This is a genomic window from Agrococcus sp. TF02-05 (genome assembly GCF_017565345.1).
GTDB lineage: Bacteria > Actinomycetota > Actinomycetes > Actinomycetales > Microbacteriaceae > Agrococcus > Agrococcus pavilionensis.
Map to the genome: position 1 here is coordinate 54,179 of NZ_JAGEKO010000002.1, position 44,680 is coordinate 98,858.

41 protein-coding genes and 1 riboswitch (1 of these 42 only partly in view) are annotated in these 44,680 nt (G+C 72.8%); of the genes, 13 read left to right on the forward strand and 28 right to left on the reverse strand.

Translation table 11 applies throughout. The annotated features are described in order from the left end of the window. Positions 1–313: the beginning of an MFS transporter gene (locus JQT67_RS03180; protein ID WP_208063481.1), read on the reverse strand. Its footprint begins 1,022 nt before the window's first position; only the first 313 of its 1,335 coding nucleotides appear in the window; the start codon lies at positions 311–313; its stop codon lies beyond the left edge, outside the window. 53 nt (positions 314–366) lie between these two features. On the opposite strand from JQT67_RS03180, the gene JQT67_RS03185 reads away from it, so the two are divergent. Both JQT67_RS03185 and JQT67_RS03190 read left to right on the forward strand, forming a co-directional pair. Further along, entirely contained in the window at positions 367–882 is a 516-nt protein-coding gene (locus JQT67_RS03185) for a transcriptional regulator (RefSeq protein ID WP_208063482.1), read from the forward strand. Positions 883–949: 67 nt separating this feature from the next. Next, positions 950–2,404, forward strand: a complete 1,455-nt coding sequence (locus tag JQT67_RS03190; RefSeq protein ID WP_208063483.1) for an aminopeptidase P family protein — start codon at positions 950–952, stop codon at positions 2,402–2,404. 6 nt (positions 2,405–2,410) lie between these two features. Here the strand turns inward: JQT67_RS03190 and JQT67_RS03195 are convergent, their stop codons facing one another. Beyond that, complete coding sequence (locus JQT67_RS03195; protein ID WP_208063484.1) at positions 2,411–3,067, reverse strand: LysE/ArgO family amino acid transporter; 657 nt, start codon at positions 3,065–3,067, stop codon at positions 2,411–2,413. Positions 3,068–3,153: 86 nt separating this feature from the next. Here JQT67_RS03195 and JQT67_RS03200 point away from each other — a divergent pair, with 86 nt between their 5' ends. Further along, positions 3,154–4,035, forward strand: a complete 882-nt coding sequence (locus JQT67_RS03200) for a LysR family transcriptional regulator ArgP (RefSeq protein ID WP_208063485.1) — start codon at positions 3,154–3,156, stop codon at positions 4,033–4,035. A 14-nt stretch (positions 4,036–4,049) separates the two neighbouring features. Here JQT67_RS03200 and JQT67_RS03205 read toward each other — a convergent pair whose 3' ends face one another. Beyond that, positions 4,050–4,604, reverse strand: coding sequence for a general stress protein (locus JQT67_RS03205; protein WP_208063486.1), 555 nt, complete (start codon positions 4,602–4,604; stop codon positions 4,050–4,052). 95 nt (positions 4,605–4,699) lie between these two features. Here JQT67_RS03205 and JQT67_RS03210 point away from each other — a divergent pair, with 95 nt between their 5' ends. The 3 genes from JQT67_RS03210 to JQT67_RS03220 are packed head-to-tail and all read left to right on the forward strand — an operon-like array spanning position 4,700 to position 7,504. After that, positions 4,700–5,929: a magnesium transporter MgtE N-terminal domain-containing protein gene (locus tag JQT67_RS03210; RefSeq protein WP_208063487.1), complete on the forward strand. Its 1,230-nt coding sequence runs from the start codon at positions 4,700–4,702 to the stop codon at positions 5,927–5,929. 49 nt (positions 5,930–5,978) lie between these two features. Next, a complete protein-coding gene (locus JQT67_RS03215) occupies positions 5,979–6,425 on the forward strand; it encodes a DUF1003 domain-containing protein (protein WP_208063514.1) in 447 nt (148 codons plus the stop codon). After that, the gene (locus tag JQT67_RS03220) at positions 6,422–7,504 is read left to right on the forward strand and encodes an Mrp/NBP35 family ATP-binding protein (protein WP_208063488.1); all 1,083 of its coding nucleotides are present in this window, start codon (positions 6,422–6,424) and stop codon (positions 7,502–7,504) included. Before JQT67_RS03215 ends, JQT67_RS03220 begins: the two co-directional genes overlap by 4 nt. A gap of 148 nt (positions 7,505–7,652) precedes the next feature. Here the strand turns inward: JQT67_RS03220 and JQT67_RS03225 are convergent, their stop codons facing one another. Beyond that, on the reverse strand, positions 7,653–8,024 hold the full coding sequence (locus JQT67_RS03225; RefSeq protein ID WP_208063489.1) for a Sec-independent protein translocase TatB: 372 nt from the start codon (positions 8,022–8,024) through the stop codon (positions 7,653–7,655). 82 nt (positions 8,025–8,106) lie between these two features. On the opposite strand from JQT67_RS03225, the gene JQT67_RS03230 reads away from it, so the two are divergent. Beyond that, positions 8,107–8,751: an O-methyltransferase gene (locus JQT67_RS03230; RefSeq protein WP_021010158.1), complete on the forward strand. Its 645-nt coding sequence runs from the start codon at positions 8,107–8,109 to the stop codon at positions 8,749–8,751. A 71-nt stretch (positions 8,752–8,822) separates the two neighbouring features. On the opposite strand, the gene JQT67_RS03235 is transcribed toward JQT67_RS03230, so the two are convergent. The 3 genes from JQT67_RS03235 to dapE all read right to left on the reverse strand — a co-directional run bounded on the left by JQT67_RS03235 (position 8,823) and on the right by dapE (position 11,336). Beyond that, positions 8,823–8,996 carry a DUF3117 domain-containing protein gene (locus JQT67_RS03235; protein WP_021010157.1) on the reverse strand — a complete coding sequence of 58 codons (174 nt, stop codon included), beginning with the start codon at positions 8,994–8,996 and terminating at the stop codon, positions 8,823–8,825. Positions 8,997–9,090: 94 nt separating this feature from the next. Beyond that, positions 9,091–10,272 (reverse strand): hypothetical protein, encoded by a 1,182-nt coding sequence (locus tag JQT67_RS03240; RefSeq protein ID WP_208063490.1) that lies wholly within the window; start codon positions 10,270–10,272, stop codon positions 9,091–9,093. After that, complete coding sequence (gene dapE, locus JQT67_RS03245) at positions 10,254–11,336, reverse strand: succinyl-diaminopimelate desuccinylase (protein WP_208063491.1); 1,083 nt, start codon at positions 11,334–11,336, stop codon at positions 10,254–10,256. The genes JQT67_RS03240 and dapE overlap by 19 nt, the downstream gene beginning before the upstream one ends. Before the next feature lie 22 nt (positions 11,337–11,358). On the opposite strand from dapE, the gene JQT67_RS03250 reads away from it, so the two are divergent. The 3 genes from JQT67_RS03250 (at position 11,359) to JQT67_RS03260 (ending at position 14,737) form a co-directional block, all read left to right on the forward strand. After that, the gene (locus tag JQT67_RS03250; protein ID WP_208063492.1) at positions 11,359–12,270 is read left to right on the forward strand and encodes a tetrahydrodipicolinate N-succinyltransferase N-terminal domain-containing protein; all 912 of its coding nucleotides are present in this window, start codon (positions 11,359–11,361) and stop codon (positions 12,268–12,270) included. A 98-nt stretch (positions 12,271–12,368) separates the two neighbouring features. Then, entirely contained in the window at positions 12,369–13,154 is a 786-nt protein-coding gene (locus JQT67_RS03255) for an ABC transporter ATP-binding protein (protein WP_021010153.1), read from the forward strand. Next, complete coding sequence (locus JQT67_RS03260; RefSeq protein WP_208063493.1) at positions 13,136–14,737, forward strand: hypothetical protein; 1,602 nt, start codon at positions 13,136–13,138, stop codon at positions 14,735–14,737. The genes JQT67_RS03255 and JQT67_RS03260 overlap by 19 nt, the downstream gene beginning before the upstream one ends. Before the next feature lie 23 nt (positions 14,738–14,760). Here JQT67_RS03260 and JQT67_RS03265 read toward each other — a convergent pair whose 3' ends face one another. The 8 genes from JQT67_RS03265 to JQT67_RS03300 all read right to left on the reverse strand — a co-directional run bounded on the left by JQT67_RS03265 (position 14,761) and on the right by JQT67_RS03300 (position 24,563). Further along, a complete protein-coding gene (locus tag JQT67_RS03265; RefSeq protein WP_208063494.1) occupies positions 14,761–16,212 on the reverse strand; it encodes an NCS2 family permease in 1,452 nt (483 codons plus the stop codon). A gap of 42 nt (positions 16,213–16,254) precedes the next feature. Next, on the reverse strand, positions 16,255–17,511 hold the full coding sequence (locus JQT67_RS03270; RefSeq protein WP_374222114.1) for a citrate synthase: 1,257 nt from the start codon (positions 17,509–17,511) through the stop codon (positions 16,255–16,257). A 108-nt stretch (positions 17,512–17,619) separates the two neighbouring features. Further along, positions 17,620–18,693: a succinyldiaminopimelate transaminase gene (gene dapC / locus JQT67_RS03275; protein ID WP_208063496.1), complete on the reverse strand. Its 1,074-nt coding sequence runs from the start codon at positions 18,691–18,693 to the stop codon at positions 17,620–17,622. 6 nt (positions 18,694–18,699) lie between these two features. Further along, on the reverse strand, positions 18,700–19,020 hold the full coding sequence (fdxA, locus tag JQT67_RS03280) for a ferredoxin (protein WP_021010148.1): 321 nt from the start codon (positions 19,018–19,020) through the stop codon (positions 18,700–18,702). Next, positions 19,017–20,123 (reverse strand): PIG-L family deacetylase, encoded by a 1,107-nt coding sequence (locus tag JQT67_RS03285; protein WP_208063497.1) that lies wholly within the window; start codon positions 20,121–20,123, stop codon positions 19,017–19,019. The genes fdxA and JQT67_RS03285 overlap by 4 nt, the downstream gene beginning before the upstream one ends. A gap of 65 nt (positions 20,124–20,188) precedes the next feature. Continuing rightward, positions 20,189–20,761, reverse strand: a complete 573-nt coding sequence (msuE, locus tag JQT67_RS03290) for an FMN reductase (RefSeq protein WP_208063498.1) — start codon at positions 20,759–20,761, stop codon at positions 20,189–20,191. 106 nt (positions 20,762–20,867) lie between these two features. Next, a complete protein-coding gene (gene typA, locus JQT67_RS03295) occupies positions 20,868–22,772 on the reverse strand; it encodes a translational GTPase TypA (RefSeq protein WP_208063499.1) in 1,905 nt (634 codons plus the stop codon). 90 nt (positions 22,773–22,862) lie between these two features. After that, positions 22,863–24,563, reverse strand: a complete 1,701-nt coding sequence (locus JQT67_RS03300; RefSeq protein WP_307864187.1) for an ABC transporter ATP-binding protein — start codon at positions 24,561–24,563, stop codon at positions 22,863–22,865. 74 nt (positions 24,564–24,637) lie between these two features. Between JQT67_RS03300 and JQT67_RS03305 the strand changes: the two genes are divergently transcribed. Next, the gene (locus JQT67_RS03305; protein ID WP_208063500.1) at positions 24,638–25,222 is read left to right on the forward strand and encodes a PH domain-containing protein; all 585 of its coding nucleotides are present in this window, start codon (positions 24,638–24,640) and stop codon (positions 25,220–25,222) included. 7 nt (positions 25,223–25,229) lie between these two features. On the opposite strand, the gene JQT67_RS03310 is transcribed toward JQT67_RS03305, so the two are convergent. The 3 genes from JQT67_RS03310 to JQT67_RS03320 form a co-directional block, all read right to left on the reverse strand. Further along, positions 25,230–26,375 carry an ABC transporter permease gene (locus JQT67_RS03310; RefSeq protein WP_021010142.1) on the reverse strand — a complete coding sequence of 382 codons (1,146 nt, stop codon included), beginning with the start codon at positions 26,373–26,375 and terminating at the stop codon, positions 25,230–25,232. After that, positions 26,375–27,946, reverse strand: a complete 1,572-nt coding sequence (locus JQT67_RS03315) for an ABC transporter permease (RefSeq protein WP_208063501.1) — start codon at positions 27,944–27,946, stop codon at positions 26,375–26,377. The genes JQT67_RS03310 and JQT67_RS03315 overlap by 1 nt, the downstream gene beginning before the upstream one ends. Before the next feature lie 162 nt (positions 27,947–28,108). Then, positions 28,109–29,941, reverse strand: coding sequence for an ABC transporter family substrate-binding protein (locus JQT67_RS03320; RefSeq protein ID WP_243755601.1), 1,833 nt, complete (start codon positions 29,939–29,941; stop codon positions 28,109–28,111). 217 nt (positions 29,942–30,158) lie between these two features. On the opposite strand from JQT67_RS03320, the gene JQT67_RS03325 reads away from it, so the two are divergent. After that, positions 30,159–30,938 (forward strand): CPBP family intramembrane glutamic endopeptidase, encoded by a 780-nt coding sequence (locus JQT67_RS03325; protein WP_307864188.1) that lies wholly within the window; start codon positions 30,159–30,161, stop codon positions 30,936–30,938. A 4-nt stretch (positions 30,939–30,942) separates the two neighbouring features. On the opposite strand, the gene JQT67_RS03330 is transcribed toward JQT67_RS03325, so the two are convergent. From JQT67_RS03330 to JQT67_RS03375, 10 genes are all read right to left on the reverse strand, one after another. Next, positions 30,943–32,748: an ABC transporter substrate-binding protein gene (locus tag JQT67_RS03330; RefSeq protein WP_208063502.1), complete on the reverse strand. Its 1,806-nt coding sequence runs from the start codon at positions 32,746–32,748 to the stop codon at positions 30,943–30,945. Beyond that, positions 32,748–35,591 (reverse strand): aminomethyl-transferring glycine dehydrogenase, encoded by a 2,844-nt coding sequence (gcvP, locus tag JQT67_RS03335; RefSeq protein ID WP_208063503.1) that lies wholly within the window; start codon positions 35,589–35,591, stop codon positions 32,748–32,750. The genes JQT67_RS03330 and gcvP overlap by 1 nt, the downstream gene beginning before the upstream one ends. Continuing rightward, entirely contained in the window at positions 35,591–35,950 is a 360-nt protein-coding gene (gene gcvH / locus JQT67_RS03340; protein WP_021010136.1) for a glycine cleavage system protein GcvH, read from the reverse strand. The genes gcvP and gcvH overlap by 1 nt, the downstream gene beginning before the upstream one ends. A 3-nt stretch (positions 35,951–35,953) precedes the next feature. After that, complete coding sequence (gene gcvT, locus JQT67_RS03345; RefSeq protein WP_208063504.1) at positions 35,954–37,075, reverse strand: glycine cleavage system aminomethyltransferase GcvT; 1,122 nt, start codon at positions 37,073–37,075, stop codon at positions 35,954–35,956. A gap of 60 nt (positions 37,076–37,135) precedes the next feature. Beyond that, a riboswitch (glycine riboswitch) is annotated at positions 37,136–37,222 on the reverse strand. A gap of 31 nt (positions 37,223–37,253) precedes the next feature. After that, positions 37,254–37,661 (reverse strand): monovalent cation/H(+) antiporter subunit G, encoded by a 408-nt coding sequence (gene mnhG / locus JQT67_RS03350; protein WP_208063505.1) that lies wholly within the window; start codon positions 37,659–37,661, stop codon positions 37,254–37,256. Continuing rightward, on the reverse strand, positions 37,658–37,996 hold the full coding sequence (locus JQT67_RS03355) for a monovalent cation/H+ antiporter complex subunit F (RefSeq protein ID WP_021010133.1): 339 nt from the start codon (positions 37,994–37,996) through the stop codon (positions 37,658–37,660). Before JQT67_RS03355 ends, mnhG begins: the two co-directional genes overlap by 4 nt. After that, the gene (locus JQT67_RS03360; RefSeq protein ID WP_208063506.1) at positions 37,996–38,526 is read right to left on the reverse strand and encodes a Na+/H+ antiporter subunit E; all 531 of its coding nucleotides are present in this window, start codon (positions 38,524–38,526) and stop codon (positions 37,996–37,998) included. The genes JQT67_RS03355 and JQT67_RS03360 overlap by 1 nt, the downstream gene beginning before the upstream one ends. Next, on the reverse strand, positions 38,523–40,031 hold the full coding sequence (locus JQT67_RS03365) for a Na+/H+ antiporter subunit D (protein WP_208063507.1): 1,509 nt from the start codon (positions 40,029–40,031) through the stop codon (positions 38,523–38,525). Before JQT67_RS03365 ends, JQT67_RS03360 begins: the two co-directional genes overlap by 4 nt. Further along, positions 40,031–40,477, reverse strand: coding sequence for a Na(+)/H(+) antiporter subunit C (locus JQT67_RS03370; RefSeq protein WP_208063508.1), 447 nt, complete (start codon positions 40,475–40,477; stop codon positions 40,031–40,033). Before JQT67_RS03370 ends, JQT67_RS03365 begins: the two co-directional genes overlap by 1 nt. Continuing rightward, entirely contained in the window at positions 40,474–43,320 is a 2,847-nt protein-coding gene (locus tag JQT67_RS03375; protein ID WP_208063509.1) for a Na+/H+ antiporter subunit A, read from the reverse strand. Before JQT67_RS03375 ends, JQT67_RS03370 begins: the two co-directional genes overlap by 4 nt. Positions 43,321–43,418: 98 nt before the next feature. On the opposite strand from JQT67_RS03375, the gene JQT67_RS03380 reads away from it, so the two are divergent. Next, positions 43,419–44,680 (forward strand): exonuclease SbcCD subunit D (locus JQT67_RS03380; RefSeq protein ID WP_208063510.1); only part of this gene is annotated, 1,262 nt, incomplete at its 3' end.

Here is a 44,680-nt window from a genome sequence, read left to right on the forward strand (position 1 = left end):
TCATCACGTGGCGCTTGCGCATGCGATCGATCCACGCGCCGGCCGGGAGGCCGACGACGAGGAACGCCGCGACGCCTGCGGCGTTCAGGAGGCCGAGCTCGAGCTCGCTCGCCTGCAGCAGCAGCACCGCGAGCACCGGGATCGCGAGCTCCGTCACCTGCGAGCCGAGCTGCGCGAGCGCCTGCCCGCTCCACATCGTGAGGAAGTTGCCGTCGCGCCACAGCGAGCGGCTCACGCCGTCGCGCTGCGCGCCGTCGGAGCCCGTGCCGTCGACGACGCCCGGGGCGGCGTCGCCGCCTTCTGATCGAGACATGTCGATCAGTGTCCGCCATCGATTGAGGTCTGTCAATCAGGTAGGTTCGACGCATGGACGCGACCGACGCCGACGCCGAGCTGCTCGCGCGCGGCCGGGCGCTGAGCTCTCCGCTGCGGCTGCGCGTGCTGCGGCTGTGCGCGTTCGAGGCGCGCACGAACAAGGAGCTCGCGGAGCTGCTCGAGGTCAACCCCGGCACGATGCTCCACCACGTGCGCACGCTCGTGCAGACGGGCTTCCTCGCGGCCGAGCCCGAGCGCGCGGGCGCGACGGGGGCGCGGGAGATCCCCTACCGCGCGACGGGCCTCTCGTGGCGCACGGAGTTCCCCGGCGGCTCTCGCGTGCTCGTCGACGTCTTCCTCGAGCAGATCGACGGGCTCGACCCCGACGAGCTCCAGACGACCTGGCTCGGCCTCAAGCTGAGCGACGAGCACAGGGAGGAGCTCGAGCGCCGGCTCTTCGAGCTCGTGACCGAGTTCAAGGAGCGCGCGCCCGATCCCGACGGCCGGCCCTACTCGCTCTTCACCGCCCTGCACCCCGACCGGAACCCGCCCGCCGACGGGCGCTGACGCATCCGCCCGACGCCGCCGACGACCGGGCACCCGCGCCCGCGCCGCGAGTGGGATGATGGGCGCCATGACCGAGTCGACGACGCAGGCCACGACCAACCGCTCCACCACCCCGACGGGATCGGCGTTCACGGAGCAGATCCAGCAGGGCTGGGCGGAGCGGCCGGAGTCGACGCCCGAGCCGCGCGAAGCCGCGGCGTTCGCCGCCGAGCGGCGCGCGCGCATCTCGGCGATGCACCCGGGCGTGCGGCTCGTCGTGCCGGCCGGCTCGCTCAAGGTGCGCTCGAACGACACCGACTACCCGTTCCGCGCGCACCCCGACTTCACGTACCTCACGGGCTGGGGCTCCGACGCCGAGCCCGACTCGGTGCTCGTGCTCGAGCCGATGCGCGAGGGAGAGGGCGACGGCCACCGCGCGACGCTCTACTTCCGCGGCCCCGCGGGCCGCGGCACGACCGAGTTCTACGCCAACCCGGCGATCGGCGAGTTCTGGGTGGGCCCGCGCCCCTCGCTCTCGCACGTCGCGGCCGACCTCGGCCTCGCGACCGCCGACCTCGGCGAGCTCGAGGCGGCGCTCTCGACCGAGGCGGATGCACTGGTCGTCACGGGCGCGGACGCCGCGGTCGAGGCGATGGTCGCGGGCGCGAACCCCGACGGCGACATGCTCGCGCGCGACCTCTCGGAGCTGCGGCTCGTGAAGGACGCGTTCGAGATCGCCGAGGTGCAGGCCGCGGTCGACGCGACCGCGCGCGGCTTCGACGACGTCATCGCCGACCTCGCCGAGGCGACCCGGCACGCGCGCGGCGAGCGCGTCGTCGAGGGCGCCTTCCACCGCCGAGCGCGGCTCGACGGCAACGCGGTCGGCTACGACACGATCGCGGCCTCGGGCCACCACGCGTGCTACCTGCACTGGACCCGCAACGACGGCGAGGTGCGCGAGGGCGACCTCATCCTGCTCGACGCGGGCGTCGAGGTCGACAGCCTCTACACCGCCGACATCACCCGCACGCTGCCGATCTCGGGCGAGTTCACCGAGCTGCAGCGGCGCGTCTACGAAGCGGTGCGCGAAGCGGCCGACGCGGCCTTCGCGATCGTGCGGCCCGGCATCGTCTTCAAGGAGGTGCACGCGGCCGCGATGGAGGTCATCGCCGCGAAGACCGCCGAGTGGGGCCTGCTGCCGATCTCGGCCGAGCAGTCGCTCGAGCCCGACCAGCAGCTGCACCGCCGCTGGATGGTGCACGGCACGAGCCACCACCTGGGACTCGACGTGCACGACTGCGCCGCGGCCCGCCGCGACTTCTACCACGACGGCATCGTGCGCGAGGGGATGGTCTTCACGATCGAGCCAGGCCTCTACTTCCAGGCCGACGACCTCACGGTGCCCGAGGAGCTGCGCGGCATCGGCGTGCGCATCGAGGACGACATCCTCGTGACCGCCGACGGCGCCGTGAACCTCTCGGGCGCGATCCCCCGCACGGCCGACGAGGTCGAGGCATGGATGCGCGAGATCCGCTCGCGCTGAGGCGCGTCAGCCGGCGACGAGGCTCACGGCGATCACGAGCATGACGATCGCGATGCCCCCGTCGAGGATCCGCCACGCGCGCTCGGTGCGCATGAGCGGCGCGAGGTAGCGGGCGCCGTAGCCGAAGCCCACGAACCAGATGCTCGCCGCGGCGATGCCGCCCGCGAGGAACCACCAGCGCGCCTCGCCGAAGGGCGCCGCGATCGAGCCGAGCACGACGGTCGTCTCGACGAGCGCCTGGGGGTTGAGCCACGTCACCGCGAGGATCGTCGCCAAGGTCGAGAGCCGGCTCGAGCGCGTGCGGGTCGCGACCCCGCCGCCGCTCGTCGACCCGGCCGCCTCGCGCTCGGGCGCGGCCTCGAGCGAGCCGCCGCCCCGCCACGCGCGCCGGGCGCTCACGGCGGCGAAGCCGACGAGGAAGATCGCGCCGGCCCAGCGACCGGCGGTCTCGAGCCACGGGTGCGCGGCGACGACGGTCGCGACGCCCGCGACGCCGATCGTCTGCAGCACGACGTCGCTCGCGATGCACACCGAGACGACGAGGCCGACGTGCTCGCGCCGGAGGCCCTGGCGCAGCACGATCGCGTTCTGCGCGCCGATCGAGACGATGAGGCCGAGGCACACGCCGAGGCCCGAGAGGAGGGCCACGAGCTCGGGATTCATGCGGACGACGCTACGGGGAGCCCGGAGATGCAGTCCAGCGAAGGTTCCTGCGCCTCATGAAGCAGCGCTTCATCTACGCTGACGCCATGGAGCTGCCGTTCGAGAGCCTGCGCACCCTCGCGGCTGTCGTCGACGCGGGCACCCTCGAGCGGGCCGCCGCCCGGCTCGGGGTCACGCCGAGCGCCGTGAGCCAGCGCATCCGCGCGATCGAGCAGCGCGTCGGCCGCGTCGTGCTGCAGCGCAGGAAGCCCGCGCGCGCGACCGAGGCGGGCGAGGCGCTCGTGCGGCTCGCGCGCCAGCTCGACCTGCTCGAGCGCGACGCGCTCGAGGCGCTCGGCGACGCCTCCCCCGCGCCGCGCGTGCCGCTCGCCGTCAACGCCGACTCGCTCATCACGTGGTTCATGCCCGTGCTGCTCGCGGTGGCGCGCGAGCGCCCCGTGTCGTTCGAGCTGCACCGCGAGGACCAGGAGCGCACGGCGCAGCTGCTCGCCGACGGCACCGTGATGGGCGCCGTGACGGCGCAGCGGGAGCCCGTGCCGGGCTGCGTCGCCTCCCCGCTCGGGCGCATGCGCTACGTCGCGATCGCCGAGCGCGGCTTCGCCGAGCGGTGGTTCGCGCGCGGCATCGCCCCGCGCGCGCTCGAGCGGGCGCCGATCGTCGACTTCGACCCGCACGACTCGCTCCAGTCGCGGTTCGCGCGCCGCCACGGTGCCGAGCAGGACGCGCCCCGGCACGTCATCAGCGCATCCGCCGAGTACGCCGAGGCGGTGCGGATGGGGCTCGGCTGGGGGATGCTGCTGCCCGGCCAGTTCGAGGACGGCCTCGCCGACGGCTCGCTCGTGCAGCTCGCGCCCGATGCGATCGAGGTGCCGCTGTGGTGGCAGCGCTGGAACCTCGCCTCGGCGCTGCTCGACACGGTGACGGATGCGGTGACGGATGCCGCGCGCTCCTCGCCCGCGCTCGTCTGACGACGCTCGAGCGACTACGCGACCGGCGGCGACGGCGGCCGCTCGGCGACCGGCTGCTGCTGCGCAGCGGGCTGCTCGTCGGCGACCGGTGCGGCCGCGCCGCGCTGGCCGATGATGTGCATCGCCTTGCCCGCCGACTGCTGCGGCGCGACGACGTCGTAGCGCGCGGCGAGCACCTGCTGCACCGACGCGTAGTCGCGCTTCCGCCGCGTCATCGAGTGCGTCACGACGCCGAGCAGGATGCCGAACGCGAGGCCCAGCAGCGGGAACAGCAGCACGGAGCCGATCGCCTCCGGCACGAGCAGCATGTAGACGAGGCCGATGAACGCGCCGAAGCCGAGGCCGCGCATCGCGCCCGCGAGCGCGACCTTGCCCCACGTGAGCCTGCCGGTGATGCGCTCGACGAGCTTGAGGTCGTTGCCGACGATCGCGAGCCCCGAGAGCTCGCCCTCCGCCCCCGAGACCTTCGCGATCGCGGCCTGGGCCTGGTCGTACGTCTCGAACGAGGCGACCACCACGCCGGAAGGCAGGTGCTGGTCGCCGCGCGCCGCGCCCTGGAACATGCTCATGGCCCCAGTCTCCCACGCGTGACCGGGCCGGCCGGGGTCGGTTCGCTGAGGGCGGCACACCCGCCGCGAAGAGGCTGCGCGGTACGTTGGGAGCCATGAGCGCAGCCACCGTCTTCGTCGCCCGCCTGGCCGGCGCGGGCGTGTTCGACGCTGCCGGCGAGCGCATGGGCAAGGTGCGGGACGTCGTCACCGTGCCGCGTCGCGACGCCCCTCCGCGCGTCGTCGGGCTCGTGGTCGAGGACCGCGGCAGGCAGCGCGTGTTCCTCTCGATCGGCCGGGTGCTCTCGATCGGCGGCGGGCAGCTCATCGCGAGCGCGATCAGCGATCGCCGCTTCAGCCAGCGCGGCAGCGAGCGGCTGCTGCTCGCCGACGTGCTCGGCCGCCAGGTGACGCTCCGCGACGGCACGACCGCGGTGCTCGAGGACCTCTCGATCTCGGAGCGCGGCCCCGGCGAGTGGGAGGTCGACGAGCTCTTCCTCCGCAAGCCCAAGACCTCGCCGTTCGGCAAGGGCCCGTCGCTGCTCGCCCGCTGGGGCGACGTGCAGGCCGCCGTCGACGCGGAGCACGACACGGAGCACCTCGTCGCGTCGCTCGACGACCTGCCCGCCGCCGACGCGGCGTCGGCGATGCTCGACCTGCCGCAGCAGCGCATGATCGAGGTCGCCGAGGACCTCTCCGACGACCGGCTCGCCGACATCCTCGAGGAGATGCACGAGGACCGGCAGGTCGAGATCCTCGCCGCGCTCGAGGACGACCGCGTCGCCGACGTGCTCGACCAGATGGAGCCCGACGACGCCGCCGACCTCATCGCGCACATGACCCCCGAGCGCGGCGAGACGCTGCTCGAGCTCATGGACCCCGACGAGGCCGACGACGTGCGCATGCTGCTCGCGTTCGGCGCCGACACCGCCGGCGGCCTCATGACGACCGAGCCGATCATCGTCGCGAGCGACGCGACGGTCGCCGAAGCGCTCGCGCTCATCCGCCGCCACGAGGTCGCGCCCGCGCTCGCCGCCGCGATCTGCGTCACGCTCCCCCCGTACGAGGCCCCCACCGGCCGCTTCCTCGGCATGGTGCACTTCCAGCGGCTGCTGCGCTACCCGCCGAACGAGCGCGTCGGCACGCTGCTCGACGACCAGATCGAGCCCGTGCTCGCGTCCGCCTCCGCCGCCGAGGTGACGCGCGAGCTCGCCGCCTACAACCTCGTCTCCGTGCCGGTCGTCGACGCCGCGGGCCGACTCGTCGGCGTCGTCACGATCGACGACGTGCTCGACCACCTGCTGCCCGAGGACTGGCGCGCGCAGGAGGAGGCGTCGCGTGGCTGAGCGGGACGACGAGTTCGCGCGCCCGAAGTCGCGCCGCCGCTGGCTGCGGATGCCGGAGTCGAAGGACCGCTTCGGCCGCTTCACCGAGTCGTTCGCGCGCGCGATGGGCACGCCCGCGTTCCTCATCGGGATGACGATCTTCGTCACGTTCTGGCTCGGCTACAACTCGATCATGCCGCCCGAGGCGCAGTTCGACCCGCAGGATCAGGGCTTCCCGCTCCTGACCCTCGTGCTGAGCCTCCAGGCCTCCTACGCAGCTCCCCTCCTGCTGCTCGCCCAGAACCGGCAGGACGACCGCGACCGCGTGCAGATCGAGCAGGACCGCATCCGCGCCGAGCGCAACCTCAACGACACCGAGTACCTCGCGCGCGAGGTCGTGGCGCTGCGCATGGCGATGCGCGACATGGCCACGCGCGAGTTCATCCGCGCGGAGCTCAAGTCGTTCGTCGACGAGCTCGACGAGCGCCAGGGCGGCGTCGAGCGCCGGGCGCAGTGATCGACCCCCGGCTCGAGCGCGCGCTCGGCACGGTCGTCGATCCCGAGATCCGGCGACCGCTCGTCGAGCTCGACATGATCCCCGCCGCGTCCCTCGACGACGGCACCGCGCGCATCCGCCTCGAGCTCACGGTGGCCGCGTGCCCCGCTGCCGACCGCATCCAGGCGGATGTGCGCCAGGCGGCCGCGTCGGTCGCGGGCGTCGAGCGCGTGGAGGTCGAGGTCGGCGTCATGGCGCCCGCGACGCGGCAGGCGCTCGTCGAGCGGCTGCGAGGATCGCGCCCGCAGCAGTTCGGGCCCGACACGCTCACGCGCATCATCGCGGTCGCGAGCGGCAAGGGCGGGGTCGGCAAGTCGACCGTCACCGCGAACCTCGCGGTCGCGCTCGCCGCTCGCGGGCTCGCGGTCGGCGTCATCGACGCCGACGTGCACGGCTACTCCATCCCGGCGCTGCTCGGCTCGGCGGATCGCCCGACGCGCGTGGGCGACATGATGATGCCGCCGGAGGCGCACGGCGTGCGGCTCGTCTCGATCGGCATGTTCGTGGAGGGCAACCGCTCGGTCTCGTGGCGCGGGCCGATGCTGCACCGCACGCTCGCGCAGTTCCTGAGCGACGTCTGGTGGGGCGACCTCGACGTGCTGCTCATCGACATGCCGCCCGGCACGGGCGACGTCGCGATCTCGCTCGGGCAGCTGCTGCCGCACGCGGAGGTGCTCGTCGTGACGACGCCGCAGCGGGCGGCGGCGGAGGTCGCCGAGCGCGCGGGCGAGGTCGCGCGGCAGACGGGGCAGCGCGTGCTCGGCGTGGTCGAGAACATGGCGGGGCTCGCGCAGCCCGACGGCTCGATCCTCGAGCTCTTCGGCGCCGGGGGCGGCGACGAGGCCGCGCGCCGGCTCGGCGTGCCGGTGCTCGCGCGCGTGCCGCTCTCGGTCGCGCTCCGCGAGGGCGGCGACGCCGGCGCGCCGGTCGTCGCGGCGGAGCCGACCGACCCGGCGGCGACCGCGATCATCGCGCTCGCCGAGGCGCTGCGCGGCACGCGCTCGATCGCCGGCCGCGGCCTGCCCGTCTCCCCCGCCTGACGCACCGCCTGCGCCGCCCTGCGCTGCACCGCGCCGAGCTCCGCCACGCGACGATCCCATAGCGAGCGAGCAGCAGAGTTCCGGCACTCTGCGATCCAGGAGCGCGAGGATCGCAGAGTTCCGGCACGCTGCGAGCAGGCGGCTCGGGTCAGGTGGCCTCGTCGTCGAAGCGCATCGGGCCGCGCTGGCGCTGCGGGAGGCCCGAGACGGTCGCGACCGAGGCCTTCGCCGCCGCGCTCGCGAAGTCCTCCGGCGGCGCCGACGGCTCCTTGAGCGCGTCCATCACGATGCGCCGCGGGTCGTACTGCCGCGGGTCGAGCTTCTGCCAGTCGACCTCGTCGAACTCCGGCCCGATCTCCTCGCGCATCCGCTCCTTCGCGCCGCCCGCGAGGTCGCGCAGGCCCCGCACGAGCGCGCCGAGCTTCTCGGCGAGCACGGGCAGCCGCTCGGGGCCGATGAGGAAGGCCGCGAGCAGGGCGATGATCACCAGCTTGTCGAGCGTGATGCCTGCGAGGGACACCCCTCCAGGGTAGTCGAGCCGCATCGGCGAGCCTGCGGCGAGCGGATGCGTCACGGTCGGTAGGCTCGCGGGCGGAGGAACCGTGCAGACTTCATCGCTCATCGCCAAGTACCTCGACGACCTCGCGAGCGAGGACGAGGTGCTCACCGCGGCGCGCGACGCCTCGGTCGAGCTCGGCGTCGCGCCCATCGCGCCCGCCGTCGGCGCGCAGCTCGCCGCGATCGCCGCGTCGACGCAGGCGAGCGCGATCCTCGAGGTCGGCACCGGCGCCGGCGTGAGCGGCCTGTGGCTGCTGCGAGGCGCACCCGGCGCGACGCTCACCTCGATCGACACCGAGCTCGACCACCAGCAGCACGCGCGCTCGGCGTTCACGCAGGCCGGCATCCCCGTCACCCGCGCGCGCCTCATCACCGGCCGCGCGCGCGACGTGCTCCCCCGCATGAACGAGGCGAGCTACGACATCGTGCTCATCGACGCCGACCCCGCGGGGCTCATGGAGTACGTCGAGCACGCGCTCTCGCTCGTGCGCGTCGGCGGCTCGGTGCTCGTCGCCCACGCGCTGCTCGGCGGCAAGGTCGCCGATCCCGCGCAGCGCGACGAGGCGGTCGCCGACCTGCGCGCCCTGCTCAAGGCGCTCTCGTCGAGCGATGCGGTGCGCGCCGCGGTGTCGCCCGTGGGCGACGGACTGCTGCAGATCGTGCGGCTGCCGGAGCCGGCCGCCGCCTGACGAGATGCGAAGAGGGTCGACCCGCCTATGAATCGACCCTCTCGCTGAGTGCTTTCAGCAGCGCGCAGCCGTCACGCCGTGACGACGACCTCGCCCAGCGCCTTGTGCAGCGCGGCGGCCTCTTCGTCGTTCACGGACACGACGAGACGCCCCCCGCCCTCGAGCGGCACGCGGACGACGATGAGCCTGCCCTCCTTGACGGCCTCGAGCGGTCCATCTCCGGTGCGTGGTTTCATGGCGGCCATACGGCTCCCCCTTCGGTTCTCGTACCCCCATCTTCTCACGGCCAGGTGACAGGTTTCACTCTCGCCGCGCTCAAGCATCGCTTCGCGAGATGTGCTATGGCACGGTCCAGTCCGGTGCGTTGTGGTGCCAGCAGAACCAGATCCAGACGGGCTGCAGCGCGATCGAGACGGCGAGCAGGATGCCGCGCGCCCACGCGGGCCGGACGGCGGCGAGGATGAGCGCGGCCGGGAACGCCGGCATGAGCAGCCGCCACGTCGACGACTGCGGGAACCAGACCGCCGCGAGGTAGGCGAAGTACGCGATCGTCCAGAGGCGCCCCTCGAGCGCCACGCCCCTCGCCCACGGCCCCGCGAGCAGCGCGACCGCGGCGCCGACGATGCCGACGAGCCACACGGGCCACCACCCGCCGAACCACCACTCGAGCCCGATGGGCCACGGCGTGAACGGCACGAGCTCCTGCCTGCCGATGTACGCCGAGCGCCACGAGAGCTCGGTCTCGAGGTAGGAGCCCCGGCTCCCCGTCACGATCGTGCACGCGATGAGCCAGCCGAAGCCCCACAGCGCGCTCCACGCCCCGAGCCCCACGAGCATCCACCGCTCCCCGCCCGGGAAGCCGTCGCGCTCCCGCCACCAGCGCACGAGGAACCACAGGCCGAGAGCGAGCGCGAGGGCGAGCCCGCCCGGGCGCGTGAGCGACATGATCGGGATGAGCACCCACAGCCACTCCCACGCGCGGCGCCGCCACGCGAGCAGGGTGCCTGCGAGCAGCAGCAGGAAGAGCGACTCGGCGTAGCCGAGCTGCAGCACGGGCGCGACGGGCGAGAGCAGCACGAGCGCGAGCGCGAACCGCTCCCGGCCCGGCGCGAGGTCCTGGAAGAGGCGGTAGGCGACGAGGGAGAAGGCGGCGGATGCGCCGACCGAGAGCAGCACCGCGGCGCCCTCCCACGGCAGCCCCGAGAGCATGAGCAAGCGGGCGAGCATGGGGTAGACGGGCATGAAGGCCCACGCGTTCTCGCCGACGTGGCCGTCGTCGCCCCGCGGGAGCTCGACCGGGTAGCCGGAGACCGCGACGATGTAGTACCAGTGGGCGTCCCACATCGTCGAGTAGTCGAGCAGGTCGGGCTGCGCCGGGGTCCAATGGCTGCGCTCCTGGACGCCGGCGAAGGCGCCGAGGAACGCCGTCGACACGAGGCGCGACACGGCCCAGAGCGCGAGCGGCCACAGCCACCAGCGCTCGGCGACGCGCGCCCGATCGGTCAGCGGCGCGAGAGCCACGCCCGCAGGCTCTGCTCGACGTGCTCGATCTGCGCGACCGGCACCGACTCGTCGTCGGCGTGCGCCTTCGTCGGATCGCCGGGGCCGAAGTTGACGGCGGGGATGCCGAGGCTCGAGAAGCGCGCGACGTCGGTCCAGCCGTACTTCGGGGCCGGCTCGACGCCGACGGCGGCGATGAACTCCTGCGCGAGCGGCGCGTCGAGGCCGGGGCGCGCGCCCGCGGCCGCGTCGACGACCTCGACCTCGAAGCCGGCGAAGAGCTCGGTCATCCGCGCCGTCGCCTCCTCGAGCGAGCGCGACGGGGCGAAGCGGTAGTTCACGGCCACGACGCACTCGTCGGGGATGACGTTGCCGGCGACGCCGCCCGCGATCATGACGGCGTTGAGCCCCTCGCGGTAGGCGAGCCCGTCGACCTCGACCTCGCCGGGCTGGTTGTCGCGCAGCCGCTGCAGCACCTCGGCCGCGTCGTGGATGGCGTTGTGGCCCGCCCACGCGCGCGCCGAGTGCGCGCGCACGCCGCGCGTGCGCACCTCGACGCGCAGCGTGCCGTTGCAGCCGCCCTCGATCGTGCCGTTCGAGGGCTCTCCGAGTATCGCGAAGTCGCCCTGCATGAGCTCGGGCCGCGCGGCCGCGAGCAGGCGGAGGCCGTTGAGCTCGGCGCTGACCTCCTCGTGGTCGTACCAGATCCAGGTGAGGTCGACGGCGGGGTCGGAGAGCTCGGCGGCGAGCTTGAGCTGCACCGCGACGCCCGCCTTCATGTCGACCGTGCCGCGGCCCCACAGGTGCGGCTCGCCGTCGACGACCGCGTCGCGCGTCGGGAGGTTGTCGTTGATCGGCACGGTGTCGATGTGGCCGGCGATCACGACGCGGCGCTCGCGCCCGAGGTCGGTGCGCGCGACGACCGTGTCGCCGAGCCGCGTGACCTCGAGGTGCGGGTGGGCGCGCACGGCGGCCTCGATCGCGTCGGCGAGCGGGGTCTCGTTGCCCGAGACGGAGTCGATGTCGCACAGCGCGCGCGTGAGGTCGAGGCTCGTCGCGGTCAGGTCGAGGGAGGGGGCGGCCATGGCGCAAGCCTAGACTTGGAGCATGGCCCGCCTCGCACACGGACACGCGCTCGTCACGCTCTTCGAGGGGAGGCCGCTCGATGCGTGGTTCCCCGCACCCGCCCTCGGCGCGGCGGACGGGAGCGCCGCGCCCGACGGGCTCGCGCGGCACGCGGGCCCCGTCCCCGAGCGCGGCGTCGAGCTCGAGCCGCGGCTCGTCGAGATCGACCTGGATGCGTCGCCGTCGTCCGTCGAGGACGCCTACCTGCGCCTGCACCTGCTGAGCCACCGGCTCGTGCAGCCCAACTCGATCGACCTCGACGGCCTCTTCGGCACGCTGCCGATCGTCGCGTGGACGAGCGCCGGCCCCGTCGACCCGGCGTGGGCCGCGAGCCACCGCGTCGAGCTGCAGCGCGCCGGCATCCAGGTGCAGCTCGTCGACCGCTTCCCGCGCATGACCGACTACGTCATCCCCTCGGGCGTCCGCATCGGCGACGCCGCCCGCATCCGCCTCGGGGCGCACCTCGCGCCCGGCACCGTCGTGATGCACGAGGGCTTCGTGAACTTCAACGCCGGCACCCTCGGCGCCTCGATGGTCGAGGGTCGCATCTCGCAGGGCGTGATCGTCGGCGACGGCACCGACCTCGGCGGCGGTGCATCGATCATGGGCACGCTCTCGGGCGGCGGCACCGAGCGGATCGTCATCGGTGAGCGCGTGCTGCTCGGCGCGAACTCGGGCGTCGGCATCTCGGTCGGCGACGACTCGGTCGTCGAGGCCGGGCTCTACGTCACCGCCGGCACGAAGGTGACGCTCGTGCCGGGCGGGGAGACGGTCAAGGCCGCCGAGCTCTCGGGGCGGCCGAACCTGCTGTTCCGCCGCAACTCGCTCACGGGCGCGGTCGAGGCGGTCGCGCGCGACGGCCGCGGCATCGAGCTCAACGCCGCCCTGCACTGAGCCGGCCAGTCGAGCGCCGCTCCCCCGGCTGAGGGAACCCGCAGGATCCGCCGCTCGAGGGACGCGCGCGACGGGCTGCACCTGAGAGGCTTGCGACCATGACGCAACCGACGCCCGTCGACGCCCCGCCGCCCGCCCTGCACCTCGAGCGGCTCGCGAAGCGCTTCGGGCCTAAGGTCGCCGTCGACGGGCTCACGCTCACGGTGCCGCAGGGCTCGATGCTCGGCCTCGTCGGGCCCAACGGCGCGGGCAAGACCACGACGCTCTCGATGGCGACCGGACTGCTGCGCCCCGACCACGGCGCGGCGGCCGTGCTCGGGCACGACGTGTGGCGCGATCCCGCCGCGGCGAAGGCGCGCATGGGCGTGCTGCCCGACGGCGTGCACCTCTTCGATCGGCTCACGGGCGCAGAGCTGCTCCGCTACAACGGCCTGCTCCGCTCGCTGCCCGAGGAGGAGGTCGCGCGCCGCTCGGCGTCGCTGCTCGAGGCGCTCGGCCTCGCCGGCACGGGCGGCACGCTCGTCGCCGACTACTCCGCCGGCATGCGCAAGAAGATCGCGCTCGCGAGCGCGCTCATCCACGCTCCTCGGCTGCTCGTGCTCGACGAGCCGTTCGAGGCCGTCGACCCCGTCTCGGGCGAGGCGATCCGCGCGATCCTGCGCGACTTCGTCGCCTCGGGCGGCACCGTCGTGCTCTCGAGCCACGTGATGGAGCTCGTCGAGTCGCTCTGCGACCGGGTCGCCGTCGTCGCCGACGGCCGGCTCATCGCCGCCGGGACGCTCGACGAGGTGCGCGCGGGTGCGAGCCTGCAGGAGCGCTTCGTGCAGATGGTCGGCCAGCAGGCGCAGGGAGGCGAGTCGCTCGCATGGCTGCGCACTTCGTAGCGCTGCGGTTCCGGCTGCTGCTCGGCACCCTCAAGCAGAGCCCGTGGGCGATCGTCGCGCTCGTCATGAGCGTGCTCGGCGGGCTGTCGCTGCTCGGCGGCACCGCGCTCGCCGCGATCGCCGTGCGCGCGCTCGCGCCGGAGCTCGGCGCCTCGCTCGCCGTGCTCGGCGGCGCGGCGCTCGTCGTCGTGCTCACGGCGATCGCCGTGCTCGTCGGCACGAGCGACCCGCTCGCGCCCGAGCGCTTCAGCCTCCTGCCGCTGCGCGCTAGGCAGCTGCGCGCGGGCCTGCTCGCCGCGCAGGTGCTCGAGCCGTGGAGCGTCGTCGCCGCGCTCGCGCACGCGCTGTGGCTCATCGTCTGGTCGACCTCCCCCGTCGCGCTCGTCGCTGCCGTGCTCGCGCTCCCGATCGGCGTCGCGACGGTGCTGCTGCTCGCGCGCGCCGGGTCCGACCTGCTCGCGCGCCAGCTCGCGAGCAAGCGCGCCCGCGACGCGATGGCGATCCTGCTGCTGCTCGTCATCCTCTTCGCCGCGTTCGGCATCCAGCTGCTCGCGAACGGGCTCAGCGGGCTCGCCGACCTCGGCGGCGCCATCGGCACGGCCGTCTCGGTGCTCGCGTGGACGCCGCTCGGCGCCGCGTTCGACCTCCCGCGCGTCGCGGCGGACGGCGCGTGGCTCGAGGCGGCCGCGAAGCTCGCGATCGCGGTCGCGACGATCGCGATCGCGTGGTGGGGCTGGGGTCGGCTGCTCGGCGAGCGGCTCACGAACCCGATCGTGCTGCGCGGCGGCGGGCGGGTGCGCGAGGGGCGCGCGCTCGACCGGCTGCTGCCCGCGACCCCGACGGGCGCGATCGCGGCGCGCAGCATCCGCTACCGCCGCCGCGACGTGCGCCACCTCATGAACGTCATCGCGACGCTCATGATCCCCGTCATCATCGGCGGCGTGCACCTCGCCGGCCTCGTGCGGGTCGAGGTCGATGGCGATCGCATCCCGGCCGAGGGGCTCGCCTTCCTGCCGCTGCTCATAGCGATCGTCGCGGCCGCGATCGTGCAGATCGACGTCGCCTACGACAACAGCGCCTTCGCGTGGCACGTGCTCACCGGTGTGCGCGGCACCGCCGATCGCGCGGGGCGGCTGCTCGGCATCTCGATCGTCTACCTGCCCGCGCTCGTCGTCACCGCCGTGCTCGCGACGTGGGCGAGCGGGCGCTGGGCGCTGCTGCCCGGGAGCGTCGGCGCGAGCGTCGGCACCTTCCTGCTCGTCGCCGGCGTGCTCCTGTGGCTCGGCGCGCTGCTGCCGGGCGATGCGCCGGCGCCCGGTGCGAACCCGCTCGGGCGGGGCTCCTCCGGCGGCGTGCAGTCGCTCGCGGGCCTCGCGCTCACGCTGCCGGTGCTCGGCACGATCGGCGCGCCGGCGATCGGCCTCGCGATCGCGTCCGTCTGGATCCCGTGGCTCGGCTGGCTCAGCCTCGCCGCGGGGCTCGTCGTCGGCGCGCTCGGCGCGTGGTTCGGCATCCGGGTCGGCGGCGCGACCCTCGACCGACGCGGCCCCGAGGTGCTCGCGCACGTCTCGAAGGAGCGCTGAGCTCCCTCCCCCGCTCGGGGCGATCAGCCGATGAGCGCCTGCAGCGGGCCGCGCACGAAGAAGACGACGAACAGCGCCGCGACGATCCACAGCAGCGGCGAGATCTGCTTCACGCGGCCCGAGACGGCGTTGATGACGACCCAGGCGATGAAGCCGACGCCGATGCCGTTCGCGATGTTGTAGGTGAGCGGCATCACGACGATCGTGAGGAACGCCGGGAGCGCGACCCGGAAGTCGGTGAAGTCGATGTCGGTGATCTGGCTCATCATCATCGCGCCGACGACGACGAGCGTCGCGGCGGCGACCTCGAGCGGCACGATCTGCGTGAGCGGCGTGAGGAACATCGCGGCGAGGAAGAGCAGCCCCGTGACGACCGACGCGAGGCCCGTGCGGGCGCCCTCGCCGATGCCGGCGGCCGAGTCGACGAAGACGGTGTTCGACGAGGCGCTCGCGCCACCGCCCGCGACGGCGCCGAAGCCCTCGACGATGAGCGCGCGCTTGAGGCCCGGGAACTGGCCGTCGGGCGTCGCGATCCCCGCTTGGCGCGCGAGCCCGGTCATCGTGCCCATCGCGTCGAAGAAGTTCATGAACACGAGCGTGAAGACGAACATCGTCGTCGCGAGCACGCCGATGCGCTCGAACGAGCCGAACGAAACCTGGCCGATGAGCGAGAGGTCGGGCAGCGCGACGATGCTCGTCGGCAGCGCGGGCGCGTTGAGGTTCCAGGCATCCGGGTTCGCGCCGAGCGAGGGGCCGACGCGGAAGATCGACTCGAGCAGGATCGCGATCGCGGTCGTCGCGACGATGCCGATGAGCAGCGCGCCCTTGACGCGGCGCGCGAGCAGGATGCCCATGAGCACGACGCCGATCACGAACGTCGCGGTCGGCAGCGACGTGATCGAGCCGCCGTCGCCGAGCTGGACGGGCGGCGAGGCCGCGCCGGTCGAGCGCACGAAGCCCGAGTCGACGAAGCCGATGAAGGCGATGAACAGGCCGATGCCGACCGCGATCGCGCTCTTGAGCGGCGCGGGCACGGCGTCGAAGATCATCCGCCGCAGGCCCGTCGCGGCGAGCACGACGATGATGAGGCCGTTGATGAGCACGAGCCCCATCGCCTCGGGCCACGTGAGCTCGCCCACGAGGCCGAAGGCGAGGAACGAGTTGATGCCGAGGCCCGCGGCGAGCCCGAACGGCACGTTGGCGATGAGCCCCATCGCGAGCGTCATGATGCCGCCCACGAACGCGGTGACGGCCGCGACCTGGCCGTTGGGGAGCCATCCGCCCTCGACGTCGGTCGCCGCCTGCTCGGGCGCGAAGCCGCCGATGATGAGCGGGTTGAGCACGATGATGTAGGCCATCGCGAAGAACGTCACGAGGCCGCCGCGCAGCTCTTGCGCGACGCTCGAGCCGCGCGCGGAGATCTTGAAGAAGCGGTCGAGCGCGCCCTTGGGCGACGCCTGCGTGGTGCTGGTCATGGGAGCTCCGTGCTCGTGCCGCGCAGGCGGCGGGATGAGGGTCTAGATGTGGCGCTCGACGGGGCCGACGTAGAGCTGCTGCGGACGGCCGATCTTCGTCTGCGGGTCGAGCATCATCTCGCGCCAGTGGGCGATCCAGCCGGGCAGCCGGCCGATCGCGAACAGCACGGTGAACATGCGCTCGGGGAAGCCCATCGCCTTGTAGATGACGCCGGTGTAGAAGTCGACGTTCGGGTAGAGCTTGCGCTCCTTGAAGTAGTCGTCGGCGAGCGCGACCTGCTCGAGCTCCTGCGCGATGTCGAGCAGCGGGTCGCGCACGCCGAGCTGCGCGAGCACCTCCTCGGCCGACTGCTTCACGAGCTTCGCGCGCGGGTCGTAGTTCTTGTACACGCGGTGCCCGAAGCCCATGAGCTTGACGCCCTGCTCCTTGCGCTTGACGCGCTCGACGAAGCGCTCGACGCTCTCGCCCGAGTCGCGGATGCCGCGCAGCATCTGCAGCACGGCCTCGTTCGCGCCGCCGTGGAGCGGCCCGGAGAGGGCGTGGATGCCCGCCGAGACGGACGCGAACAGGTTCGCCTCGGTCGATCCCACGAGCCGCACGGTCGAGGTCGACGCGTTCTGCTCGTGGTCGGCGTGCAGGATGAGGAGCCGCTCGAGCGCGCGCACCATCACGGGGTTCTGCACGTACGGCTCGGCCTGGATGCCGAAGTTCAGCTTGAGGTAGTTCTCGACGAAGCTCATCGAGTTGTCGGGGTAGAGGAACGCCTGCCCGATCGACTTCTTGTGCGCGTAGGCGGCGATGACGGGCATCTTCGCGAGCAGCCGGATGGTCTGCTTGTCGACCTTGTCGGGGTCGCGCGGGTCGTGGTCGGCCTCGTAGTAGGTCGAGAGGGCGGAGACGGCGCTCGAGAGCGCGCTCATCGGGTGCGCGTCGCGCGGCAGCGCGTCGAAGAAGCGGCGGAGGTCCTCGTGCAGGAGCGTGTGGCGGCGCACGCGGTGGTCGAAGCTCGCGAGCTCGTCCTCCGTCGGCAGCTCGCCGTAGATGAGCAGGTGCGCGACGTCGAGGAACGTCTTCTGCTCGGCGAGCTCCTCGATCGGGTAGCCGCGGTAGCGCAGGATGCCCGCGTCGCCGTCGATGTAGGTGATCGACGAGCGGGTCGCGGCGGTGTTGACGAAGCCGTAGTCGAGCGCGGTGAGGCCCGTCTCCCTCGTGAGCTTCGCGACGTCGATGGCCGAGCGGCCGTCGGAGGCCTCGAGCACCTCGAGCGGGGTCGTGCCGCCGTCGTGCTGCAGCGTCACGGTGCGCGGTGCGGATGCGTCCGCGGAGCGGGCAGGATCGAGCGCGGCGTTCTCAGTCACCATGACAGCCTACCCGGCGCGGAGCCGTGCCCCTCCTCGGCCCGCGCCTCAGCCGCGCAGCCGTGCCGCGGCCTCGGCGATGCGCTCGTCGGGCGCGGTGAGCGCGACCCGCACGTGGCTCGGATCGCCGTAGAAGGTGCCGGGCGCGACCAGGATCCCGAGCCGCGCGAGCGCGTCGACCTGCGCGAGCGCATCCGTGCCATCGCTCGCCCAGAGGTAGAGGCCCGCCTCGGAGGCGACGTCGAAGCCGCGCGCCTCGAGCGCGGGCAGCAGCTGCGCACGGCGGGCGCGGTAGCGCTCGCGCTGCTCGTCGACGTGGGCCTCGTCGCCGAGCGCGACGGCGAGCGCGTGCTGCACCGGCGTCGGCGCCATGAGCCCGAGGTGCTTCCGCACCGCGAGCACGCGCTGCACGAGCGGCGCGTCGCCCGCGACGAACGCGGCGCGGTAGCCCGCGAGGTTCGACTGCTTGCTGAGCGAATACACGGCGAGCAGGCCCGTCAGGTCGCCGTCCGTGACGCGCGGGTCGAGGATCGAGGGCGCCTCGTCGACCTCCCACGGCAGCCGCGCGTAGCACTCGTCGCTCGCGACCACGATCCCGCGCTCGCGCGCGGCGGTCACGATGCGCCGGAGCGCGTCCCTGCCGAGCACGGCGCCCGTCGGGTTCGACGGCGAGTTGACCCACACGAGCCGCGTCGCTGCGGGCCAGTCGTCGGGGTCGTCGGCGGGCACGGGCGTCGCGCCCGCCATGCGCGCGCCGATGTCGTACGTCGGGTAGGCGACGCGCGGGTGCACGACCGCGTCGCCCGCGCCGAGGCCGAGCTGCTGCGGCAGGCCCGCGACGAGCTCCTTCGAGCCGACGGTGACGAGCACGCCCTCCTCGGCCAGCCCCGGCACGCCGCGGACGCGCTCGAACCACGCGACGATCGCGCGGCGCACCTCCGGCGTGCCCCAGTTCGTCGGGTAGCCGTGCGCGTCGGTCGCCTCGCGGAGCGCCCGCTGCAGCAGCTCGGGCGTGGGGTCGACGGGCGAGCCGACGCTCAGGTCGACGAGGCCGCGCGGGTGCGCGGCGGCGATCGCCTTCGCGCCGGCGAGCGTGTCCCAGGGGAAGTCGGGCAGCCGCATCCGGCGTCAGACGCTCTGGGGCGGCAGGGCGGCGACGATCGGGTGGTCGTGCTTGATGACGCCGACCTTCGCGGCGCCGCCGGGCGAGCCGATCTCGTCGAAGAAGTGCACGTTGGCCTCGTAGTACTCGGCCCACTCCTCCGGCGTGTCGTCCTCGTAGAAGATCGCCTCGACGGGGCACACCGGCTCGCACGCGCCGCAGTCGACGCACTCGTCGGGGTGGATGTAGAGCATCCGCTCGCCCTCGTAGATGCAGTCGACGGGGCACTCGTCGACGCACGCGCGGTCCTTCACGTCGACGCACGGGAGCGCGATCACGTAGGTCATGGCTGTTCCCCTTCCGTCGACGACCGATCGGGCTGCGCCCGTCCAGCCATCCTAATCCGCCGCATCGCCTCCGCGTCGGGCCACGCGAGCGCGACGAACGACGCGGCCGCCGGCACGAGCGTCCAGAGCCAGCCCGCGAGGTTCGCCGGGATGAGCGCGCGCTCCGTGCCCCACGCGCCGCGGCCGAGCGGGTCGATCGCGACGAGCGCGACGACGCCGACGAGCCCGATGACGGTCGCGATCGTGAGCTGCCGCGAGCCCGAGGCCGCGCGCACGCCCGCGATGAGCCCGACGGCGGCGAGGAGCGAGAGCGCGATGCCGAACGGCACCTGCTGGTGCGAGAAGGTGCCGACGACGCCGACGACGACGCCCGCGAGGAGGCCGCCGACGCGGAGGCTCCAGCGGGTGCGGCGCTCGGGGCGCGTCTCGATGAGCCGGTAGTGCTCGATCGCGTCGAGCGGCCGGCGCTGCCCGCCGACGTGCTCGACCTCGTCGCCGACGAGCACGAGCTGCGAGCGGTGCGCCGCGAGCGCGCCCTCGACGCGATCCCGCACCGGAGCGAGCTCGAACGCGACGTCGGCGGGGCGGTCGGTGCGCACGTACAGCGGGAGGTCGTAGCGGCGGGCGGCGATGACGGATGCGCGGTGCGCGGCGACGTGGTCGGGGTGGCCGTAGCCGCCGTCGGCGTCGTACGTGACGATCGCGGTCGGGTCGACCTCCTCGATGACGGCCCCGAGCGCATCCGCGAGGTCGTCGAGGTCGGCGCGGCTCATCGCCGTCTCGGGCGCGTCGGGCGCGGCCGAGGCCCGGCCGGTCGCGAGCCACGACATGCCGGAGTCGTCCCAGCCGTGGATGCGGCGACCGCGCGCGCCGAGGGCGCGCAGCGCCTGCTCGAGCTCGCGCCGGCGCACCTCGCCGACGCCGACCTCCTCGACCTCCGCGCGGCTGTCGGGGCGCGACTCGCCGCGCTCGCCGAGCGTGAAGGTCGCGACGACCGCGGTGCCGCCACCGGCGGCGACGGTCGCGATCGCGGCGCCGGTCGAGAGCGTCTCGTCATCGGGGTGCGCGTGCACGAAGAGCACGCGCTCGAGGCGGGGATCCATCCCCTCCATCCAAGCACTTCGCCGGAGCGCTCCCGGCCAGCGCGCTCCGGGCCGGCGAGCCGGGGCTAGAAGACCGCGGGCCGCACGGGCGCCGGCACCCTGCCGAGGTATGGGAGCGCCCGGTCGGCGGCCGCCTCGATGCGGTCGAGCACCGCGGGGCACCGCACGCGCCCGTGCGCGAAGTCCTCGCTCGCCGCGTAGACGCCCACGGGCAGCGTGAGCGCCTGGAAGAACGCGAACAGCGGCCGCAGCTGGTGCTCGATCGTGAGCGCGTGCCGGTGCGAGCCGCCGGTCGCGGCGAGCAGCACCGGCACGTCGGTGAGCGCCCGCTGGTCGACGAAGTCGAAGAGGTGCTTGAAGAGCCCGGTGAAGCTCGCGCGGTAGACGGGGCTCCCGGCGATGAGCAGGTCGGCGGACTCGATCGCCCGGATCGCCTGCTCGGCCCGCTCCGGCAGCCCGGCGCGGTCGAGCGCCCCCCCGAGCGACGGCCCGACCTCGGCGAGCTCGACGACCTCGATCTCGGCGCCCCGCCGCCGCGCGACCGCCTCGGCGAGCGCCGCGACGAGCGCGGTCGTCGACGAGGGCCGGTGCAGGCTGCCGCTCACGGCGACGATGCGGAGTCGATCGGGATGCGTCATGCGGCAACGGTAGGCGCGCGCGCCCGGGCGGCGCCCGAGTGTGACGCTCGGTGACGCAAGCGGACCCCTCCCGCCCGGGGGCAGGAGGGGTCCGCTCGAGGCTGCGTCAGCCCTGCTTCTTGAGGCGCGAGGCCTCGCGAGCGCGCGTCGTCGCGTCGAGCGTCACCTTGCGGATGCGCACGTGCTGCGGCGTCACCTCGACGCACTCGTCGTCGCGCGCCCACTCGAGGCTCTCCTCGAGCGAGAGCTGCCGCGGCGGCGTCAGGCGCTCGAGCTCCTCACCGGTCGACGACCGGATGTTGTTGAGCTTCTTCTCCTTGGTGATGTTGACGTCCATGTCGTCGGCGCGCGCGTTCTCGCCCACGACCATGCCCTCGTAGACGTCGTCGCCCGGCTTGATGAAGAACGTGCCGCGCTCCTGGAGCGCCATGATCGCGTTCGGCGTCGCCGAGCCCGAGCGGTCGGCGACGAGCGCGCCGTTGTTGCGGGTCGTGATCGCGCCGGCCCACGGCTGCCAGCCGTGCGAGATCGCGTTCGCGATGCCCGTGCCGCGCGTGATGGTCATGAACTCGGTGCGGAAGCCGATGAGGCCGCGGCTCGGCACGACGAACTCCATGCGCACCCAGCCGGTGCCGTGGTTCGTCATCCCGTCCATGATCCCCTTGCGGCTCGCGAGCAGCTGCGTCACGGCGCCGAGGTGCTCCTCGGGCACGTCGACCGTGAGGTGCTCGAAGGGCTCGTGCAGCACGCCGTCGATCTTCTTCGTGACGACCTGCGGCTTGCCGACCGTGAGCTCGTAGCCCTCGCGGCGCATCTGCTCGACGAGGATGGCGAGCGCGAGCTCGCCGCGCCCCTGCACCTCCCACGCGTCGGGGCGGCCGATGTCGACCACGCGCAGCGACACGTTGCCGATGAGCTCGCGGTCGAGGCGGTCCTTCACCATGCGGGCGGTGAGCTTCGCGCCCTTGACCTTGCCCGCGAGCGGCGACGTGTTCGTGCCGATCGTCATCGAGATCGCCGGCTCGTCGACGGTGATCGCCGGGAGCGGCCGCACGTCGTCGGGGTCGGCGAGCGTCTCGCCGATCGTGATGTCGGGGATGCCCGCGACCGCGACGATGTCGCCGGGGCCCGCGCTCTCGGTCGGCACGCGGTCGAGCGCCTTCGTCTCGAGCAGCTCGGTGATGCGCACGTTCGAGACCTCGCCGTCGTGGCGCACCCACGCGACCGTCTGGCCCTTGCGGATCGTGCCCGCCTTGATGCGCAGCAGCGCGATCCGGCCGAGGAAGGGGGATGCGTCGAGGTTCGTCACGTGCGCCTGCAGCGGCGCCTCGTCGTCGTACGTCGGCGCCGGGATGTGCTGCAGGATCGCCTCGAAGAGGGGCTCGAGGTCCTCGCTGTCGGGCAGCTCGCCGTTCGCGGGCTTGACCGTCGAGGCGCGGCCCGCCTTGCCGGAGGCGTAGACGACTGGCACGTCGAGCACGGCGTCGAGGTCGAGGTCGGGCACGTCGTCGGCGAGGTCGGACGCGAGGCCGAGCAGCAGGTCCTGGCTCTCGGCCACGACCGCGTCGATGCGCGCGTCGCCGCGGTCGGTCTTGTTGACGAGCAGGATGACGGGCAGCTTCGCCTCGAGCGCCTTGCGGAGCACGAAGCGCGTCTGCGGCAGCGGACCCTCCGAGGCGTCGACGAGCAGCACGACGCCGTCGACCATCGAGAGGCCGCGCTCGACCTCGCCGCCGAAGTCGGCGTGGCCGGGGGTGTCGATGACGTTGATGATCACGGGCCCGTCGGCGGCGTGGGCGCCGGCGTAGCGGATCGCGGTGTTCTTCGCGAGGATCGTGATGCCCTTCTCGCGCTCGAGCTCGTTCGAGTCCATCGCACGCTCGTCATGCGTGTCGTGGGCGCCGAAGGAGCCGGTCTGCGTGAGCATCGCGTCGACGAGGGTGGTCTTTCCGTGGTCGACGTGGGCGACGATCGCCACGTTGCGGAGGTCTGATCGCGCGGCGATCGGCATGCAGGTGCCTTCCGGTGTCGGGAGTGTGCGACGAACGGCCGCGACCCCCCAGTCTAGCGGGCGGTCGCGACCGTTCGTCGAGGGCGGCGCTCAGCTCGCCCGGCGCGCCTCCCGGCGCTCGCGCTGGGCGATCGGGTCGGGCAGCGGCACGGCCGAGATGAGGCGCTGCGTGTAGGCCTCCTTCGGCGCGCGCAGGATCTCGTCGCGCGTGCCCTCCTCGACGATGCGGCCCTTCCGCATGACCGCGATGCGGTGGGCGAGCGAGTCGACGACCGCGAGGTCGTGGCTGATGAAGAGGCACGCGAACTGCAGCTGCTCCTGGATGTGCGTGAGCAGCTCGAGGAACCGCGCCTGCACCGACACGTCGAGCGCGCTCGTCGGCTCGTCGGCGATGAGCACCTCGGGCGCGAGCGCGAGCGCGCGCGCGATGCCGACGCGCTGCTTCTGGCCGCCCGAGAGCTCGTGCGGGTAGCGGTTGCGGTACGAGGCGGGCAGCTCGACCGACTCGAGCAGCTCCTGCACGCGCTTGTCGAGCGCCTTCGCCTCGATCGGGTCCTTCGCCGCCCGGCGCGAGAGCAGGATCGGCTCGCCGATCGACTCGCCGATCGGCATGCGCGGGTTGAGCGACGACGACGGGTCCTGGAACACGATGCCGGTCTTCTCGCGCAGCGGCCGCAGGTCCTTCATCGACGCCGCCGAGATGTCGTAGCCCGCGACGCTCAGCGTGCCCGACGTGATGGGCAACAGGCCGATCGCGGCGCGCCCGAGGGTCGTCTTGCCCGAGCCGGACTCGCCGACGAGGCCGAGGATCTCGCCCGGGTAGACGGCGAGGTTGATGTCCTCCGCCGCGCGGAACGCCGGCACGCGACCGCGCTTCGGGTACTCGATCACGACATCCGTGAACTTGAGGATCGGCTCGACCGAGTCGGAGACCTTCGACGCCTCGAACGCGCGACCCGTCTGGTCCTCGTGCACGCCGAGGTACGGGACCGCGGCGAGCAGCTCCTTCGTGTACTCGTGCGAGGGGCGCTGGAAGACGTCGAGCGCGGTGCCGCGATCGACCATCTCGCCGTTGCGCATGACGATGATGCGGTCCGAGAGGTCGGCGACCACACCCATGTCGTGGGTGATGAGGATGACGGCGGAGCTCAGCTCGTCCTTCAGCTTGCGCATGAGGTCGAGCACCTCGGCCTGCACCGTGACGTCGAGCGCGGTCGTCGGCTCGTCGGCGATGAGCAGCGAGGGGTCGCACGCGAGCGACTGCGCGATCATCGCGCGCTGGCGCTGGCCGCCCGAGAGCTGGTGCGGGTACTTGTTGAACGCGGTCGGCGGGTCGGGGATCTCGACCTTCGCGATGAGCTCGATCGCGCGCTCCTTCGCGGCGTCGGGCGTGAGGTCGAAGTGGCTGCGCAGCGCCTCGACGATCTGGAAGCCGATCGTGTAGACGGGGTTGAGCGCCGTCATGGGCTCCTGGAAGATCACCGCGATCTCGTTGCCGCGGATGTGGCGCATCTCGCGCACCGGGATGCCGAGGATCTCGCGGCCCTTGAGCTTGACCGAGCCGCGCACGCGCGCGTTCGGCGGCAGCAGGCTGATGAGCGCCATCGCGGTCGTCGACTTGCCCGAGCCGGACTCGCCGACGATCGCGAGCACCTCGCCCGCGCGCACCTGGAACTCGGCGTCCTTCACGGCCGGGTAGAACTTGCCGTCGACCCAGAAGTCGACGTTGAGGCCGCTGGCCTCGAGGATGACCTCGCGCTCGGCGACGGGGGCGGCTGCCGTATCGGTCACGGGAGCTCCTCTCCTGCGTAGTCAGGGAAGCAGTGGTGGTCTGCGAAACTGAGTGGATGGCCTATCAGCGAGCGGTGTTCCGATCGTCCTTCGGCAGGGTGATCACGGTGGTGATCGGGATCCTCATGGCGCTCGCGCTCGTGAGCGTCGTGCTCGCCGACGATCCGGCGTCGAGCCTCTGGGTGCTCCCGTGGCCGCTGCTCGGCGCAGCCGTCACGTGGGCGTTCATGTGGCGGCCGCGCGTCGTGATCGACGGGCAGGGCGTCGCGATCCGCAACCCCTTCACCGACTGGGACGTGCCCTGGGGCGCCGTGAAGCGCATCGACACGAAGTGGGCGCTCGAGCTCACGCTCGAGCGCGGCACCGTCACCGCGTGGGCGGCGCCCGCGCCGAGCCGCTACGGCATCGCCCGCATCACGCGAGAGGACATCCGCCTCGCGCGCGAGTCGAGCACCGTCGGCGGGGGCATCCGCCCCGGCGACTCCGTGCACAGCGTCTCGGGCGCCGCCGCGCACGTCACGCGTGCTCACTGGGAGGAGCTGCGCGACGAGGGCCTGCTCGACGACTCGGCCCGCGCGACGCGCTCGTGGAGCGCGCCGGCGATCGCGGTCGTCGCGGTGCCGGCCCTCCTCGCGGCCGCGGGGCTGCTGCTGCGCTGACCGCACGTCAGTCCCGATCGCGGTCGGGGTTGTCGCCCGCCGTGTCGCCCTCGACGCGCGGCGCGCGGGCGTCGGGCCCCGGCGCCTGCGCTTGGCCGACGCTCGCCGTGGCGCTCATCGCGTCCTCGACCTCGGCACCGCGCAGCGCCGCCGCGTCGGCCGCGGCCGTGTCGGACTTGCGCATCGCGCGCTCCGACGGCATGCGCTTCTGGCGCGGGTCGAACGCGTCGCGCAGGCCGTCGCCGATGAAGTTGATGCACAGCGCGATCGTGATGATGAAGATGCCCGGCCACCAGAACAGCCACGGCCGCGTCTGGAACGCCTCCTGGTTCTGGCTGATGATGAGCCCGAGCGACGTGTCGGGCGCCTGCACGCCGTAGCCGAGGTACGAGAGCGCCGTCTCGGCGAGGATCGCGCCCGCCATGAGCAGCGTCGTGTTGACGATGATGACGCCCATCGCGTTCGGCAGGATGTGCTTGAAGATGATGCGGCCGTTCGAGGCGCCCGCGACGCGCGCCGCGTCGACGAACTCGCGCTCGCGGAGCGTGAGGAACTCGCCGCGCACGAGTCGCGCGAGGCCCGTCCACGAGAACAGGCCGAGCACGATCGCGAGGATGAAGGCGCCGAGCTTCCCGAAGGTCGAGCCGATGACGGCGCCGATCACGATGAACGGGATCGTGATGATGACGTCGGTGAAGCGCATGAGCACGGCGTCGACCCAGCCGCGGAAGAAGCCCGAGAGCGCGCCGATCACGATGCCGATCGTCGCGCCGATGAGGCCGACGAGCACCATGATCATGAGCGACTGCTGCGTGCCGCGCATGACGAGCGCGAACAGGTCCTTGCCGATCGAGTCCTGCCCGAACGGGTGCTCCCACGACGGCACGCCGCCGTTGATGGGGCGCGGATTCTGGGTCCAGTCCCACTGCCACCAGCCGGGCACCCGGACGCCGCCGAACGACAGGCCCACCGAGGTGAAGGCGAGGAGGACGATGAGGGCGAGCACGACCATCGACACGACGGCGCCGACGTGGCGGAAGAACCGCTTCCGGACGATCTGGCCCTGGCTGAGGCCCTCCACCTCCTTGAGCTCGAGGTTCGCCTCGGCATCGGTGATGTGGGGCTCGTTGGTCTGCGGGATGTTCGTGGTCATCAGCTCACCCGGATCCGGGGGTCGAGGGCCGCATAGGCGATGTCGGCCAGCAGGTTGAACAGGAGCGCGAGCGCGCCGGTGACGAGGAAGAACGCCATGACGGGGTTCGGATCGACGCGGTCGAGGCCGTTCTGGAACATCGATCCCATGCCGGTCCAGCCGAACACGCGCTCGGTGATGACCGCGCCGCCGATGATGCCGGCGATGTCGAACGCGACGATCGTCGTGATGGGGATGAGCGCGTTCCGGAACGCGTGCCGCACGATGACCGTGCGCTCGGTGAGGCCCTTCGCGCGAGCGGTGCGGATGTAGTCCTGGTTCATGACCTCGAGCAGGCTCGCGCGGGTGTAGCGCGTGTAGCCGGCGAACGAGATGACCATGAGCGCGATCGACGGCAGCAGCAGGTGCGTGAACGCGTCGACGCCCTGCACGAAGAACGACGACTGCGCGAACCCGGGGTTCGACGCACCGATCGTCGCGATCGGCCGGCCGCGGATGAAGCCCGACTGCGAGTAGGCCTGCCACAGCTGCATGTGGCGGTCGACCACCATGATCGCGAAGACGAGGAACCCGGTCCACGCCGCGATCTTGCGGTTCGCCGCCTTGTTGTCGCCGCCGAAGATGTGGCCGACCGCGACGCCGAAGAGGATCACCACGAGGAAGCTCGCGATCATGATCCACGCGTTCATCGGCACGACCTGCGGGTTGAACAGGTAGAAGTTCACCGGGTAGTAGAGCGCGATGCCGAGCACCGCCATGCCGAGCGCGATGAAGAGCGAGCGGCGGTTCTTGAGGCCGGTGAGGATCGCCGTGACGAGCAGCGCGACCGTGAGGAAGAGCACCGCGATCGCGAGCAGCGAGAAGTCGAGGCCGAAGACGATGAAGCGGGGGTTGAGGAACCAGCCCGAGACGCTCATGTACCACAGCAGCAGTCCGCCGGACGCGGCGGCGAGCCCGAACGTGATGAGCTTGCGCTTCACGTCTCCCCCGAGCACCGACATCCAGAACAGTCCGGATGCGAGCGCCACGAGGGCGATGACCCACCAGTGGATCTGCCCGCCCCGCTGCAGCCAGTCGTTCGCGCCGATCGCGAGGAACTGCTTGAGCAGCACCGCGAACCAGAAGATCGGCAACGAGTAGAAGAGGAACGAGACGAACGTCACGCCGTAGTCGTACGCGGAGTACTGGCGGAGGGCCGTCGTGATGCCGATGATGATGCCGAGGATGATGGCGACGAGCGTCGCGACCGTGACGAGGCGGAGCGTCTGGTCCATCGAGTTGAGGAGCACGTCGAGCACGGGCTGCTGCTGGATGGTCATGCCGAAGTCGCACTGGCCGATGAAGCAGCCGGCGATGCCGCCGAGCCAGATGAAGTAGCGCAGCGGCGGCGGCACGTCGAGGTGCAGCAGGCGGATGCGGGCTTCGATGAGCTGCGCCGTGTTGGGCGTCTGGACTCCGCGCAGATCCTCGAGCGGGTCTCCCGAGAGGGCGACCATGTTGTACATGAGGAAGGTCGCGGCGAGCAGGATGAGCACCGCTGCGATCAGGCGCCTGACGATGAATGTCGCCACCGGTTCGCCTCCTTGGTTTCCGGTTCGGGATGGGTCCGCTCACGCTGATCGAGCGCGTCGGAAGACTTCATGCGAGAGGCGCCGGGCCAGGCGGCCCGGCGCCTCTCTGCCTGAAGGCCACATCACACTAGCAGTGGATGCGACCCCCGGCGGTCGGGGGGATCAGCCCTCCGAGACGTTCGTCTCGGTCGGGGTCCAGTCCCACACGTTCCAGAACACCGTCGGCGCGAGCGGCGACGAGTCGATGCCCGAGACGCGGTCGGAGAACGCGGTGACCTCGGGGAACTGGAAGATGGTGATGCCGAACGCGTCCTCGACGAGGATGCGGTCGATCTCCTTGAGCAGCTCCAGCTGGCGCTCCTCGTCGACGGTCACGTTGAGCTCCTGCACGACCGCGTCCATCTCGGGGTTCGAGTAGAACGACAGGTTGTTGATGCCGCCCGTCTCGAAGTTCGGGCCGACCGAGGCGACGCCGAGCGACGTCGACTGCCAGCCGAACAGCGAGGCGTCGTAGACGCCCGGAGCACCGAGGAGGCCGCCCCACTCGGGCGACGAGCAGTCGGTGACCGACCAGCCGGCCTGAGCGGCGGACTCGCGGATGAGCTCGAACTCCGACACGCGGCGCGGGTTCGTCGAGGCGAACAGGAGGCAGACCTCCGTGCCCTCGGCGAGACCGGCCTGCTCGCGCAGCGCCGTGGCCTGCTCGATGTCGACCTCGGCGTACATGTCGAGGATGCCCGACTCCTCCACCGACTCGTCGTAGCCGTTGGCGCCCGGGACGAAGACCGCGGAGTTGCGGACCGTGGCCTCGGGGTTGAGCGGCTTGATGAGGCGGTCGACGATCTCCTGGCGCGGGATCGTCATGAGGAACGACTGGCGAGCCTCGAGCGTCGAGAAGACGCCCGGGTTCTTCGACTGGTCGAACTGCAGGTCCACGTGCTCGTACGTCGCACCCTCGCCGTAGTTGACCGTGATGCCCTCGGTGCCCTCGAGGGCAGCGCGGACGTCAGGCGTGGCCTGCGGCTGGATGACGTCGACGTCGCCGTTCTGGAGCGCCGTCACCGCCGCCATGGCGTCGGTGATGAAGCGGACCGTGATGGTCTCGACCTGCGGCTGGTGGTCGCCGACGTAGTTCTCGTTGGCCTGCAGCGTGATGTACTGGTCGGCCACGAAGTCGGTGATCTGGTACGGGCCGTTCGCGGTGAGCACCGACGTGTCGGACGGCATCTCCGTGAAGTTGAAGCCGGTGTTCCACTCGGCGGCGAGCTGGCCGATGACCTCGGTGTCGCCGTTCTGGATCGCGTCGAGGACGGCCTGCTTGGCCTCCATGGCGTCCTCGATGCCGAGGGCGCGCTGCGCGATGACGTGCGCCGGCAGGCCCGCGCCGAACGCGAGCTCCCAGTCGACGTAGAAGTCGGAGTACGTCATGAGGATGCCGCGGCCGTCCTCGTTGACCTCCGGCGCCTCGCGGACCAGGCCGAGGCCCGAGTCAGGCGTGGCGCCCGAGTCGAAGAAGACCGTGCCCTCGGGGAAGTCCGTGGTGAACTCACCGGTCTCGGGGTCCTGGAACTCCGAGGGGTCGAAGTCAGCCGAGTTGAACGCGCCCGAGAGGGCGGCCCAGTGCAGCATCATGTCCGCGGCGTCGACCGGGACCTCGTCGCTCCACTGCACGTCCTCGTTGATCGTGTACTGCACCTGCAGCGGGTCCTCGGAGACCAGCTCGTAGGTGCCGAACGACTCGTCGCGCTGCAGCTCCGGGGTGTTGTCGTAGTAGTTGAACCCCGAGTAGGTCATGTAGTTGATGTTGTTGTTCGCCGTCGCGTTGCCGAACGACGTGTTGCCGTTGGCCGAGTAGAACGGCTGGTTCCACGCGACGGTGATCGAGGTGCCCTCGACGATCTCCGCTCCCGGCGCCTGTGCAGGCGTGCAAGCGGAGAGGACGAGTGCTCCCGTTGCGAGCAGCACGCCGCCCGCAGCGAATCGCTTGATCCTCAATGTTCCTCCTGTGCAAGGTGAGCGCGCGGCCAGGAAGCCGCAGTGCTCTGGATGAGTGCAACCTTAGGCCCCGCTCAGGGCCTCACCGGCGTCGAACCTCGGATCGTTACCAACTCGACGCAGAATCGTGATCCTCGCGTCGACCCCGCTCCTCGCGCTCGCTTCGTGCGCGAGCGGCTCGCGCACGCCCGGATCGTGCCGACCGTACGCTGGGGAGGTGACCGAGCCCATCCGCCTCGCAGCGCCCTCCCAGCGTCGCCTGCGATGGGAGCTCGCGATCGTGCTGCTGCTCTCGCTCGGCGGCAGCGCGCTGTGGTCGGTGCTGCAGTTCGCCGACGTGTCGACGCGCGAGGCGCCCATCGGCGAGCAGTCGGTCGCGCTCAACCCCGCGCGCTCGGACCGCGCGTGGCTCGACCTCGCGTACCAGCTCACGGGCGTCTTCCTCGACCTCGTGCCGGTCGCGCTCGTCTGCTGGCTGCTCTGGCGAGCGCGCCCGCCGCGACTCGGTGCGCTCGGGATCGACGCCGCGAGGCCGGCGCGCGACGCTCTCTCGGGCATCGCGCTCGTCGCGGTGATCGGCGTGCCCGGGCTCGCGCTCTACCTCGCGGGGCGCTCGCTCGGGCTGACGGTCAACGTCGTGCCCTCGCCACTCGACGCGCACTGGTTCACGGTGCCGGTGCTGCTCCTGTCGGCGCTGCGCGCCGGGCTCACCGAGGAGGTCATCGTCGTCGGCTACCTCTTCGAGCGGCTGCGGCGGCTCGGCTGGGGCACGTGGCCGATCATCGTCGCGGCGGCGCTGCTGCGCGGCGTCTACCACCTCTACCAAGGGGTGCCGGGGATGGTCGGCAACATCGCGATGGGGCTCGTGTTCGGCTGGCTCTACGCGCGCACGGGCAGGCTCGTGCCGCTCATCGTCGCGCACACGCTCATCGACGTCGCCGTCTTCGTCGGCTACCCGTGGGCCTACGCGACGTTCCCGGGCCTGTTCGCGAGCTGACCGGTCACGGCGTCGCCGCTCCCCCGTCGATGCCCCACTCCCACGCGTTCCAGGTGAGGGACGCGTGACCGGGCCTGGGCGAGACGCCCTGCACCTCGGCGGCGCTCACGGTGAGCAGGGTCGGCTCGATGAGCGGCAGCGCGAGCGCGTCGGCGACGAGCGAGGCCTCGATCGCGAGCAGCGTCTCCTCGAGCGCCTCGGGGTCGCCGGTCGCGAGCGCCTCGTCGAGCAGGAGCTCGCGCTCGGTGTCGGCGAGCGCCGTGAGCCCGCCGTCGCGCCACCGCTCGACGACGGCCGCGGCGTCGGCGGGCGCGTCGACGCGGTGGAGCACCGCGTGCCAGTCCTGCTCCTCGAGCCCGGCGGCGAGGTCGTCGACGCCGCAGTCGGCGACGGCCCAGCCGGCCTCGGCCGCTTGCGCCGCGAGGGCGGGCAGCGCGGCCGCGGCGAACGCATCCGCCCGGTCGTACCGCACGCAGACGGGCGTGCCGGCGGCGATGCCCATCGAGTCGCGCTCCGCGATCGCGAGGTCGACGTCGCGCCCGCCGAAGGCCTGCGGGAAGCCCGCGTCCTCGAGGGCGTAGTCGTGGAGCCGGGTGCCGGGCAGGAACAGCAGCGCGTCGACGCCGCTCGCCTCGGCGGCGCGCTCGCCGAGCGCGGCCTCGGCGAGGCCCCGGCGGTCGATCGAGTGGAGGAGGGACGCGCGCGCCTCGGTCGACTGCAGCGGCGCGCGATCCGTGCGGAGCGTCAGCTCCCAGCGGCTGCCGTCGCCGTGCTCGGCGAGCGTCGCCCCGGCGCGGTCGAGGTCGCGCAGCGCGGAGCGGTCGGCCTCGGTCGGCGCGACGGTCGCGATGTCGACCTCGCCGGCCGTGAGCGCGGCGAGCGCGTCCGCGTCGTCGGCGACCGACCGGAGCGCGACGCGCTCGACCGCGGCGCCCTGCGCGCCGACGTAGCGATCGTTGGCGACGAGCTCGACGCGGCCGTCCCTCACCTGCTCGACGCGGTACGGGCCCGACGAGACGAGCACGGCGGGATCCGAGGCGGCCGGGTCGATCGCGAGCGCCGTGCTCCACGCGGCCGCGAGCGGCGCGAGCGCGAGCGGGTCGGCGCGGTCGATCGCGTCGAGCACGCGCTGCTTCGCCTCCATCGGGTCGCTCACCCCGAAGACGCGCTGCCCGAGCACGTGCGCGGGCACCGCGACCGGCAGCGCGGTGCGCCAGTCGGGCACGGGCCGCTCGAAGGCGACGTCGATCGCCCGCGCCCAGTCGTCGCGCGCGGGCCGCTCGCTCGCGAGCGCCATGCCGCCGGGATCGGCGACGTCGAACCACACCTCGCTCGCGCCGAGCTCGATCGAGCCGTCCGGCGCGCGGCGCTCCTCGACGTCGAAGTCGTCGGTCGAGAGCGCGTTGGACGTCGCCGCCCACGCGAGCATGAGGTCGGCCGCGTCGAGCGGCACGCCGTCCGACCAGCGCACGCCGTCGGCGAGGTCGTAGCGCACGGCGAAGCCCGCGCCCTCGACGACGGTCGCGGTGCCGAACGAGGGATCCGCGCGGTGCTCGCCGTCGGCATCCACCACGAAGAACGCGCCGCGCGTCATCGCCGCGACGTCGCGGTTGCCCGCGGTCGCGCCCCGCGTGCTCGAGGCGTTCGCGTCGGTGAGCTCGCCGCTCCACGCCACCTCGACGCTCGTGCCGGGCTGCACGCGCGGCGTGACATCGGGGCCGCACGCGCTGAGCGCGAGCGCGGCGATCGCCGCCACGGCCGTCGCGACGACGGTCCGGGCGGCGATCGGGCGGCGACCGCGGGCCGGCATCAGGCGAAGGCCTCCACCGGCGGGCAGCTGCAGACGATGTTGCGATCGCCGTACGCCTGGTCGACGCGCGCGACCGGCGGCCAGTACTTCGCCCGCTCGACGCCGGGCACGGGGAACACCGCCTGCTCGCGGGAGTAGGGGCGGTCCCACTCGCCGTGCACGATCGAGCCGGGCGTGTGCGGGGCGCGGCGCAGGGCGCTCTCGTCGAGCGGCACCTCGCCGCGGCCGATCGCGTCGGCCTCGGCCTTGATCGCGATCATGGCGTCGACGAAGCGGTCGAGCTCGGCGAGGTCCTCCGACTCCGTCGGCTCGACCATGAGCGTGCCCGCGACGGGGAACGACATCGTCGGCGCGTGGAAGCCGAAGTCGACGAGCCGCTTCGCGACGTCGTCGTTCGTGACCCCGGTCGCCTCCTTGAGCGGGCGGAGGTCGAGGATGCACTCGTGCGCGACGAGGCCGTGCTCGCCCGTGTAGAGCACCGGGTAGTGCTCGCGCAGGCGCGTCGCGATGTAGTTCGCGGCGAGCACGGCGCTCGCGGTCGCCTTCGTGAGGCCCTCGAGCCCCATCATGCGCACGTACGCCCACGAGATCGGCAGGATCGACGCCGAGCCCCACGGCGCGGCCGAGATCGGGTTCGCGCCGATGCGCACGCCGTCGATCTCCTGCCACTCCTCGCGCGGGTCGCGCGGCAGGAACGGCGCGAGGTGCGCCTTCGCCGCGACGGGACCGACGCCGGGGCCGCCGCCGCCGTGCGGGATGCAGAACGTCTTGTGCAGGTTGAGGTGCGAGACGTCGCCGCCCATGTCGCCGAAGGTCGCGTGGCCGAGGAGCGCATTGAGGTTCGCGCCGTCGATGTAGACCTGGCCGCCGGCCTCGTGCACGAGGTCGGTGATGCGGCGGATCTCGGACTCGTAGACGCCGTGCGTCGAGGGGTAGGTGATCATGAGCGCCGCGAGCTGCCCCGCGTGCGTGCCGATCTTCGCCTCGAGGTCGTCGACGTCGACGTCGCCGTTGCCGCGCGTCGCCACGACGACGACGCGCATGCCGGCGAGCACGGCGCTCGCCGCGTTCGTGCCGTGCGCCGAGGCGGGGATGAGCACGACGTCGCGGTGGCCGTCGCCGCGCGAGTCGTGCCAGCCGCGGATGGCCATGAGGCCCGCGAGCTCACCTTGCGCGCCCGAGTTCGGCTGCAGCGAGACGGTGTCGTAGCCCGTGATGCGCGCGAGCCACTCGCCGAGCTGGTCGATGAGCGCGAGCGAGCCCTCGGCGTCCTCGAGCGGGCCGTAGGGGTGCGGCTGCGAGAACTCGGGCCACGTGATGGCCTCCATCTCGGCGGCCGCGTTGAGCTTCATCGTGCACGAGCCGAGCGGGATCATGCCGCGGTCGAGCGCGTAGTCGCGGTCGGAGAGCCGCTTCGCGTAGCGCATGAGCTGCGTCTCGGAGCGGTGCGCGTGGAAGACCTCGTGCGTCATGAACGCGCTCTCGCGCGCGAGTGTCGCGGGGATCGCCCGCTCCCCCTCACCGGCGTCGGCGAGCCCGAGCGCCGGGAGCAGCGCGTCGAGGCGCACGCCCGTGCCGAGCTCCGCCCACGTCTCGTCGAAGGCGACGTGCAGGGTGTCGTCGTCGACGACGTGCACGAGGATGCCCGCGTCGGCCGCGCTCGACTGCAGCTCGCGCGCCCGGCCGGGCACGCGCATCCGCACGGTGTCGAAGAAGCGCTCGTGGACGAGCTCGATGCCCGCCTCCCGGGCCGCGCGCGCGAAGCGCGTCGCGACCGCGTGCACGCCCTCGGCGATCGCGGTGATGCCGTCGGGGCCGTGGTACACGCCGTACATCGATGCCATGACGGCGAGCAGCACCTGCGCGGTGCAGATGTTGCTCGTCGCCTTCTCGCGGCGGATGTGCTGCTCGCGGGTCTGGAGCGTCAGGCGGTAGGCGGGATAGCCCTCGGCGTCGACCGAGACGCCGACGAGGCGGCCCGGCATCTGGCGGGTGAGCTGCTCGGCGACGGCCATGAAGCCCGCGTGCGGCCCGCCGAAGCCCATCGGCACGCCGAAGCGCTGCGACGAGCCGACGACGATGCGCGCGCCCTGGTGGCCGGGCGCCTCGATGAGCGCGAGCGCGAGGAGGTCGGCGGCGGCGACCGGCACGCCGCCCATCGCGGCCGAGGCGGCGAAGATGCCGCGCGCGTCCCACACGAGGCCGGATGCGCCGGGCAGCTGCGCGACGACGCCGAACGAGTCCGGGAGGTCGGCGGGGTCGGTCGTCGCGAGCGGCAGCTCGACGAGCTCGATGCCCGTGCGGTGCGCGCGGTGGCGGAGGAGCGCCTTCGACTGCGGCAGGAGGTCGGTGTCGACGACGAAGACGGACGAGGCCGACTTCGAGGCGCGGCGCGCGAGCAGCATCGCCTCGACGACCGCGGTGCCCTCGTCGAGCATCGAGGCGTTCGCGATGTCGAGGCCCGCGAGGTCGGCGACCATCGTCTGGAAGTTGATGAGCGCCTCGAGCCGGCCCTGGCTGATCTCGGGCTGGTAGGGCGTGTAGGCCGTGTACCACGAGGGGTTCTCGAGGATGAGGCGCTTGATCGGCGCGGGCGTGACGGTGCCGGCGTAGCCGAGGCCGATCGCGGAGTGCCGCACGCGGTTGCGCGACGCGAGCGCGCGCAGCTCGGCGAGCGCTTGCGTCTCGGTCGCCGCCTCGCCGATCCCGGTGCCGGCCGAGCGGATGCCCGCGGGCACCGCGGCGTCCATGAGCGCCTCGAGCGAGTCGAAGCCGACGGCGCTGAGCATGCGCTCCTGCGCCGCCGCATCGGTGCCGATGTGGCGGTCGACGAAGGGGCGCATCAGGCGGTGAGCTCTCGGTAGGCGGCCTCGTCGAGCAGCTCCGGCTCCTCCGTGAAGCGCACCTTGACGAGCCAGCCCGCGCCCTCGGCGGCGGAGTTCACGAGGGTCGGGTCGCCCGCGACCTCGTCGTTGACCTCGACGACCTCGCCGGCGGCGGGCACGATGAGCTCGCCCACCGACTTCGTCGACTCGATCTCGCCGATCGCCTCGCCGGCCGCGAAGGAGCGGCCGACGCCGGGCAGGTCGACGAACACGACGTCGCCGAGCGCCGACTGCGCGTAGTCGGTGATGCCGATCGTGGCGACGTCGCCCTCGATGCGGATCCACTCGTGGTCGGCGGTGTACTTGGTCTCGCTCATGGTTCAGGCCTCTCGCTTGTAGAACGGCAGCTGGGCGACGGTCGCGGGCAGCTGCGTGCCGCGGACGTCGACGGTGAGGGCGTCGGAACCGGCGGACGCCGGCTCGACGAGGGCCATCGCGATCGGATGACCGAGGGTCGGCGACAGGGCGCCGCTCGTGACGCGGCCGACCGGGCGGCCGTCGTCGAGCACGGGGTAGCCGGCGCGCGGCGCGCGGCGGCCCTCGGCGGTGAGCGCGACGAGCACGGGCGCGTCGTCGGCAGGGCCCGCCTCGACAGCCGCCCGGCCGACGAAGTCGCCCTTGGTCTTGAGCGCCACGACCCGGCCGAGGCCGACTTGCGCCGGCAGCACGTCGAGCGAGAGCTCGTTGCCGTAGAGCGGCATGCCGGCCTCGAGGCGCAGCGTGTCGCGCGCGGCGAGCCCGCACAGCGCGAGGCCGTGCTCCTCGCCCGCGAGCACGATCGCGCGCCACAGCGACTCCGCCGCGTGCGCGGCGATGTAGAGCTCGAAGCCGTCCTCGCCGGTGTAGCCCGTGCGGGCGACGAGCACGTCCTCCCCCTCGAACACCGCGGGGAGCGACCGGTAGTAGCGCAGGCCCTCGAGCGGCTCCGACTCGAGCCCGATCGCGCCGACGATCGCGGCGGCAACGGGGCCCTGCACCGCGACGAGGCCCGTCTGCTCGGTCTCGTCGACGACGCTCGCGTCGAAGCCCGCGACCCGGGCGGAGAGGGCGTCGAGAGCGGCGTGGCGGTTCGAGGCGTTCGCGACCACGAGGTACTCGGGCGCTGCGCCCGACTCGTCGACCCGGTAGACGATGAGGTCGTCGACGATGCCGCCGTGCTCGGCGAGCAGGAGCGAGTACTTCGCCTGCCACGGCTCGATCGCGGAGATGCGGCCGGCGAGCGCGTGGTCGAGGAACGCGCCGGCGTCCGGCCCGCTCACGCGCAGCTCGGCCATGTGGCTGAGGTCGAACAGGCCCGCCCGCTCGCGCACCGCCTGGTGCTCGGCGAGGTCGGAGCCGTAGCGGACGGGCATCTGCCAGCCGGCGAAGTCGATGAGCTGGGCCCCCGCCTCCCCGTGCACGTGCAGGAGCGGCGAGGCCGGCTGCGGAGCGTCTGCGGTCATGAGTCCTCCTGTGTCTGGACTCCCCCACTGTCGCGATCGTCGCCGATCGCTCCAGAGCGGCCTGCCCGTGCGGTTCGAGGACCTGAGAGTTTGGCGGGGAGGCTTGCTCCTTCGGTGCCCCCGGAGGGGCTCTCCCGCACGGGTGTGCAGCGGCCGGCTGTGCGTTCTGCCTGCGATCCTACCTGCTCGCGCGGCCGACGTCGGGATCGGTCTCGTCGGGGTCGAGCCCCGCGCGATCGCCGTCGTCGTCGATCCGCTCGCGCTCGCGGTCGTCGACGACGAGGTCGGCGCGGTACTGCCGCGAGCGGTGCGCAGCCTTCGCCATCATCTGCGTCGCGACGGGCGAGGTGACGAGCTGGAGGCACGCGGCGACCGCGAGCATCGCGGTCGCGCTGCCGTTCCGCAGCACGAGCGAGAGCCCGACGCACAGCAGCAGGAAGCCGAGCGTCTGCGGCTTCGACGCGGCGTGCATGCGGTTGAGCACGTCCGGCAGCCGCAGGATGCCGATCGCCGCGGTGAGCGTGAAGAAGGCGCCGACGAGGATGAGCGCGGCCCCGACGACGTCGAGCACGGATTCCAGGGTCACTCGCGGTCCTCCCCGCCGACGGGCCCGTCGCCCTCGATGCCGGTGCCCGGCTCGCGCGCGGGCGCGGGGCCGACGACGTTCTCACGACCTGCGACGAAGCGCGCCATCGACACGGTGCCGGCGAACGCGAGCATCGACAGCACGAGGATCACGGGGATCGTGAAGGGCTGGTGGTTGATCGCCGCCTCGACGGCGAGGCCGCCCGCGACGGTCGTGATGAGCACGTCGGTCGCGACGACGCGGTCGCTCGGACCCGGTCCGCGCACGATGCGGATGAGCGCGAGCGCCGCCGAGACGACGAGCATGACGCCGGCGATGACGAGCACGATCTCCATCAGTCCTCCTCCAGCAGCGCGCGGTCCTCGGGGGTGCCGAACGCCCGCAGCACGGTCGCCTCGGTCGCGAGCACGCTCGCGCGCGCCCGGTCGATCGCGGGCTCGTCCTGCGCGTCGAAGACGTGCACGAGCAGCCAGCCCTCCCCCGCGTCGATCGCGACCGAGCCGGGCACGAGGGTGACGAGCTCGGCGGTGATGACGGTGATGAAGATCGAGTCGCTGCGCAGCGGCACGCGGATGATCGCGTTGCGGGTCGGGCGCCAGAACGCGAGCACCTTCACCGCGACCTGGAACGACGAGACGATGAGGCCGCGGAGCGTCACGAGCACGAGCCGGAGGAACCCGAGCGGCCGGAAGGAGTCGAGCTCCGGGACGTCCGGGAGCGGGAAGATCAGCTGGATCGCGAGCGCGATGAGGAGTCCCCACAGGGCCGCGCCGATCGAGGGCTGGCCCCACAGGAGCATCCAGATGACGGCGAGGCCGATCGTGGTCGGGAGCGAGAAGCGGTAGCGCAGGGCTGGGCGGTTCACGGCATCGCCTCCTCGACCGCGTCGTGGTACGCGCCGCCGACGATGTCGATGGATGCGCGCTCGGCGTAGTCCGAGAGCGGTCCGGCGAGCGCGGTGAGCGCGACGGTGATGCCGACGAGCGTCGATGCCGCGAAGATCCAGATGCGCGGCAGCACGCGCAGCGAGTGGACGCGGTCGTCGTCCTCGCCGCGGTCCTGCCAGAACGCGCGCTGCCACACGCGGATGACCGCGATGAGGGTCAGGAGGCTCGTCGCGATGCCCGCGACCACGGCGGTGATCGCGAGCGCCGACGGCACCTCGAGCGCGGCGTCGAGCAGCGCGACCTTGCCGAGGAAGCCCGAGAAGGGCGGGATGCCGCCGAGGTTGAGCGCCGGCAGCAGGTAGAGCGCCGCGAGCAGCGGCACCGACGCGAGCCCGCCGAGCCGCGAGAGGCTCGTCGATCCGCCGATGCGCTCGATGAGCCCGACGACGATGAAGAGCGCGGTCTGGACGAGGATGTGGTGGACGATGTAGAAGATCGCGCCGGCGAGGCCGGCCTCGGTGCCGAGCGCGACGCCGAGCAGCATGTAGCCGATGTGGCTCACGAGCGTGAACGACAGGAGTCGCTTGATCTCGCCTTGCGCGAGCGCGCCGAGGATGCCGAGCACGAGCGTGAGGATCGCGACGACGAGCAGCAGCTCGGTGAGCGGGCTGTCGGGGAACAGCAGCGTCTGCAGCCGGATGATGGCGTAGACGCCGACCTTCGTGAGGAGGCCCGCGAAGACGGCCGTGACGCTCGCCGGCGCCGTCGGGTACGAGTCGGGCAGCCACGCCTGGAGCGGGAAGATCGCGGCCTTGATGCCGAAGACGACGAGCAGCAGCAGCTGGATCGTGAGCTGCAGCGAGGGATCGAGCTCGGCGAAGCGCTCCGGCAGCTGCGCGAAGCTCACCGTGCCGGTCGCGCCGTAGACGAGCGCGAGCGCGAGCAGGAACAGCGTCGACGACGCGACGCTCACGACGACGTACGTGCTGCCGGCGCGCACGCGCTCCTTCGTCGCGCCGAGCATGATGAGCACGTACGACGAGAACAGCAGCATCTCGAAGCCGACGAAGAGGTTGAACAGGTCGCCCGCGAGGAACGCGTTCGCGACGCCCGCCGTCAGCACGAGGAAGGTCGGGTGGAAGACCGACACGGGCGCCCCGTCGGCGCTGTCGGCGATGTCGCGCCGCGAGGGGAAGATCACGACGATCGCGGTGACGATGCTCGAGACGAGCACGAGCAGGGCCGAGAGCCGGTCGGCGACGAGCACGATGCCGAGACCCTCGGGCCACGCCCCGACCCACAGCACGATCGGCCCCTGGGCGTCGGCCGCGAGGCACAGGATGAGCGCGAGCACCGCGACGACGGCGAGCGTCGTGCCCGAGACGATGCGCTGCCACGCGGGGTGGCGCGCGAGCGCGAGCGTGATGCCTGCCGCGAGGAGCGGCAGGAGCACGGGGACGGGGACGAGGTTCGCGAGGTCCATCAGTCGTCGCCCTTCCCCGCGCGGCCGCCGGACTCGGTGTCCGGCTGCTCCTCGGGCGTGAGCTCGACGTAGGCCTCGCTCGAGAGGTCGGCCTCGGCGCGGCGCCGGACGATCGCGTCCTCGACGTCGTCGGCGACCTCGTCATGGCCCTCGAGCTGGAAGGAGCGGTACGACATCGCGAGCAGGAACGCGCTCGTCGCGAGCGAGATGACGATCGCCGTGAGCACCATGGCCTGCGGGAGGGGGTCGGAGATCTCGTCCTCGGGCGTGCCGACGATCGGGCCGAGTCCGGCGGGGCCGGCGGCGACGAGGAAGAGCAGGTTGACGCCGTTGCCGGCGAGCATGACGCCCGCGAGGATCCGCATGAGGCTCCGCTCGAGCAGCAGGTACGTGCCGGCGGCGATGAGCACGCCGCCCGCGACGGCGAGCGCGAGGGACGGGGTCACCGGCGCACCTCCTTGCCGGGCAGCGAGCGGTCGGAGCGCCACGCGGGCCGCGGCGCCGCGTTCTGCTCGGCGTGCAGGTCGATGCCGGCGCCGAGCGAGCGGATGAAGTCGAGCATCGCGCCGATGACGATGAGCCACACGCCGACGTCGAAGAACAGCGTCGTGACGAGCTTCTGCTCCCCGAGCAGCGGCAGCACCCACTCGATCGCGTACGACTCGCCGATGCGGCCGCCGATCAGGATGGGCCACACGACGCCCAGGACCGCGACCGCCATGCCCGCGCCGAGGAGCTTGCCCGCGTCGAGCGGTGCCGCCTCGGTGAGCTCGTCGCGGCCGCCCGCGAGGTAGCGCACGGCGAGCGCGATGCCGGCGACGAGACCGCCGGCGAAGCCGCCGCCCGGCTCGTTGTGCCCGACGGCGAGCAGGTAGATCGAGACGAGCATCATGATCGGGAACAGCAGGCGCGTCATCATCTCGAGCACGGGCGACGCCATGTGCTCGTCGGTGAAGGCGCCCCGCAGCCAGTTGCCCCGGCGCGTCGCAGGGTCGTCCTGGCGCAGCACGCCGAGGCCCGCGACCGGGCGGCGCACGAAGATGAGGCTCGCGACGCCCGTCGCGGCCGCGAGCAGCACCGAGACCTCGCCGAGCGTGTCCCACGCGCGGATGTCGACGAGCGTGACGTTGACGATGTTCTCGCCGTGGCCGAACTCGTACGCCCAGCGGTAGAAGCCCTCCGAGATCGGCTCCGCCGTGCGCGCCTGCAGCGCTGCGAGCGACGCGAGCGTCGCGAACGCGCCGACGAGGATCGCGAGCAGGGCTCGCGGGTAGCGAGCGGCCCGCAGCGGCCGATCGGTGAAGTACTTCGGCAGACGGCGCAGCACGAGCACGAGCACGATGAGGAAGACCGTCTCGGTCAGCACCTGCGTGAGCGCGAGGTCGGGCGCGCCGTGGAGCAGGAAGAGCAGGCCGACGCCGTAGCCGACGACGGAGACGAGCATGAAGGCCTTGAGCCGGCCGCGCGCGGTCGTGACGAGCACCGCCGCGATCGAGATGAGCGCAGCCGCGCCGACCTGGCCGACGGAGTCGAAGAGCCGGAGGTCGCCCGAGACGAGGCCCGCCGTGACGAGCGCGCCGCCTGGCAGCGCGACCACGACGAGCAGGATCGTCGTGAGGTGCAGCGGGAGCGAACCCGTCTGGATGCGCCCGGTCACCTCGACCGCGAGCCGGTCGAGCCCGCGCATCCCGGCGTGGTAGCCCCGCTCGAAGATGTCCTGCCCGTGCGGAGCGCGCCGGGCGCTGCCGACCCGCAGGTGGATGACGGTGCCGAGCGCCCACGCCGCCATCGACGCCGCGAGCGCTGGGGTGAAGCCGTGCCAGAGCGCGAGGAGCGGCGCGGGCTCGCCCGCGGGGACGGTCGACACGTGCGGGCGGAGCAGCTCCGTGATGAGGTCGCCCGCGAACCCGAGCAGCAGTCCCGCCGCGGCGAGGATGACGGGCGCGACCGCGAGCGCCCCCGTGCGCCGCTTGACCTCGACGGTCTGCGGCCCGAAGAACGTGCCCATGATGAGGCGCAGCGAGTACGTCACGGTGATCGCCGCGCCGAGCGCGATGGCGACGAAGGCGAGCCAGCCGAGCGCGACGAGCTCCTCGCTCGTACCGGCGATCGCCGCGTCGAGCGCCGCTTCCTTCGCGAGGAAGCCGAGCGCCGGCGGGAGCCCCGCCATCGACGCGGCGGCGAGGATCGCGGCCCCGGTGACGATCGGCATCCGCCGCGCGAGCCCGCCGAGCTCGCGCAGGTCCCTCGTGCCGGTCGCGCGGTCGACGGCGCCGACGACCATGAACAGGCCCGCCTTGAAGATCGCGTGGGCGACGAGCAGCGTGAGTCCCGCCTGCATCGCACCTTGCGTGCCGATGCCGATGACCGTCATGAGCAGCCCGAGCTGGCTCACGGTGCCGTGCGCGAGCAGCACCTTGATGTCGAGCTGCCGCATCGCGCGCACCGCGCCGAGCAGCATCGTCACGATGCCGAGCCCGACGAGCGTCCAGCGCCACCACGGCAGGTCGACGAACGCCGGCGTGAACGCGGCCATGAGGAAGATGCCGGCCTTCACCATCGCGGCGGCGTGCAGGAACGCCGAGACGGGCGTCGGCGCCGCCATCGCGCCCGGCAGCCAGTACTGGAAGGGCACGATCGCCGACTTCGAGAGCGCGCCGACGACGAGGCAGCCGGCGGCCCACGCGGCGGCCGCCGAGCGGGGCGGGTCGGCGACGATCGCGCTGAGCGAGTACGTGCCGGTCTTCGCCTCGAGCAGCAGGATGCCGACGAGCATCGTGAGCCCGCCGATCGTCGTGACGACGAGCGCCGTCTGCGCCGCTCGGCGGTTGCTCGCCGAGCGGTGGTTGAGGCCGACGAGCAGGTAGCTGAACAGCGTCGTGAGCTCCCAGCCGACCGTGAGCACGATGAGGTCGTCCGAGAGCACGAGCAGGAGCATCGAGGCGGCGAACCCCGTGAGGAGCCCCACGGTGCGGGCCGCGAGCGTCTTGGAGTCGAAGTACCACGCGCAGTAGACGAAGATGAGGCCGCCCACGCCGAGCACGACCATCGAGAGCAGCCACTGGAGCGCGCCGAGCCGCAGGTCGATCGCGATGCCGAGCGACGGCATCCACTCGATCCGCTCCTGCAGCACCTGCCCGGCAGCGACGAGCGGCGCCTGCAGGCCGAACCACACGGCGGCCGCGAGGCTCGCCGCGGCGGGCAGCAGGAAGACGAACCGCCCCAAGCGGCCGCTGAGCGCGCTGGAGACGACTCCGAGGACGGCGAGCGTCGTCACAGTCAGCAGCACGTGGTGGAGTCCCTCTCGAGCTCGGGCAGGGGCTGTGTCAACCCTACCGGCGCGGCGGGCCTCCGACGCGCGTGGGTCGCTCGATCTACCGTGGAAGGATGCGCCTCCTGCACACCTCCGACTGGCACGTCGGCCGCACGTTCCACGGCGCCGACACGCTCGAGGCGCTCGAGGATGCGCTCGGCGCGCTCGCGAGGGTCGTGCGGGAGCGCGCGGTCGACGTCGTGCTCGTCGCGGGCGACGTCTTCGACTCGGCGATGCCCGCCGGCCGGCACGTCGAGGCGCTCTCGCGGTCGCTCGCCGCGATCCGGGAGGCGGGTGCCGAGATCGTCCTCTCGAGCGGCAACCACGACTCCCCCGCGCGGCTCGGCGCGAACGCCGCGTTCGCGCGAGCGGGTGGGCTGCACCTCAGCACCGCGGCGCTCGACCCCGCGTCGTGGCGCATCGAGCTCGCCGACGAGCACGGGCCGGTGGCCGTCTTCGCCGTCCCCTACCTCGAGCCGGTCGCGCTCCGGGCGGCGCTGCCGGGAGCGGGCATCGCGACGCAGGCCGACGCGATGCGCTGGGCGATGGATGCCGTGCGCGCGTCGCTCTCGGACGCCCCGGCGCGCGCGGTCGTGCTCGCGCACTGCTTCGCGGCCGGCATCGCCGACGACGCCGCGCGAGTCGACGAGGCGGTGCGGCTCGACGACGCGCCGCGCGACATCACCGCCGGCGGGCTCGACGTCGTGCCGGCGTCGGTCTTCGACGGCGTCGACTACGTCGCGCTCGGCCACCTGCACTCGCGGCAGGAGCTCTCGCCCTCGGTGCGCTACTCCGGCGCGCCGCTCCACTACTCGTTCCGCGAGCGCTCGCCCGAGCGCGGCGGCTGGCTCGTCGAGCTCGACGCCGAGGGGCTCGCGGCGGTCGAGTGGGTGGGTCTCCCCGTGCCTCGCGCGCTCACGACCGTCGAGGGCGAGCTCGCGGCGCTGCTCGCGGACGCGTCGCTCGACGGCACGGAGGACGACTGGTTGCGCGTGCGGCTCACCGACCGCGTGCGGCCGCTCGACGCGATGCGCCGGCTGCAGGAGCGCTGGCCGCACGCGGCCGAGGTCTCGTGGATCGGCGGCGCGAGCGCGCCCCAGCGGCAGCTGCGCGAGCGGCTCGCGCGGCGGAGCGAGGCCGAGGTCGTCGACGACTTCCTCGCCCACGTCCGCGCGGGCGCGTCGGCCACCGACGCGGAGGCGGCGCTCGTGCGCGAGCTGCTCGCGCGCGCGGCGGCCGACGCGGTCACCAGCGCCGCCGACCCACAGCCCGCCTTCGCCCACCGACAGCCCGCAGCACAGCTCGAGGTTCACGCCGCGGCGCCTGCCCTCGCAGA

Coding starts and splice junctions, on each gene's coding strand:
- JQT67_RS03330 (WP_208063502.1), bottom strand. CDS start 32,748: ATGCCGGCCCGCGGTCGCCGCCCGATCGCCGCCCGGACCGTCGTCGCG.
- JQT67_RS03205 (WP_208063486.1), bottom strand. CDS start 4,604: ATGAGCATGTTCCAGGGCGCGGCGCGCGGCGACCAGCACCTGCCTTCC.
- JQT67_RS03185 (WP_208063482.1), top strand. CDS start 367: ATGGACGCGACCGACGCCGACGCCGAGCTGCTCGCGCGCGGCCGGGCG.
- JQT67_RS03250 (WP_208063492.1), top strand. CDS start 11,359: ATGGCCCGCCTCGCACACGGACACGCGCTCGTCACGCTCTTCGAGGGG.
- JQT67_RS03355 (WP_021010133.1), bottom strand. CDS start 37,996: ATGGAGATCGTGCTCGTCATCGCCGGCGTCATGCTCGTCGTCTCGGCG.
- JQT67_RS03260 (WP_208063493.1), top strand. CDS start 13,136: ATGGCTGCGCACTTCGTAGCGCTGCGGTTCCGGCTGCTGCTCGGCACC.
- JQT67_RS03365 (WP_208063507.1), bottom strand. CDS start 40,031: ATGGACCTCGCGAACCTCGTCCCCGTCCCCGTGCTCCTGCCGCTCCTC.
- JQT67_RS03200 (WP_208063485.1), top strand. CDS start 3,154: ATGGAGCTGCCGTTCGAGAGCCTGCGCACCCTCGCGGCTGTCGTCGAC.
- JQT67_RS03190 (WP_208063483.1), top strand. CDS start 950: ATGACCGAGTCGACGACGCAGGCCACGACCAACCGCTCCACCACCCCG.
- dapE (WP_208063491.1), bottom strand. CDS start 11,336: ATGGCCGCCCCCTCCCTCGACCTGACCGCGACGAGCCTCGACCTCACG.
- JQT67_RS03210 (WP_208063487.1), top strand. CDS start 4,700: ATGAGCGCAGCCACCGTCTTCGTCGCCCGCCTGGCCGGCGCGGGCGTG.
- typA (WP_208063499.1), bottom strand. CDS start 22,772: ATGCCGATCGCCGCGCGATCAGACCTCCGCAACGTGGCGATCGTCGCC.
- gcvP (WP_208063503.1), bottom strand. CDS start 35,591: ATGCGCCCCTTCGTCGACCGCCACATCGGCACCGATGCGGCGGCGCAG.
- JQT67_RS03195 (WP_208063484.1), bottom strand. CDS start 3,067: ATGAATCCCGAGCTCGTGGCCCTCCTCTCGGGCCTCGGCGTGTGCCTC.
- dapC (WP_208063496.1), bottom strand. CDS start 18,693: ATGCGGCTGCCCGACTTCCCCTGGGACACGCTCGCCGGCGCGAAGGCG.
- gcvH (WP_021010136.1), bottom strand. CDS start 35,950: ATGAGCGAGACCAAGTACACCGCCGACCACGAGTGGATCCGCATCGAG.
- JQT67_RS03285 (WP_208063497.1), bottom strand. CDS start 20,123: ATGGATCCCCGCCTCGAGCGCGTGCTCTTCGTGCACGCGCACCCCGAT.
- msuE (WP_208063498.1), bottom strand. CDS start 20,761: ATGACGCATCCCGATCGACTCCGCATCGTCGCCGTGAGCGGCAGCCTG.
- JQT67_RS03255 (WP_021010153.1), top strand. CDS start 12,369: ATGACGCAACCGACGCCCGTCGACGCCCCGCCGCCCGCCCTGCACCTC.
- JQT67_RS03235 (WP_021010157.1), bottom strand. CDS start 8,996: ATGGCCGCCATGAAACCACGCACCGGAGATGGACCGCTCGAGGCCGTC.
- JQT67_RS03215 (WP_208063514.1), top strand. CDS start 5,979: ATGCCGGAGTCGAAGGACCGCTTCGGCCGCTTCACCGAGTCGTTCGCG.
- fdxA (WP_021010148.1), bottom strand. CDS start 19,020: ATGACCTACGTGATCGCGCTCCCGTGCGTCGACGTGAAGGACCGCGCG.
- gcvT (WP_208063504.1), bottom strand. CDS start 37,075: ATGACCGCAGACGCTCCGCAGCCGGCCTCGCCGCTCCTGCACGTGCAC.
- JQT67_RS03310 (WP_021010142.1), bottom strand. CDS start 26,375: ATGACCACGAACATCCCGCAGACCAACGAGCCCCACATCACCGATGCC.
- JQT67_RS03265 (WP_208063494.1), bottom strand. CDS start 16,212: ATGACCAGCACCACGCAGGCGTCGCCCAAGGGCGCGCTCGACCGCTTC.